Source organism: Roseomonas acroporae, assembly GCF_023223525.1.
Lineage (GTDB): Bacteria > Pseudomonadota > Alphaproteobacteria > Acetobacterales > Acetobacteraceae > Roseomonas_E > Roseomonas_E acroporae.
Genome location: NZ_JALPRX010000038.1, coordinates 1 through 55,916, shown reverse-complemented (window position 1 = coordinate 55,916; position 55,916 = coordinate 1). Strand labels below are relative to the sequence as shown.

Here is a 55,916-nt window from a genome sequence, read left to right as displayed (position 1 = left end):
CGCAGCGCCGCCAGCACGGGCTCGGGCAGACGCCGGTCGGCGCCGATCCGGTCGGGGCCGGAGACGTCGATCCGCGGATGATGCGCGGCCCGCTCGAGGTCCATGCCGAAGCCGCCGACGAAGGCGAGCATCTGGAACACCGCCGCCATGATCCGCCGCCCGCCGGAGGCGCCGCAGACGATCTCGGCCGCCGCGCCGCCTTCGCGCGAGGCGATCACGGGGCACATGTTGGTCAGTGGCCGCCGCCCCGGCGCGATCGAGTTCGGGCGGCCGGGGCGCGGGTCGAACCACATCACGCCGTTGTTCAGCAGCACGCCGGAACGCGGCAGCACCAGGCGACTGCCCATCGAGGAGAGCAGCGTGGTGGTCATCGCCACCGCCATGCCCTCCGCATCCACCACCGAGAGGTGCGTGGTGCAGCCATCGGCCGGCTCCCGCCCGTCGCCACCGGAATCGCCCGACCCGGCGTCACCCGGCCCGGCATCGCCCGGCCCGGCATCGCCGAGCCGCTCCACGTAGGCCTCGCGCAGCGCGACGGCGGCGGCGGCGTACCAGGCGGGCCCGGGCTCCTCGCCGTCGAAGGGCGCCGCCTCGGTGGCGGCGAGCACGCGGCGCAGCGTCGGCGCCGCGGTCAGGCCGTTGGCGAGATGCACCTGCCGGCCGCGCCAGTCCACGGTCAGCGCCGGCAGCACGCGGGCGCGGCAGCCGGCGAGGTCGGCCGCGCCGATCACCCCGCCCGCCTCGCGCAGGTCGGCCACCATCGCCGCCGCCACCTCGCCCTCGTAGAAGTCGCGCAGCCCGGCCTCCCGCAGCCGCTCCAGCGTATCCGGCAGGCGGCCGAGGACGAAGCAGCCGGGCGTGCCGCTGTAGGGCGCGGTCGGCGGCAGCCCGTTCGGCAGGTAGATCCGCGCGCTCTCGGGGTAGAGGCGCAGCAGCGACGCGGAGGCGGCGACCTTCAGGGTGGTGAACCAGTCCGCCGGCAGGCCGCGCCGGGCCAGCGCCACGGCGGGGGCGAGCACCTCGCGCAGCGGCAGCCGGCCGTGCCGCTCATGCAGCAGGGCATAGCCGGCGACGGCGGAGGGGATCACCGGGGAGAGCGGGCCGTGGATGTTGCGGTCGCCCTCCACCTCCGGCCAGGTGAACAGCTCCTGCCGGTCGCGCCCGGTCAGCGGGAAGGCGGCGGGGTCGAGCCCGGCGGGCGCCACCGGGCCGAAATCCAGCGTCTCGGCCGCCGCGCCCGGCGCCTGCACCTGCGCGAAGCCGATACCGCCGAGGCCGCTGTTCCACGGCTCCATCGCGGCGAGGGCGAAGGCGGCGGCCACGGCCGCGTCGGCGGCGGTGCCGCCCGCCTCCAGCATGGCGAGGCCAGCCTCGGCGGCGGGCGCCGCCTGCGTCACCACCACGCCCCGCCGGCCGCGTGCGGCGGGCTTCGCGACCCGCCAGTTCTGGGTGATCACGGGGGGCAGCGCGGCGTGCATCGTGGGTGGCTCCTCGTCAGGTCGGCGGCGCGGGCCCGCGGATCGGCCGGGGCGCCGCGGCGCCTGTCATCGCACGTCGCCGCCCGGCCCGCATCCGGGCGTCGGACGCGCGCCGATGGCGGCGCACCGCCATCCGGTCGGGACCGCGGCGCACCGGATTCCGCTGTTCCCGTGCCGCCCGCCCTCCGCCGACACGCCCCGAAGCATTCCCGGGCCGAGCGCACGCGCCCGGCGGCTCGGAAAACGCGCCGGATCAAAGGCCAGAGCATTCTCAGGCCGAGTGCGCTCACCCAGCGACCCGGAAAATGCGAGAAACCAAAGAGCTGGAGCCGTTCCGGCCCGATACGGTCAGGCCGGAACGGCTCTACAGCGAACCGCAGTCCGATTGGGACTGCGGTTCGCTGTAGCTCGTTGTTCTCGGCGCGGATTCACGCCGCCGGGCGTGTCCGCCCGACGGCGATCCGCTCTAGCGCCGTCGCTCCTGCCGGCGCCGCGCCAGCGCCGCCTCGAAATCGTGATCGATCTGCGTTTCCAGGTGCCGCACCAGCAGCCGGCTGGCCCCCGGGGCATCGCCCGCCTCCATGCGCGCCAGCACGGCGGCGGCGTTCTCCGCCAGCGTCGCGGGATCGATCTCGGCGTGGATGAGGCCCCACAGCAGCAGCATCTGGTGTCCGAGCCCCCGCCAGACCCGGAGCAGGATCGGATTGTCCGCGGCGGCGCAGAGCTGGTGGTGGAACTCCCGCTCCGCCTCGCCGAGCCGGCCCCGGTCGCCGTCCGCCACCGCCGCGCGCAGCGAGGGCAGCGAGGCACGCATCCCGTCCAGCGCCTCCTCGGCGCCGTGCGCGACGGTCTCGGCGATGGCGAGCGTCTCGATCGACTGGCGCACCCGGATCAGGTTCCGGGCGGTGCGATTCGTCACAGGCGTGAGGCGCATGCCCTTGTAGGGTGCGTTGACGAGGATGCCCTGGCTCTCCAGTTGCCGGAGCGCCTCGCGCACCGGCACGCGGCTGATGCCGAGGTCGCGGGCGATCTCGGCCTCGACCAGCCGGTCGCCCGGCAGGAAGGTGCCGCGGGCGGCGGCGGCGAGGATGGCCTGGGCCGCCTGCTCCACCATGGTGCGCGGCCGCACCGGCAGCAGGCCGAGCCCTTCCGGCAATTCCCCGTTGGCGCCGAGCGCATGGCCGACGGGGCTGCAGGCCTGGAAGGTGTCCATGTCGGGCGGTCCTGACCTGACGCGGGCATGTCTCGCGGGGTGCGCGCATCCCGACCGGCGCCTCGGGCCGGGAAACGCGCCAAGCCTCTTTGTACGATTTCGTACTTTTCACGTCACGTCACAATCGCCCCTCCTGGCGGCCCTTCCTGTCGTCCGGAGACCGGGCACGTTTTTGTGCAGTGCGGCAGAAAGCCGGCTATGCTCCCCTGCGTCCGGCAAGGGTGACGGGGGGAAGTGCTAACGCCGCACTAAATTACTTGAATACTGATGCGATAACGACGATGCTGCGGCGCAGCAGACATCGGGGAGTCCCCTGGTTGCCGCCAGGGCCGCCACGCTCACACGATGCCTCGATCATCGATCGCCCACTGAAGAGTGGATTCAATAAACCTCATGCAACTATAAAGTGCATTGCCTTGGCATCGTCCAGGAAAGCCGCTGAAAACCTTTTCACCGTACCTGTAGAGCGAGCATTCAGCATGTTCCTCCAGCCTCAACAACTTCCGGATGCGGAGAAGTCGACGCTGGTCGGACCGGGCCTCGGTCTGTCCAGGACGGGTCTGCGCCACCGGTTGCGGCCTCTCCTCAAGCGCGGCTTCGATGTCGGTTCGGCGGGCCTGCTGCTGCTGGCCGCGTCGCCGGCCTTCCTGCTGATCGCGCTGCTGATCTGGGCCGAGGATCGCGGGCCGATCTTCTTCGCCCATCGCCGCATCGGGCGCGGCGGCCGCTACTTCGGCTGCCTGAAGTTCCGCAGCATGCGCCCCGACGGGGACCGCATCCTCGCCGAGCTGCTGCGCACCGACCCCGCGGCGCGCGCCGAATGGGAAGCCACCCAGAAGCTCCGGAACGACCCGCGCGTCACCCGGATCGGCCGCATCCTGCGCGCCACCAGCCTCGACGAGCTGCCGCAGCTGATCAACGTCCTGCGCGGCGAGATGAGCCTGGTCGGGCCCCGCCCGGTCGTGCAGAAGGAGCTGGACGGCCACTACGGTCCCGCCGCCCACGCCTACAAGCAGGTCCGCCCCGGCATCACCGGGCTGTGGCAGGTGAGCGGCCGCAGCGACACCACCTACGCCACCCGCGTGGCGCTGGACGTCGCCTATGTCGACAACCCCTCGCTGCGCAAGGACCTGCACATCCTGGCCCGCACGGCGGTCGTCGTCGTGCAGCGCAAGGGCGCCGTCTGATCGGCCGCCACGCCCGCCGGCCCGCCCAGGGCCGGCGCTGCCAGGGCCGGCGCTGACCGACACGGCCGGCCGGGGCCACGTCCCCGCGCCTTACCCCCCCGTTACCCTCTCCCGGCATCGGCACCCCCGCGTCCGCTGCCCGGCACTCCGCCGCCGGATGCCCGGCCGCCGGCAGGGCCGCTCCCGGGCACTTGCGTTCGCGGCCCCGCCGCCGCCCCTTCACCGGCCATCCGATTGCACCTAAAGACGAGCCGATGCGGTCCCGGGCCCGTTGGCTCCGGGCGTGGCCTGGAGAGGGTGCTTGCCCATGGCAGACGAGAAAGGGAGCCTCGGCGTCGCGCCGGTGCTGCGGAACTTCATCGACACCGAGGCGCTGCCGGGCACCGGCGTCGAGCCGGCCCGCTTCTGGTCGGCGATGGAATCCATCCTGCGCGACCTCGCCCCCCGCAACGCCGCGCTGCTCGCCCACCGCGACGCGCTGCAGGCGAAGATCGACGACTGGCACCGTGCGAACCCGGCCCGGCCGATCGACGTCGCCGCCTACACGCGCTTCCTCGAGGAGATCGGCTACAAGCTGCCCGAGCCGCCGGAATTCGCCGCCGCCACGGCGAATGTCGATCCCGAGATCGCCCGCCAGGCCGGACCGCAGCTCGTGGTGCCGATCACCAACGCGCGCTACGCGCTGAACGCCGCGAATGCCCGCTGGGGCAGCCTGTACGACGCGCTCTACGGCACCGACGCGATCCCCGAGGCGGACGGCGCCGAACGCGGCAAGGGCTTCAACCCGAAGCGCGGCGAGAAGGTGATCGCCTATGGCCGGGCCCTGCTCGACCGTGCCGCACCGCTGGCCGGCGGCGCCTCGCACGCCGACGCCACGGCCTACAAGGTCGCGGACGGCGCCCTCTCGGTCGCGCTGAAGGGCGGCGGCGCGGCGGGGCTGGCCGATCCGGCGCAGCTCGTCGGCTACCAGGGCGAGGCGGCCGCCCCGTCCTCGATCCTGCTCGCGCACAACGGGCTGCACCTCGACATCCGCGTCGACCACGCCCACCCGATCGGGAAGACGGACGCCGCCGGCGTCGCCGACATCGTGGTCGAGGCCGCGCTCAGCACCATCATCGACTTCGAGGATTCCATCGCCGCGGTGGATGCCGAGGACAAGGTGCTGGCCTACCGCAACTGGCTCGGCCTGATGAAGGGCGACCTCGCGGACACCTTCGAGAAGGGCGGGCGCAGCATGACCCGCCGGCTGGAGCCGGACCGCAGCTGGACGAAGCCCGCCGGCGGCGAGCTCACCCTGCCCGGCCGCGCCGTGCTGCTGGTGCGCAACGTCGGCCACCACATGATGACCGACATCGTCACGCTGGACGGCGCCGAGGTGCCGGAGACGATGATCGACGCGCTCGTCACCTCGGCGATCGCGATCCACGACCTGCGTGGCACGCGGAAGGACAGGAACAGCCGCACCGGCTCGGTCTACATCGTCAAGCCCAAGATGCACGGGCCGGACGAGGTGGCCTGGGCGAACGAGCTGTTCGGCCGCGTCGAGGAGGCCCTCGGCCTCGCGCCCAACACGCTCAAGATGGGCATCATGGACGAGGAGCGGCGGACCACCGTCAACCTCGCCGCCTGCATCCGGGCCGCGAAGGACCGCGTGGCCTTCATCAACACCGGCTTCCTCGACCGCACCGGCGACGAGATCCACACCGACATGGAAGCCGGCCCGGTGGTGCGCAAGGAGGAGATGCGCAACCAGCCCTGGATCAAGGCCTACGAGGAGAACAACGTCGATGTCGGCCTCGCCTGCGGCCTGCGTGGCCGGGCGCAGATCGGCAAGGGCATGTGGGCCGCGCCCGACGCCATGGCGGCGATGCTGCAGCAGAAGGTCGGCCACCCGAAGGCGGGCGCCAACACCGCCTGGGTCCCCTCCCCCACCGCCGCCACGCTGCACGCGCTGCACTACCACGAGGTGGACGTCGCGGCCCGGCAGGAGGAGATCGCGAAAGGCGGCAAGCGCGCGAAGCTCTCCGACATCCTGACCGTGCCGCTGGCCGCCAACACCAATTTCGCGCCGGCCGACGTGAAGGCGGAGCTGGACAACAACGCCCAGGGCATCCTCGGCTACGTGGTGCGCTGGATCGACCAGGGCGTCGGCTGCTCCAAGGTGCCCGACATCCACGATGTCGGGCTGATGGAGGACCGCGCGACGCTGCGCATCTCCTCCCAGCACATCGCCAACTGGCTGCGCCACGGCGTCTGCACCGAGGCGCAGGTGCGCGAGACGCTGGAGCGCATGGCCGCCGTGGTGGACCGCCAGAACGCGGGCGACCCGCTCTACAGGCCCATGGCGCCGGACTTCGCCGGCTCCATCGCCTTCCAGGCCGCCTGCGACCTGATCTTTCAGGGCACGAAGGAGCCGAACGGCTACACCGAGGCGATCCTCACCCGCCGCCGCCGCGAGGAGAAGGCGCGGCAGGCGAAGGGGTGAGGCCCGCCCGCGCGATGCGGCCGCCCTTCCGCCCCGCCGCGAGGCTGGCCGGCGCCCTGCTCGGCGTCCTGGCCTGGCTCGCGCCCGTGCCGTCCCACAGCCAGCAGGTGGGCAGCCAGCAGGTGGGCAGCCAGCAGGTGGGCAGCCAGCAGGTGGGCGGCGCGGCGCCGGCCGCGCCGGAAGCGGCGGCGGCCGGCATCGCGGTCGGCCGCGAAGGCGGCCCGACGCGGGTCCTGACGCCGGCGGCGCTGGCCGCGCTGCCGGCGGTGTCGGCGCCGTTGCCGGCCGGTCACGGCACCGCCTCCCGGACCGCCGAGGGGCCGCTGCTCTGGTCGGTCCTCGTCGAGGCCGGCGCGGTCGATCCGGCCGCGGTGCGCGAGCAGGTGCGCCAGATCGTGGTGCTGACGGGAAGCGACGGCTACACGGCGGTCCTGGCGCTGGGCGAGATCGCGCCGGAATTCGGCAACCAGCCGGTGCTGCTCGCGCTGCGCGTGGACGGCCGGCCGCTCGACCCGGCGCATCTGCGCCTCGCCGTGCCGGGCGAGAAGCGCGGCGGACGGGGCGTACACGACCTCGTCCGCATCACGGTCGGCACGCCGCCGGCGGCGGCCCGGTAGGGCGGCCCGCCGGCGGCCGCGTCGCCGCGTCCCGCCGGCACCGGCACGCCCCATTGGCACGGCCCGCACCGGCCGGCGTGGCGGAACCGTGCCGTGCGGCGCCTGCCGCTCAGGCGCCGGGGCCGGCCGCGCCCCGCAGCCCCGCCAGCAGCTCGTAGGAGCGCAGCCGCGCCTGCTGGTCGTGGATGGCCGAGACCACCATCAGCTCGTCCACCCCCGTCCGCGCCGTGAATTCCGCGAGCCCCGCCCGCACCGTCTCCGGCGCGCCGACGAAGGAGCAGGCGAGCATGCCGGAAGCCTGCGCCTTCTCGGCCGGCGACCAGTAGGTCTCGATGTCGTCGATCGGCGGCGGCAGCAGGCCGCGCGCGTTGCGCACCAGGTTGGTGAAGCTCTGCTGCGCCGAGGTGAAGAGGCGCCGCGCCTCGGCGTCGGTATCCGCCACCACCACGTTCACGCCGGCCATGGCGTAGGGCTTCTGCAGCTGCTTGCCGGGCTTGAAGTGGCGGCGATAGGTCTCCAGCGCCGGCTCCAGCGCGTCCGGCGCGAAGTGCGAGGCGAAGGCGTAGGGCAGCCCCAGCACCGCCGCGAGCTGCGCGCCGAACAGCGAGGAGCCGAGGATCCAGAGCGGCACCTCCAGCCCCGCCCCCGGCACGGCACGGATCGCCTGGCCCGGCTGCACCGGGCCGAACAGCGCCTGCAGCTCCAGCACGTCCTGCGGGAAGTGCTCGGCGGCGGCGGGGTCGCGGCGCAGCGCGCGCAGGGTGCGCATGTCCGTCCCCGGGGCGCGGCCGAGGCCGAGGTCGATGCGGCCCGGGTAGAGCGATTCCAGCGTGCCGAACTGCTCGGCGATCACCAGCGGCGAGTGGTTGGGCAGCATGATGCCGCCCGAGCCGACGCGGATCGTGCTGGTCCCTTCCGCCACGTAGCCGATGGCGACGGCGGTGGCGGCGCTGGCGATGCCGGTCATGTTGTGGTGCTCGGCCAGCCAGTAGCGGCGGTAGCCCAGGCGCTCGGCGTGCTGCGCCAGCGCGCGGGCGCGGCGCAGCGCGTCGCCGGGGGTCTGGCCCAGCGGCACGGGCGCGAGGTCGAGGATCGAGAAGGGGGGCATGGGAGCTTCCGGTATCGGCGCGGCCATGCCGGAAGCGGTCCCGTCGGGCCGCCGGGCCGCCATGGCCGAAGGGTTGCGGGGCGGATTCACGCCGCCGGGCCGGCGCCGCCGACGGCGTGCCGCGCCGGAAGGTTCCGGCACGACGCCCCGCCTGCGGCCGGCCCGCCTGCCGGCGATCCGCCCCGGGCGGCGGCTCGTGGCGCGCCGCCGGGTTGCCCTGAAGGTCGGCAGCCGGAGCCCCCGGCGCAAGGCCGGCCGGGCCGCCTCGTCCTGTCTTGCGCCTCGCCCCGCCTTGCCTTGCCCCGTCTTGCCCCGCCCCGTCTTGCCTATCGGGAGGTCTTGCCCTCGACTGCCGGGAAGACGGACACGACACGGGAGGACCGGCATGACCGAGGAACTGCTCTACGAGGTGCGCGACGGCATCGGCCGCGTCACGCTGAACCGGCCGCAGGCGCGCAACGCGCTGACCTTCGCCATGTACGAGCGCCTGGCCGAGATCGCGAACGGTGCCGCCGACGACCCGGCGGTGAAGGTGCTGCTGCTGACCGGCGCCGGCGAGAAGGCCTTCGCGGCGGGCACCGACATCTCGCAATTCCGCGCCTTCTCCTCGCCCGAGGACGCGCTGGCCTACGAATCGCGGATCGACCGCATCCTGGTGGCGCTGGAGAACTGCCCGAAGCCAACCATCGCCGCCATCGCCGGGGCCTGCACCGGCGGCGGGGCGGCCATCGCCGCGGTGTGCGACCTGCGCATCGGCGCGGCCAATGCGCGCTTCGGCTTCCCCATCGCCAAGACGCTGGGGAATTGCCTGTCGATGGCGAATTACGGGCGGCTGGCGGCGCTGATCGGCCCGGCGCGGGTGCTCGACCTCGTCTTCACGGCGCGGCTGGTGGAGGCGGAGGAGGCGAAGGCGATCGGCCTGCTCTCCGCCGTGGTGCCGCTGGAGGAGCTGATGCCGCGGGCCGAGGAGCTGGCGCGGACGGTGGCGGGGCACGCGCCGCTGACGCTGCGCGCGACCAAGGAGGCGATGCGCCGGCTGCGGGCGGCGATGCGCAACGTGAAGGGCGACGACCTGGTGACGATGTGCTTCACCAGCGACGACTTCCGCGAGGGGGTCGACGCCTTCCTGGCGAAGCGGCCGGCGCGCTGGACGGGGCGCTGAGCGGGGCTCCGCCCCGGACCCCGGCAGGGAGGGCGTTGCCCTCCCCTGCACCCCTCCCACCAAGGGGCGAAACCCCCTTGGAACCCCCATTCGAAAAGGGCACCCGGGCAGTTCGACACCCGGGCCTGAAAACGAACAGAGGTGCAGGAGGGCCTCGCCCTCCTGCCGGATGGGGTCCGGGGAAGGCAGAGCCTTCCCCGGGGAACGGACGGGGTCCGGGCGAGGCGGCGCGCCCCCCCGGGTTCAGTCCTCCGTCCGCCGTGCCAGCACCTCGCGCTTGCCGACATGGTTGGAGGGGCCGACGATGCCCTCCTTCTCCATCTGCTCCACCAGCTTGGCCGCGCGGTTGTAGCCGATGGCGAGGTGGCGCTGGATGAAGCTGGTCGAGCACTTGCCCTCGCGGCTGACGAGGTCGACGGCGCGATCGAACAGGTTCTTCTCGCCGTCGCTCGCCCCCGCGATGCCGGCCCCGCCGCCCTCGCCGTCCAGCTCCTCCTCGGCCTCGGTGACCTCCTCGATGTAGGCGGGCTCACCCTGCTCGCGCAGGAATTCCACCACGCGCTCCACCTCGTCGTCCGAGACGTAGGGGCCGTGCACGCGGCTGACGCGGCCGCCGCCGGCCATGTGCAGCATGTCGCCCTGGCCCAGGAGCTGCTCGGCGCCCATCTCGCCCAGGATGGTGCGGCTGTCGATCTTGCTCGTCACCTGGAAGGAGATGCGGGTCGGGAAGTTCGCCTTGATGGTGCCGGTGATGACGTCCACCGAGGGGCGCTGCGTCGCCATGATGACGTGGATGCCGGCGGCGCGGGCCATCTGCGCGAGGCGCTGCACGGCGGCCTCGATCTCCTTGCCGGCGACGATCATCAGGTCCGCCATCTCGTCGATGACGACGACGATCATCGGCAGCGGCTCCAGCGCCAGGCTCTGCTCCTCGAAGACCGGCTTGCCGGTGTCGGGGTCGAAGCCGGTCTGCACGCGGCGGGTCAGCATCTCGCCGCGGCTCCGCGCGGCCTGCACCTTCTCGTTGTAGCCGGCGATGTTGCGGACGGAGAGCTGGCTCATCGCGCGGTAGCGCTTCTCCATCTCGCGCACCGTCCACTTCAGCGCGCCGATCGCCTTGGCGGGCTCGGTCACGACCGGCGCCAGCAGGTGCGGGATGCGGTCGTAGACCGACAGCTCCAGCATCTTCGGGTCGATCATGATGAAGCGGCACTCGTCGGGGCTGAGCCGGTAGAGCAGACTCAGGATCATGGTGTTGATCGCGACCGACTTGCCCGAGCCGGTGGTGCCGGCGATCAGCAGGTGCGGCATGCGCGCGAGGTCGGCGATCACCGGCCCGCCGCCGATGTCCTTGCCGAGGGCGAGGTTGAGCCGGCCCGGATGCTGGCGCCAGTCCGGGCCGTCCAGCAGCTCGGTGAGATACACCGTCTCGCGCTTGTTGTTCGGCATCTCGACGCCGATCACGTTGCGGCCGGGGACGGTCGCGATGCGCACGGCGGTGACGCACATGGAGCGCGCGATGTCGTCGGCGAGGCCGATCACGCGCGCCGACTTGGTGCCGGGCGCGGGCTCCAGCTCGTAGAGGGTGACGACGGGGCCGGGGCGGATCTCGCCGATGCGGCCGCGCACGCCGTAATCCTCCAGCACGCTCTCCAGCAGGCGCGCGGTCTGCTGCAGCGCCTCGTCGCTCGGGCGGCCGACGCGCTTGGCGGGCGGGGCGACCAGCAGCTCCAGCGGCGGCAGGGTCCAGCGGTTCTCGGCGGCGGGGGCGGCGCCCCGGGGCGGCGCGGGCCGCGCCGGCGCCGGCCTGCGGTCGTCCTTCGCGGGCACGACGGGCGGCGGCGGCGGCCGCAGCTCGTCCTCGTCGTGCATCGCGCGCGCGGCCGGGGGGGAGCCGACGGCGGCCCCGGTGGCCGGTCGGGCGGCCGGCCGGGACGCGGCGGGGCCGCCGGGCGCCGCCGCGGCGGCGGGCGGCTCGAAGGCGGGCGCGGCGCGGTCGTCGATGGCCAGCTCGGCGCCACGCAGGATCTCGGCCAGCGGCGCCGCCGGCTCGCCGCGCAGGGGCCGGCGGGCGCGCGGCGCGAACAGGTCGCCCAACGGGTTGCGGAACCAGCCGAGCAGCGCCGGGCGGCGCGGCGCCGCCTCCGGCACCATGGCGGGCGCCGCCGCGCGCCGCACCCTGGCGCGGCGCTCCTCCCCGGGGTCGGACGGCGCCATGGGCACCGGCCCGCGGCCACGCCGCGCGGCCCGGCCGAGGAAGCGGCCCAGGAACCGCCCGCCGCCGATCGTGGCGCGGCCGGCGCGCCCCCACTCGCCGGCGGAAAGGCCGCTCGCGACGAAGACGGCCAGCAGCGCGCCGAGCACCAGGGTCACCTCGGCGACGAGCTGGCCGAGCGGCCCGAACCAGCCGCCGAACAGATCGCGCATCGCCCGCACCACGATGGGCCCGGCGGCGCCCCCCGGCCCCACCTCGGTCGGCGCCGCGGCGGGCAGCGGCGCCAGCGCGAGAGTCGCGGCGGCGAGCGGCAGCGAGGCGAGCAGCCCGGCGATCCGCGCCGGCACGACGCCGAGGCCGCGATGCATGGCGAGCCGCGAGGCCCAGACCAGCAGGCAGAAGGCCGGGAGCGCGCCGGCGAAGCCGAAGCCCTGCAGCAGCAGGTCCGAGGCGACGGCGCCGATCGGCCCGGCGAGGTTGGTGGGCTGCCGCGCCGTGGCGGTGGAGAGCGACGGGTCCGCCGGGTCGTGGCTGGCCAGCGCCACCAGCAGCACCAGCCCGGCGAGGCCGAGCAGCAGCCCCATCACCTCCCAGGCCCTGCGGCGGAGGATGGCGCGCACCGCCGGCGAGGCGAAGGCGCGGGCGCCGGGAAGGCGGCTGGCGAGCGGGCGTCCGGGCGCGGAGCGGCCGAGGGCGGTGCGGGACATGGGCGCGACGATAACGGCGGGAGGCCGGGCGATGCCAGCCGCGAATCGGCCGCCGACAGGGCTTTGCGCGACGTTCCTCACGCCGCGACTCGCCCCGTGGCGACGATCCGGAGGCCGGGCGGCATGCGCCCGGGGCGGGCGGCCCCCGGCAGGCGGGCGCCGCGGCTCCGTCCCGGCGGCGGCGCCGCCATGGCGGCGCCCATGGCGGCAATGGGGGAGCGGCGACGGCGGGGCGGCGATGGGCCCGGAACACGGAAGGGCGGGAAGGGCCCGCCCTTCCCGCCCTCCGATATGCCAGGGCCGAGCGGGTGGCGGGGCCCCGCCACCCGTCCGGGTCTCAGGCGATGCGCTCGCCGTGCAGCGAGACGTCGAGGCCCTCGCGCTCCTCGTCCTCGGCCACCCGCAGGCCCACGATCACGTCGACGATCTTGAGCAGGATGAAGGAGCCGATGCCGCTGTAGACCAGGGTCGCCGCCACGGCGTAGGCCTGGATCAGGAGCTGCGCGGTGGAGCCGCTGACCCCCTCCGGCGCCGCCGTGGTGGCCGAGAGCGGGCCGTAGGCGAAGATGCCGGTCAGCAGCGCGCCGACGATGCCGCCCACGCCGTGCACGCCGAAGGCGTCCAGGCTGTCGTCGTAGCCCAGCGCGTGCTTGAGGCCGGTGGCGCCCCAGAAGCAGACGATGCCCGCGACGATGCCGAGGATCAGCGCCGAGCCGGGCAGCACGAAGCCGGCCGCCGGGGTGATGGCGACGAGGCCGGCGACGGCGCCCGAGATCGCGCCGAGCACCGAGGGCTTGCCCTTGGTCATCCACTCGGCGAACAGCCAGGACAGGGTGGCGGCGGCGGCGGCGAGCTGGGTGACCAGCATGGCCATGCCCGCGCGGCCGCCGGCGGCGGCGGCGGAGCCGGCGTTGAAGCCGAACCAGCCCACCCAGAGCAGCGAGGCGCCGATCACGGCGAGGCCCAGGTTGTAGGGCGCCATGTTGTCGTGGCCGTAGCCGACGCGCTTGCCGAGCACGAGGGCGCAGACGAGGCCCGCGATGCCGGCGTTGATGTGCACCACCGTGCCGCCCGCGAAGTCGAGCGCGCCGAGGGCGAAGATCCAGCCGTTCGGGTGCCACACCCAGTGGCAGACCGGCGCGTAGATCAGGATCGACCACAGCGTCATGAACACCAGCATCGCCGAGAACTTCATGCGGTCGGCGAAGGCGCCGGTGATCAGCGCCGGGGTGATGATCGCGAAGGTCATCTGGAACATGATGAACACGGTCTCGGGGATCGTGTTCGCGATGGCGCCGTCGCCGGTGCCCAGGGTGAAGGGCTCGGCCCAGTGCTCGGCGATGCCGGCCAGCATGAAGCGCGACAGGTCGCCGACATAGGGGGCGGTGGCGCCGCTGCCGTTGCCGAAGGCCAGGCTGTAGCCGACCACGCACCAGATCACCGACATCAGCGCCGCGAGGACGAAGCTCTGCATCATGGTGGCAAGCACGTTCTTCTTGCGCACCATGCCGGCGTAGAACAGCGCCAGGCCGGGGATGGTCATCATCAGCACCAGCGCGGTGCTGGTCAGCATCCAGGCGGTGTCGCCGGCATCGGGCTTGGCGGGCTCCGCGGCGGGCGGCGTGGCGGGCGCGCCCTCCGCGGTCTGCGCCAGCGCCGGATCGATCCAGGCGAGCACGAGCAACAGCAACGGCAGCAAGGCGAGCGCCGTCGCGACCGGCCGCGCCGACAGGGCGCGCGCAAGCTTCCTCATCTCAACAATCCCCTTATTCACCGACCAATCGTTCGGCTCTTTGATCCCGGTGCGCCGGCGCGCCGCTCAGAGAGCGGCGTCGTCCGTCTCGCCGGTGCGGATACGCATGGCTCGCTCGACGTCCAGCACGAAGATCTTGCCATCGCCGATCTTGTCGGTGCGGGCGGCACCGGCGATCGCGTCCACCACGGCGTCCACCTGGTCGTCCGCCACGGCGATCTCGATCTTGAGCTTCGGCAGGAAGTTCACCTGGTACTCGGCCCCGCGGTAGATCTCGGTCTGGCCCTTCTGGCGGCCGAAACCCTTCACTTCGGTCACCGTGAGGCCCTGCACGCCGAGCGGGGTGAGCGCGTCGCGCACCTCGTCCAGCTTGAAGGGCTTGATGATGGCCATCACGAGCTTCATAGGAATCCGCTCCCTATCCCGGCGCCCGACCAATCCAAATTTCGTGCCACTTCAGCAGCGAAGCCGAGCGTCGCGCGACCGCGGCGCGGACCGCCCTTCTGCCCAATTCCTGGGCATCCAACCGTGGCGCGACAGCGGTGAGCGGGCGCGGCATGATGGCCCCATGCAAGCGATTCCAGCCAGCGCCGATTGCGTCGGCACCGCCCTTCCCGACCGCGCCGCCGCCCGCCCGGGGGGCGGCGCGGCGGCGATCGAGGTGGCGGTGTGCGTGGTGGGCGCCGGGCCGGTGGGGGCGAGCCTCGCCGCCACCCTCGCCGCCGCCGGCGTGCCGACGGCGGTGGTGGACAGCCAGCCCCTGCCGCCGATGGAGCTGCCGGCCTTCGACGGCCGCGCCTACGCCATCGCGCTCGCCTCGAAGCGGCTGCTGGAGGCGGCCGGCATCTGGGCCTGCCTGCCGAACACGCCCTGCCCGATCCTCGGCATCCACGTCGCCGATGGCCGCCCCGGCGAGGCGCCCTCGCCGCTGGCGCTGACCTTCGCGCACGAGGAGCTGGGCGAGGAGCCGTTCGGCTGGATGGTGGAGGCGCGGGCGCTGCGCGTGGCCCTCAACGCGCGGCTGGCGGCGCTGCCGGCGCTGCGCGTCCTCGCCCCGGCCGAGGCGCGGGCGGAGCGGCGGCCGGAGGGCGCCACGCTGCGCCTCGCGGACGGGACCGTGATCCATGCCCGGCTGGTGGTCGCGGCCGAGGGACGGCAGAGCCCGCTGCGGCGGCAGGCCGGCATCCCGGCGGCGCGGCTCGACTACCACCGCATCGCGCTGGTCGGCGCCTTCGCGCATGAGCGGCCGCACGGCAACGTGGCGCTGGAGCAGTTCCTGCCGAACGGCCCCTTCGCGCAGTTGCCGCTCGCCGACCCGCCGGCCGAGGTGGTGCGGGCGCAAGGGGGGGTGCCAGGGGGAATGCCGGAGGGCCTCGTCCATGCCAGCGCGCTGGTCTGGAGCGAGCCGCGCGCCCTGGCCGAGCGCTTCCTGCGCCTGCCCGACGCCGAGTACGCGCGCGAGCTGGACCGGCGCGTCGGCGGCCGGCTCGGCCGGGTCTGGCCGATCGGGCGGCGCTGGTCCTACCCGCTCGCGGCGCTGCACGCCGCGCGCTACACGGCGACGCGGCTGGCGCTGGTGGGCGACGCGGCGCACGGCATCCACCCGATCGCCGGCCAGGGCCTCAACCTCGGCTTCCGCGACGTGGCGGTGCTGGCCGAGCTGGTGATCGAGGCGCACAACGCGGGGGCCGACGTGGGCGAGGCGGCGCTGCTCGCGCGCTACCAGGCGCGGCGGCGGCCGGACTCGCTGGTCATGCTGGGCGCGACGCACGCGCTGGAGCGGCTGTTCGGCAACGATCTCGGCCCGGTGCGGCTGGCGCGCGACCTCGGCATCGCCGCGGTGAACCGCATCCCGCCGCTGAAGCGCTTCTTCGCGCGGCAGGCGATGGGGCTCGGGCCGAACCCGCCGGGACTGCTCGCCGGGCGCGGGCTGCTGCCCGGCTGAGCGGCAGGTGCGGGCTGCCCGGGGCGAGGCGGACAGGCGGACAGGTCTTTTCGCGACGGGGATTCCAAGAGGGCTTCCCCCCTTGGTGGGGTCCAAGGGGCAACGCCCCCTGGCCGGGGTGGGGGGGGCGGGGCTCGGGACGGGGCCCCGGCCGTGCCGGCACCGGGATGCGGTCCGCATGGCGGGAAGACCGCCGGACGACAGGGAGAGACGCCATGAGTGGTACGACGACATCCGACGACAGGACGACGCGGCGCATCGTCCTCGCCGCCCGCCCGCAGGGAAAGCCGAAGGCGAGCGACTTCCGCCTGGAGACGGCGCCGCTGCCGCCGCCCGGCCCCGGGCAGGTGGTGCTGCGCGCCCTCTACCTCTCGCTCGACCCCTACATGCGCGGGCGGATGGACGACCGGAAGTCCTACGCCCCGCCGGTGCCGCTGGACGGCGTGATGGAGGGCGAGTGCGTCGCCGAGGTGGTGGAGTCGAACGACCCGTCGCGCCCCGTCGGCACCATCGTGCTGGCGCGCATGGGCTGGCAGACCCACGCGGTGATGGACGGCAAGGGCCTGCGCCGCATCGATCCCGCCGAGGCGCCGGTGAGCACGGCGCTCGGCGTGCTCGGCATGCCGGGCTTCACCGCCTATTCCGGCATGCGCGTGATCGGCCAGCCGAAGCCGGGCGAGACGGTGGTGGTGGCGGCGGCGAGCGGGCCGGTCGGCTCGCTGGTCGGGCAGCTCGCGCGCCTGGCCGGGGCGCGGGCGGTCGGCATCGCGGGCGGGCCGGAGAAGTGCGCGCATGTGCGCGGCGAGCTGGGCTTCGACGCCGCCATCGACCACCGCGCGGCGGACTTCCCGGCGCAGCTCGCCGCCGCCTGCCCCAAGGGCATCGACGTGTACTTCGAGAACGTGGCGGGGCCGGTGCTGGAGGCGGTGATCCCGCTGCTGAACCGCTACGCGCGCATCCCGGTCTGCGGGCTGATCGCGCAGTACAGCGGCGGCGGCACGCCGCCCGCCGGCCCCGACCGGCTGCCCGGGCTGATGCGCGACGTGCTGACCAAGAGCCTGACCATCCGTGGCTTCATCAACTACGACTTCTTCGGCATCCCCGGCATCCAGGAGGATTTCCGGCGCGAGGTCGGCGGCGGGGTGCGCAGCGGCGCGATCCGCTACCGCGAGGACATCGTGGACGGGCTGGAGAACGCGCCCGCCGCCTTCATGGGCATGCTGGAGGGCCGCAACTTCGGCAAGATGCTGGTGCGCATCGGCACCTGACGCGGGCGGCGGGACCGGCCCCCGTCCCGGACGGCCACGATCCCGAAGGGAGCCCGCCCCTTTGCGGGACCCTGTGCGGGCCCCTGTGCGGGACCGGGGCGGCGCCCCGACCGGTCGGCGGTCGTGGCGGCCCGGATCAGCCGCGCGAGCGGCGGCCGGGCCAGCCCGGGGACGGCGCGGGGGCGCGTGCCGACACGGCGGCGCGCGCCGGGCGGGGCGGGGCGGCCGCCGCCTTGCCCTCCGGGCAGGGCCTGGCGGCGCCGCGTCGCTCGGCGAGCAGGACGAGCGCCCAGGCGGCGGCCGGAACGGCGATCGGCAGCAGGACGAAGGCGAAGAGCTGGTGGTCGGTCACGGCTTGAGCCATCCGAGAACCCTGCGTGCGGCCAGATGTAGCATGACCGCGGCGCCGATCCACAGGATCGCGCCGAGCACCACCACCCACAGTTCGCGCCCCGCCGTTCCCACCTGATAGAAGGTCGCCGCCACCGGCGCCAGAACGCCCACGGTGAAGGCGCTCGTCGCCGCGGTGTTGAGCGCCAGGGCGAGCAGCTTCGTCCGCTCGTTGTGAACCAGGCTCACCGACCAGTCTCCCCGCGCGCCTTCGAGTCCGACAAGAACAAATATGGAACAAGGCGGCGCGGGAGGCAAAGCGACACTGCGCGACGAGGCCGCGCGGGGCCTGCCGCCTCGTCGGCGGGCGGGGTGGGGCTCCGGTCGGGGCGCGGGACGCGCCGGCGCGGCGGCACCCGGGCCGGGCGGCATGCCGCGGCAGGCGATGCGGCCGCGCGGACCCGGAACCGTCCGGAAGGCCGGCGGAAGGTCCGGCGAGGGGTTTCCCGCGCCGGCCCGCCGCGGGCCAGTCGTGCAGGATCCCGACAAGGATCCGCACAGGCGCGGGCCCGATAGGCGCGGGCCCGCGTGGTTCGCCGGTCCGGCACGCGGCCGCCCCAACAACCGCGCGCCGATACCGGCCGGCACGGGTCAGGACCGGTACGGGCCGGCAAACCCTTCTGCCGCAGGGATCCGTGCCTCGGCGGCAGCCGGACGCCCGCTTCCGGCCGCTGAAGGGCAACGGGCGGCGCCGATCTCCGGGACGCGCGGGCCCATCAGTTCAGGCGGTTGCGCAGCTCGTCCATCAGCAGCCGCACGCGGTCGGCGGAGTCGCCTCCCGGCACCAGCGTGAGGTAGCGGTCGAGGCAGGACAGCGCGGCCCCGATCCGCTCCAGGCGGTGGTTCATCATGCCCGCCTCGCGCCACAGCGGCGCCGCCTCGGGGGCGAGGCGCAGCATGTCCTCGGTGCAGTCGAGCGCCGCCGCGAGGTCCCCGGCCCGCAGCCGGCGCAGCTTGATGTTGTTCTGCAGGCGCAGCAGCACGGCGCGTCGCTCCATCGGCGCGAGCAGGGCGGGCTGCAGCTCCGCCTTCTCGCCCTCGATGCGCTTGAGCAGCGCCCGCAGCGCCGGCGCTTCCAGCGCCGTGCCGCCGTCGAACACGTCCACCACGAGCTGGCCGCGCTCGCCCTGCAGCGCCACCAGGAAGTGGCCGGGGAAGTCGATGCCGTGGGCCGGCCAGCCCGCCGCCTCCGCCATGTGCAGCCAGAGGATGCCGAGCGCCACGGGCAGGCCGCGGCGCCGTTCCACCACGCCGATCAGGTTGGCGTTGGCGGGGTCGTCGTAGCTCTCGGAATCGCCGCGGTAGCCGAACTGGTCGTGCAGGATCCCGGCCAGCGCCGCCCGCCGGCGTTCCAGCTCGCCGGCATCGGCCGCGCGGTCGGCGATGGCGGCGGCCACGGCGGCGCGCGCCAGGGTCGAGAGATGCGCCGCCACCGCGCCCCAGTCCGCGTCCGGGCGGTCGATGCGGGCGAATTGCAGCGCCACGGCGGCGAGATCCAGCTCCGTCTCCGGCAAGGTGCCGGCGGCGTCCAGCGCGGCACGCGCGTCGTCCTGGGGGGAAGTGGCCATGCCGGCACTGTCGCGATCCGGACGGAACCGTGCAAGGCCGCGTCATGCGCTTCGCGACCCGGAGCGGATTCCCGGCGGTCCGCGCACGGCCGGATGGCGCGGCGGCCCCCCGTGGCCTGCCTGGAGCGGAACGCCGTCCGGTTGGAATCGCGTTTTCCGAGCGGATTCATGCCTCCGGGCGTAGTAGCCCTCCGGCGATCCGCTCTAGAGCCGATCCAGCCTGACCGTATCAGGCCGGAACGGCTCCAGCCTTTTGATTTTTCGCATTTTCCGAGCCGCTGAGCGAGGACGCTCAGCTTGAAAATGCTCTAGCGGGGTCGCGGCCGGCCGTAGATGCCGCGCAGCGCCGTGCCGTCGGCGCCGCAGCCATCGGCGGCCAGCACGAGGAACTGCCCGACCAGCGCCAGCTCCAGCCGGCATGCCTCGCCCGCCGCACCGGGCGGGCCGGAGAGCGACAGGCGGTTGCCCGCCGGCCTTGCCGCGCCGGGCTCCCGGCCGGGCATCCGGCCCGCCGGCACGACGAGGCCGAGCCGGTCGCCTTCGGCGCGCAGGGTCAGCGCCTCCCCCGTCGGGCCGCGCCAGTCGCCGGCCCAGGCGGACAGCGGCGGATCGCGGCTGAAGGGGGCCGCCTGCGGGGCCAGCTCGGCGCTGCGCATCCAGCCCGCGGTGCCGGTCCGCCCGTCGTGGAACCAGACGCAGGTGAAGCGGTCGTGGCGCCGGCCGGTCAGCACCGTGCCGCCGGTGCCGACATAGGCGTGCATCCGGCAGGACTCGCCGGCCTCGGGGCAGCCCTGCATGTCGTCGTCGGACAGGAAGCTGCCGCGCGGAATGCCGACGACGCGCGCCTGGCCGAGCTGCGCGAGATCGGCCGGAAAGCTGCCCGCGCGGCACGGGGTCCCGGACGTCTCGGGCCCGGGGCCGGCCGCGGCGAGCAGCAGGGCAAGACCGGACAGCAAGGCGAGACCCGGCAGCGGGCGGGACGACGGGCGGCGCGGCCGCCGGATCGCGTCGCCGTCATCGGCGCGGGGGATCGGGGCGTGCCGCCGGCAGGCCGGCGCGCGTCCCGGCGCCGCCGTGCGCCGGGCGGCACGCGGGGTGGACGGCGCGTCGCGGCGCGGCGCCGCGCCGCTGCCGCCGATCGAGGTCATATGTACAAAAATATAAACATCTTCATGATTACTCTTTATTTTTATTCGTTTCTCCTGTTTTTCCGCATTCGCGCGATACGACAGTGCATCGGTCATGTATCATCGGCAGGCCAGTCCGTTCCTGAAACAATACAACAAGAGTGTTCCATGGGCCGCATACCGCGCATCGTCCACTTCGTGTTCGGCATGGCTCCGGATTTCGGCGGCAAGCCGTGGAGCCTCGTGCACCACGCCTGCCTGATGAGCGCGATCCGCCATCTCCGTCCCCGGCAGGTCCTGTTCCACCATGCCCACGAGCCCACGGGACCGTGGTGGGAGCTCAGCCGGCCGCACCTCACCCTGGTCCGGCGTCAGGCGCCCGAGGAGATCTTCGGCCGGCCGCTGCGCCACGTCGCCCACCGCGCCGACGTGGTGCGCCTGCAGGCCCTGATCGAGCATGGCGGCATCTACCTCGATGCCGACGTTCTCGTGCAGCGCGACTTCGACGACCTGCTCGGGCACGCCGCGGTGATGGGGCGCGAGGGCCGGAACGGCGAGTTCGGCGCCGCCAACGCCGTGATCCTCGCCGAGCCCAACTCGGCCTTCCTGTGCCGCTGGCTGGAGGAATTCCGCTGGTTCCGCAGCCAGGGGCGCGACCAGTACTGGGCCGAGCATGCCGTCAAGGTGCCGTCGGAACTGGCGCTCCGCCATCCCGACGAGGTGACGATGCTGCCCTACACGGCCTTCTTCTGGCCGCTCTGGACGCCCGACCACATCGAGTGGATCTTCAACTCGGACCGGCCGATCGCCCCGGGCGCCTACGCGAACCATCTGTGGGAGGCGCTCGCCTGGGATCACCTGGAGCAGCTCACTCCCGGCAGGGTGCGGCGGACCGACACCAACTTCCATCGCTGGGTCGCGCCGTACGTCGCCGACCTGCCCGACAATTTCGGCCAGCCCGCCATCGCCAGCCGCGCTGGCCGGCTGTACCGGCTGACACGCCGCAGCGTCGGGGCGAAGCTGCGCAGCCAGGGCTTCTTCGGGATGCGGTTCCGCACCAGTTGAGCGGCGCCCTGCCGGCCGGCGACGGAGAAGCCGGCGCGGCGGAAGGCCGCGATGCGCCGGCCCCGCGAACGCGCGGCGCGGAGGCCCGACCGCACCGCCGGCCACGCGGCCGCTGCCTCGTCCCGAGGCAGTTGCCGCCCTGCCGGGAGCATGCGGCGCGCCGTCATGCCGCCCCGGGCACGGGGGCTTCCGGCGGGGCCGCCTTGTCCGCAACGGAATGCCCCCGCAGGACCGTCGGCGCGTTCTCGAGCCGGGCGTACCCGTTCGCCGGCTCGGAAAATGCGCCGGAGCAGAGGCTGGAGTTGTCGGCCCGATACGGTCGGGCCGGAACGGCTCGGGGTCCGCCCGACGGCCTCCGGGCCGCCGCCCCCGGCCGTCCGCGCGGGATCGCCTCAGCCCGTCCGGGACCTGTCCTGCTCGTCCCGGGGCTGGTCCTGCTCGGCCATGTTCTTGTTGGCGGTGCGCGCCATCTCGTGCCGGTCGTCCTTGGGACCTCCCTTGGACTTCGGCTCGCCGGCGGCGCCCGCGCCCTTCCGCTGCGCCTGCTCGATCCGCTGCGCCCCTTCGACCTGATGCTCCATCGCCTCGGGATGATCCGGCTTTCCGCTCATGACCTCGCTCCTCTCCTTTACCCGGCGTGCCGGTCCCTGGCAGGGGGGAGACGGCATGGGCCCGCCATTCCAGCGCATGCGGCAGGCCGTGGTTCCGGCGCCGGCCCCCCGCCGCCGAGGCGGCCGCTACATCGGCCCGTCCGGCACGGCGCTGGCCGCCAGCGGCGGAAAGCGGCGCGGCTCGAAGAGCTGGTAGTGCCACCATTCCAGCCCGTAATGGTCCCAGCCCGCCGCCGTCATCAGGCCGAGCAGGATGGCGCGGTTGCGCTGCGCCTCGACGGGGATCGACGTGCAGCCATGCGCCGAGAGCGACGTCACCGCGTCGAAGCCCGTGCCCATGGGCAGGGGGGCGCCGGCGGGATCGGCCAGGGTCAGGTCCACCGCCACGCCGCGCGGGTGGACGCCGCCCTTGCGGGGATCCGACACGAAACGCTTGTCGGTGACGGCGTGCCAGAGCGCCCACTGCGCCTCGACCGGCCGGTAGGCGTCGAACACCAGCAGCCGCAGGCCGAGCGCGGCCGCCATGTCCCGCGCCGCCAGCAGCCTGCGGCGCGCCTCGGGCACCAGCAGGGCGACGGGTCGCCGGTAGATGGCACGGCCCGCCAGGTTGTCGGGCGTGGCGTAGCGGATGTCGAACAGCAGCCCGTCCGACTCGGTAAGGATCTGCAAGGTCTCGTGTTGCATCATCGCGGCGCACCCTGTCATCACGCCGGGGAGAGAACCAGGGCGGCGGCAGCGGGCGCGACGCCCTCGCCGGCGCCCCCGGCCCCTGCTACCTCCCCGGCACCCTCCCCGGAACCCGTCTCCCGGCGCCCCGGGTGGCGTCCGGGTGCGGCATCCGGGGCGGCGCCACGAGGCGGCGGCGGGGCACGGCCGTGACGAAGAAGGCGGAAGACCGAGATGTGGATCCTGGCGCTCGACGCCGCGCTGGCACGCAGTTCCGCCGCCATCCTCGCCGACGGGGCGGTGATGGCGCAGGCGGCGGCCGATGGCCCGCGCGGCCATGCCGCCATCCTTCCCCCGCTGGTCCGGCGCGTGCTGGCCGAGGCCGGGGTGCGGGCCGACGCGCTCGACGCGGTGGCCGCCGTGGTCGGCCCGGGCGGCTTCACCGGGCTGCGCGCGGCGCTGGCGCTGGCGCAGGGCATCGCCCTCTCGGCCGGGCTGCCGTCCCTCGGCGTGACCACGGGCGAGGCGCTGGCGGCGGCGCTGCCCCCGGCGCTGCGGCGGGCGCGCATGGTGTGGTCCGTGGTGGACAACCGGCGCGGCCGGGTGATCCTGGAACGCTTCCCCCCCGGCGCCGACAGCCCGGACGGCCCGCCCGAGGCCCACGCGCTGGACGCGCTGCCCGAGGCGGGCTGGCCGCCGGCGCTGGTCGGCGACGCCGCGCCGGCGGTGGCGGAGCGGCTGCGCGCGCGCGGCATCGCGGCGACGGAAACCGGCGTGCTGCTGCCGGACGCGGCGGACGCGGCGCGGGTGGCGGCGCGGCGCCTCGCGGGCGACATCCCGCCGCTGGCGGCGCTGCCGCTCTACGTCGAGCCGCCGGCGGTCCGGCTGCCGGCCTGACCACCCGCCGGCGCTGCCGGCCGCCCGGAGAGCCGGCGCGCCGGCCGTCAGGGCCGGCCCGGCTCCCGTGCCATGTCCGCGCCGGCCTCCCCGTCCGGGAGTTCCAGGGCGGCTTCCGGCTCCTCCACCGCCAGACGGCTCGGGCGCAGCTCGCCCAGGCGCTCCAGCAGCGGGTAGGCGGTGGCGGCGAGATGGGCGCCGATGCGCTTGAGGTCGCGCGCGATGTCGAGCAGCAGCACCCGCGCATCGCCGTCCACGCGCCCCTCCCCCGCCTCCGCCAGCCGGCGCGCCGCCTCGGTCTCGACGTCGCGCAGCCGCTCCTTCTCGGCGACGAGGCGGCGCGCCGCGGCCGCGTCCTCCAGCATGAACACGGCGACGGCGAGGCGGAGCTGCTCCAGCACGCGGTCGTACAGCGCGGCGATCTCGGCCAGGGCGGCGGGCGGCAGCGCGGTGCCGCGCTTGATCCGGCGCGCGGCGTTGCGCAGCAGGTTCTGCTCCACGATGTCGCCGGCATGCTCCAGGTTGATGGCGAAGCCCTGGATCTCGGTCAGCCGCCGGGTCTCGTCGTCGCCGAGGGAATCGCGGCGGATGCGGGCGAGGTAGTCGTGGATGGCGCGGTGCAGCCCGTCCACCACGTCGTCCTGGCGGGCGACGCGCTTGGGCGTCTCGCGGTCCTGCGCGCCGAAGGCGTCGCGCGAGCCGCGCAGCATGGCCTCCACCACGTCCGCCATGCGCAGCGCCTCGCGCGCCGCGCCGGCCAGCGCCACGGGCGGCGTCGCCAGCGCCGCCTCGTCGAGGTAGCGCGGCGCGGCCGGGTCGGTGCCGGCCGCGCGCTCCGGCAGGAAGCGTTCCAGCAGCCGCGCGAAGGCGGGCAGCGGCAGGATGAAGAGCAGCGCGAGCGCCAGGTTGAAGCCGAGATGCAGCGGCGCCACCAGCAGGGCGGGCGAGGCGAGGTCGTCCGACAGCGCGGCGATCGGCCCGAGCAGCGGGATGATCAGCAGGCAGCCGGCCAGGCGGTTCAGCAGGTTGCCGACCGGCACGCGCAGCGCGGCGAGGTCGCCTTCCCGGCCGTCCTTCTGGCTCCCTCCCTGGCTCCGCCCCTCCAGCAGCGGGTTGAAGGCGCTGCCGAGGTTGGCGCCGGCCACCATGGCGACCGTCGCCTCGGGCGAGATGGCGCCGGCGCCGGCCAGGGTCGCCACGAACAGCACGGCGGCGACGGAGGAATGCACCGCCCAGGCCAGCACCGCCGCGATGACGAGGTTGGGCAGCGGGTCCTGCGCCACGACGCGCAAAATGCCGCGCAGCTCGGGCGACTGGCTGATCGGCGCCATCGTCTCCACCATCAGGTGCAGCGAGAGCAGCATCAGCCCGAGCCCGATGGCGGCGCGCCCGAGATCGCGCGTGCGCGCCATGCGGCCGCGGCGGAAGGCGACGACGCCGGCCAGGATCATGCCCGGATAGACGGCCGAGACGTCGAAGGCGAGCACCTGCACGATCAGCGCCGTGCCCACGTTGGCGCCGAGCATCGCCGCCAGCGCCGGCACCAGCGCCACCGTGCCCCCGGCGGAGAAGGAGCCGACCATCAGCGCGGTGGCGGTGCTGCTCTGCAACGCGGCGGTGACGCCGAGCCCGGCCAGGAAGGCGCGCCAGCGGTCGCCGAGCGCCACGCCCAGCACGGCGCGCAGGCGCGAGCCGAAGGCGCGCAGGATGCCGCTCTGGACCATGTGCAGGCCCCAGAGCAGCAGCGCCGCCTCGCCGGCCAGCTCGATCAGGAAGCGTAGCTGCGTCATCGGGGGCCCTCTGCTGCCGGCTCGGCGGTCCGGGGCGCCGCCTCAGGCACCCGGGATGACGGCGCCGCCGAAGCTGGAATTCACGAACGCCTTCACCTCCGCGTTCGCGTAGCCCTCGGCCAGCCGCTTCGCCCAGGGCTTCTCCGCGTCGGCGCGCCGCACCACGACGAGGCAGGTATAGACGCTCTCCGGCCCTTCCTTGGCCAGCGCGCCGTTCACCGGGTCGAGCCCCGCCGGCACCGCGTAGTTGCCGGTGATCGCCGCCGCGTCCACGTCGGCGAGGCCGCGGGCGATCTGCGCCGCCTCCAGCTCCACGATGCGGATGCGCCTCGGGTTCTCGGTGATGTCGGCCACCGTCGCGCGGTAGTCGGCGCCGTCGCGCAGCCGGAACACGCCGTTCTGCGCCAGCAGCAGCAGGGCGCGGCCGCCATTGGTCGGGTCGTTCGGGATGGCGATGCGGGCGCCGCTCGGCAGGTCGGCGAGCGTCCGGTGCTTCTTCGAGAACACCGCCATCAGCGTCAGTACGGTCTTCCCCACAGGCACGAAGTCGTAGCCGCGCTGCTGCCGCTGCGCCTCCAGGAAGGGCAGGTGCTGGTAGGTGTTGGCGTCGATGTCGCCGCTGGCCAGCGCGGCGTTGGGCTGGATGAAGTCGCTGAACTCGGTGATGCGGATGTGGAAGCCGTCGCGGCCCAGCACGTCGCGCACCTTCTCCAGCACCTGGGCGTGGACGCCGGCGGTGACGCCGACGCGCAGCGGCCGGGCGGCGGTGCCGATCTCGGGGGACTGGGCGAGGGCCGGGCGCAGCGCGGCGGCGGCCGGCAGGGCGGCGAGCAGGAGGCGGCGGGAGAGCATGTCAGCGTGTTCCTCGTGTGCTGGGCAGGGATGGGCGGGCAGGCGTGCCGGCGGCCCTTGCGCGGGCGATTGCGTGGCGGGCACAGTCCGTTGCGGCGACGGCAGCCGCCGTGACCCTCGGACAGCGGGAGAAGACGGGATGGCCACCACGCGGGGCGGCGTAACCGGCAGGCGCGGGTTGCTGGCGTCCGGGCTCGGCGGACTCGCCGCCGCGGCGCTGCCGGGGCACGCGGCGCGGGCCCGCGCGCCGTTGCAGCCCGACACGGTGGCGCAGGCGGTCGCCGCCGCGCACCGGCACTTCGCTGGGCTGCGCGAGGGGAAGAACGCCGACTACATCCCCTATCTCGCCTCGGTGCCCTCCGACCTCTACGGCGTCGTCGCGGTGGCGCCGGACGGCGGCGTGGCGAAGGCGGGCGACGTCGGCTACGCCTTCTCGATCCAGAGCATCTGCAAGGTGTTCAACATGGCGCTGGTGCTGGAGAGCATCGGCCCCGAGGCGCTGCTGCGCCGTGTCGGCTCCGAGGCGACGGGCCTGCCCTTCAACTCCGTGATGGCGCTGGAGATGCACCGCGGCAAGCCGCAGAACCCGCTGGTCAACGCCGGCGCCATCGCGACGGTCAGCCTGGTGCCGGCGGCGAGCACGGAGGAGCGCTGGTCGAGGATCCTCGGCAACATGAGCCGCTGCGCCGGGCGGCAGCTCGACGTCAACGATCAGGTGTACCATTCGGAGATGGACACCAACCAGCGCAACCGCGGCATCGCCTGGCTGCTGCGCGCACGCGAATTCCTGGAAGGCGACCCGGACGCGACGGTCGATCTCTACACCCGCGCCTGCTCGGTCGCGGTGACGACGCAGGATCTCGGCATGATGATGGGCACGCTGGTGCGCGGCGGGGTGAACCCGGCGACCGGCGAGCGCGTGTTCAAGACGGAGAACGTGCCGCGCATCCTGTCGGTGATGGCGACGGCGGGGCTGTACGATTCCACCGGGAGCTGGATGTTCCGCGTCGGCGTGCCGGCCAAGAGCGGCGTGGGCGGCGGCATCATCGCCGGCATGCCGGGGCGTCTGGCGCTGGCCGCCTTCTCGCCGCCGCTCGACGATTTCGGCAACAGCGTGCGCGCGCAGGCCGCGATCGGCGAGATCGCGGCGGCGACGGCGCTGAACCTGTTCGAGGACTGAGAGCGTTGGCACGCGGCGTGGCCCGTTCGGTGGCATGTCGGAGGATGCCCCGTCGCCTCAGCCAGCGGCGCCGTCGGTGCCGAGGGCGGTGATGATCGCCGAATGGCCGTCCTGCGGGAAGTTGTCGTCCAGCAGTTGATTGATCGCCTCGTCGACCAGAGCGGGGCAGTGCCGCAGCAAGGCGAGGATCGGGTCACTGAACCCGGCTTGCGGGTCGAGACGGGCGAGGATGGCGGGGCGGCCGTTGCCGCCACCGTCAAGCACCTCGACACGATCGGCGAGCTCGACCTGCCAGATCCCGTCAGTTTCCAATCGCAGGAAGGGATCGGCAACGCGGGCACGCGTACCGGCCGAGGCATTTCGTGCTAGCAACGACCCGACCACGCGATCCGCGTCACGGTAGCCGATACGATGGCGTCCGTGCTGCCGCAGTTGCACCAGGGCATACAGGAGCATGAGCGGCTTGTGCGGCGCCGGCCCCGCCGGGCCGGGATGCCGGCGAAGCTTCCGCAGCACGGCGAGGAACGTTGCAGCATCCATGCTCACTGCCTGCCCTTCCTCAGAAGGCGGGCACCACCGAGCCGCCGAAGGTGTCGCGCACGAAGGCCTTCACCTCGTCGTTCTGGTAGCTCGCGACGAGGCGGGGCACCCAGGGGGCGTGCTCGTCCTGCCGGCGCACGGCGATCAGGTTGGCGTAGGGGCTGTCGGCGCTCTCGATGGCGATGGCGTCGCGCACCGGGTTGAGGCCCGCGGGCACGGCGAAATTGGTGTTGATCGCGGCCAGCTCCACCTCCTCCAGCGCGCGGGGAAGCTGCGGCGCCTCCAGCTCGACGATGCGCAGGCGCTTCGGGTTGGCGGTGATGTCGGCCACCGTCGCGCGGAAGTCGGCGCCGGGGCGCAGCGTGAAGGCGCCCTTCGAGGCGAGCAGCACCAGGGCGCGGCCGCCATTGGTCGGGTCGTTCGGGATCGCGACGCGCGCGCCGTTCGAGAGCGCGTCCACCGAGCGGATGCGCTTCGAGTAGAGGCCCATCGGGAAGACCAGCGTCTTGGCCACGGCGACGATCGGGTAGCCGCGGTCGCGCACCGCCTGCTCCAGGAAGGGCGCGTGCTGGTAGGAATTGGCGTCGAGGTCGCCGGCCGCCAGCGCCGCGTTGGGCTGGATGTAGTCGCTGAACTCGATGACGCGCAGCACGAGGCCCTGGCCGGGGCCGTCGGGGCGGGCCGCGATCTCCTTCACCTTCTCCAGCACCTGGCTGTGCGGGCCGGCGGTGCCGGCGATTCGCAAGGGGCGCGCGGCGGTGCCGATCTCCGCCCCCTGCGCACGGGCGGCGGCGGCGAGGGCGGTGAAGACGGGCGCGAGCAGCGCCGCGCGGCGGGTGATGGTCATGCCGTGTGTTCTCCCGGTCCGTTCCGGCGGTCCGTCCTCAGCGGTGCGAGAGGCGCCGCGTCAGCCAGTCGCCGAGGGATTGCAGCGCCTGCACGAACAGGATCAGCACCACCACCACGGTGGCCATCACCTCCGGCATGAAGCGCTGGTAGCCGAAGCGGATGCCGAGGTCGCCGAGCCCGCCGCCGCCCACCGCCCCCGCCATGGCGGAATAGCCGACCAGGCTGACCAGCGTGACCGTGACGGCGGCGACCAGGCCCGGCAGCGCCTCCGGCACCACCACCTTGCGCAGGATCTGCAACCGCGTGGCGCCCATGGCGCGGGCCGCCTCCACCACGCCGCGATCCACCTCGCGCAGCGCCGTCTCGAACAGCCGGGCGATGAAGGCGGTGGCGGCGATGGCGAGCGGCACCGTCGCGGCGCCGGTGCCGATCGAGGTACCGGCGACCAGGCGCGTGAAGGGCACGATCGCCACCATCAGGATGATGAAGGGCGTGGAGCGCACCGCGTTCACCACGAGGCCGAGCGGCCGGTTCACCGCGCGGTTCGGCGCCAGCCCCTCGGGCGAGGTGGCCAGCAGCAGCAGCGCCAGCGGCAGGCCGACCACGACCGCGATCAGCGCGGCGCCGCCCACCATCAGCAGCGTCTCGCCCGCCGCCTCCAGCAGCAGGTCGAGCAGGGTGGGCGAGAGGCCGATCAGGTTGGCCAGCGGCTCCAGCAGCGCGTGCAGCCAGTCGGTCAGCATGTCAGGCGGCCTCCTGCACCGTGGCCATCGCCTCGGGCGAGAGCGGCGTGACGTCGAGGCCGAGGCCGCGCATCCAGCCGGTCGCGGCCTCGATCCGCTCGGCCGGGCCGTAGGCGGCCAGCGCCATGATGCCGAAGGGCTCGCCGCCGATCTCGTCGATGCGGCCGGAGACGATGTTGAGGTCGAGGTCGAAGCGCCGGCTCGCCTCGCTGACCACGGAGCGCGTCGAGGACGGGCCGGCGAACAGCACCTGCAGCAGCCGCCGCGCCTCGCCGGGCCCGGGCTCGGGCAGGCGGGCGACGGTGCCGGGCGGCACGGCATGGCCGATCACCTCGGCGACGAAGGCGCGCGTGGTGGCGGCCTGCGGCCGGGTGAACACGTCGAAGACGCGCCCCTGCTCGATCACGCGCCCGGCCTCCATCACGGCGACGCGGTCGCAGATCGCCTTCACCACCGCCATCTCGTGGGTGATGAGCAGCACGGTGAGGTCCAGCCGGTCTCGCAGGTCGCGGATCAGGCGCAGGATGTCGGCCGTGGTCTCTGGGTCGAGCGCCGAGGTCGCCTCGTCGCAGAGCAGCACGCGCGGGCGCGAGGCGAGGGCGCGGGCGATGCCCACGCGCTGCTTCTGCCCGCCGGAAAGCTGCGCCGGGTAATTGTCCCGCTTCTCGGCCAGCCCGACCAGCGGCAGCAGCTCGGCCACGCGCCGCTCGCGCTCGGCGCGCGGCAGGCCGGCCACCTCCAGCGGGAAGGCGATGTTGGCGGCGACGGTGCGGGAGGAGAGCAGGTTGAAGTGCTGGAACACCATGCCGATGCCGCGCCGCGCCGCGCGCAGACCGGCATCGTCCAGCGCCAGCATGTCCTGGCCGAGCACCTCGACCGTGCCGGAATCGGGCCGCTCCAGCAGGTTCACGGTGCGGATCAGCGTGGACTTGCCGGCCCCGGAACGGCCGACGATGCCGAAGATCTCGCCGGGCGCCACCGCCAGCGACACGTCGTCCAGCGCCACCGTGCCGGTGGCGAAGCGCCGGCGCAGCCCGGCGAGGCGGATGGCGGCCCCGGCTTCGGCGGGGGACGAGGTCATGGCGGCACGGCTCCGGCAGCGATGGGCGGGCGCGTTCGTCCGGCCCGGGCGATCGGGGCGGCGTCCTGCCCCCCAGGGCGATCATCCCTCAAGGGCGCCCCTTCCAGGTGGCGATGTGGCGGTCCGGCAGGCTTAACGCAATCCGGCAACGGAAACCACACGGCGAAGTCGCGGAACTGATATGCGACGCGCGAGGAAATCGTGAAATTCCGCCGGCGCCGTGGACCGGCCCCGTGGCCGCGCGTGCGCCCCCTAACCTGCTCCCCTGGCCTCAGCGCGGCGCCATGCGGATGGCGCCGTCGAGACGGATGGCCTCGCCGTTCAGCATCGGGTTGGCGATGATCGCCGCGACGAGCTGGGCATACTCCTCCGGCCGGCCGAGCCGGCTCGGGAAGGGCACCTGCTTTCCCAGCGAATCCTGCGCCGGCTGCGGCAGCCCCTCCAGCATCGGCGTCAGGAAGATGCCGGGCGCCACCGTCATCACGCGGATGCCGAGGGGGGCGAGGTCGCGCGCCACCGGCAGGGTCAGCCCCACCACGCCGGCCTTGGAGGAGGCGTAGGCGGCCTGCCCGACCTGCCCGTCGGTCGCGGCGACCGAGGCGGTGTTGACGATCACGCCCCGCTCCTCGCCGACCGGGTCGGCCTTCGCCAGCCGGGCCGCGAATTGCGAGAGCACGTTGAAGGTGCCGATCAGGTTGACCTCGATCACCTTGCGGTAGAGGGCCAGCGAATGCGGCTGGCCCTCGCGCCCCACCGTCTTCTGCGGCGGCGCGATGCCGGCGCAGTTGACCAGCACGCGCGCCGTGCCGTGCGCCGACTCCGCCTCGGCCAGCGCGGCGGCGACGCTCGCCTCGTCGGTGACGTCGGTGGCGACGAAGCGGCCGCCGAGCGCCGCCGCCCGGGCCGTGCCGCGCGCCGCATCGAGGTCGAGGATCGCGACCCGCGCGCCGCCGCGCGCCAGCATCGCGGCCGCCGCGGCACCGAGCCCCGAGGCGCCGCCGGTGACGACCGCCGCGATTCCGTCGAGATGCATCCGTCACTCCCCCCTGCCGTCCCACCACGACCCGTTCCCCAGGCCGCGCGGGCCGGGCACGGCGCCTTTCCGGGGCAGGCCCAGAGCAGGATAGAGCGGATCGCCGGCCGGCGGGTATGCCGCCCCCCCGGCTGCCAGGACCCATTCCCTCCCGGCCGGGGCGGGAGGAAGGCGGCCGCCACGGGTGCGTGACGGCCCGACGGCGCGCCGCCCGGCTCAGCCGGCGAGGCCGAGCAGCCCCGGCAGCTCGCGCATGCTGCCGAACACCTCGGCGCCGGCCGCGCGCAGCGCCGCGGCCGGGGTCTCGGCGGCCAGGCCGAGCACGCGGCAGCCCGCCGCCACGCCAGCCCGCACGCCGACCACGCTGTCCTCCACCACCACGCAGCGGCCGGGCGGCGCGCCGCAGGCGGCGGCGGCGGCACGGTAGAGGTCCGGCGCCGGCTTCGGCGCGGGCACGTCCTCGAACGAGAAGACACGCGGGCCGAAGCAGGGGCCGAGGCCGAGCCGGGCCATCTTGGCCGCCAGCTCCGCCCGCGAGGAATTGGAGGCGACCGCCGCCGGCAGCCCGGCCATCACCACGGCGCGCACCGCCTCGGGGGCGCCCGGCATCGGCTCCACCCGCTCCAGCAGGGCGCGGGCGATCCGCCCGCCGAGCGCCGCGCCCCAGTCCGGCGGCAGCGCGCCGGTCCGCGCCTCGACGATCGGGATCATCTCCGGCAGGGCCAGGCCGAGGAAGAGGCGCCGCGCCTCGTTCCCGTCCATCGCCCAGCCGCGCCCGGTCAGCTCCTCGGCCACCAGCCGGTTCACCAGGCCCTCGCTGTCGGCCAGCACGCCGTCGCAGTCGAACAGCACCGCCAGCGGCCCCCTGACGTCGCCGGCCCGCGGGCGCGGCATCACGCCGCGGCCTGCTCGGGGATGCCCGCCGCCCTGCCCGCCGCGTCGCCGGCCCCGGCCCGCTCGCGCGCCGCCGCGTGCGGGCAGCCGCCGAAGCGCTTCGGGCATTGCCGCGCCCCGGCGAAGGAGCAGAGCGGCCGCCCCGAATCCAGCGCCCGCAGCGCCAGCCGCGCCAGCGCCTCGATGAAGCCGGGATCGCTGTTCTGCGCCGGGACCCGGAAGTAGCCGGGCAGGCCCAGCCGGTGCCCCAGCTCGCGGTACTCGATGTCGAGTTCCACCAGCGTCTCGGAATGCTCCGAGACGAAGGCGATGGGGCAGACCAGCACCGCCACCCCGTCCCGCGCGGCGCGCTTCACCTCAGCCTCGGTGTCGGGGCCGATCCAGCGCTGCGGCGTCACCCGCGACTGGTAGCAGACGACGTGCTCCGGCGCCGCCGTGCCGCGCCCGTCCAGGGCCCGCAGCACCGCCGCGACGCTCTGCTCCACCTGCCACTGGTAGGGATCGCCCGCCTTGACGATCGGCTCGGGCAGGCCGTGGGCGGAGAAGAGCAGCCTGAGCGCGGTGCCCGGCGGCAGCGCCGCCCGCGCCTCGGCCAGGGCGCGGTCGAGGATCGCCGCGGTGGCGTCGGCGAAGCCGGGGTCGGAGTGCCAGCAGCAGAGCTCGGTGGTGGGCAGGTCGAGCCCGGCCCGGTCCGCCGCCGCCTGCCAGTCCGTCACAGACGAGCCGGTGGTGGTCGTGGAGTACTGCGGGTAGAGGGGCAGCAGCAGCACCCGGTCGGCGCCCCATTCCCGGACCGCGCGCGCCGTCGCCGCGGCGAAGGGGTGCCAGTAGCGCATGGCGACGAAGCAGCGCGCCGTGGCGCCCTCCCGGGCCAGCGCCGCCTCCAGCGCCTCCGCCTGCGACTCGGTGAGCGGCAGCAGCGGGGAGCGGCCGCCGATCCGCGCGTACACGTCGCGCGCCGTGGGGGCGCGGCGCCAGGCGATCAGCCGCCCGAGCACGGCCCGCAGCGGCGCCGGCATGCGCAGGATGGCGGGGTCGGTGAACAGGTTGCGCAGGAAGGGCCGCACGGCCTCCGGCGAATCCGGCCCGCCCAGGTTGAACAACACCACCGCTATGCGCATCGCCCCATCCCGCATCGTGCCCGCCGTAGATGCACCGGTCCGCCGGCCCATCAAGGCATGGCATCACGCGCGCCGTCGGATGCCATACGCTTCCGTGCCGTCGCCGACGCCACGGCCGCCCCCCGGCCACGGACCGGGGCGGCCGGGTCGGCCCCGCGCCCCTTCCGGGCGGGCGCCGGCCACACCGGGCGGCATCGCGCGCCAACGTGCATGCGCGTCCGGCGCCGAAACGTGGCACTCTCCGCCGCAGCGCAGCGTAGGGGAAGCAGAACGACGATGCAGGACCTGCTCGAAGGCTATCAGGCGTTCCGCCGCACCACCTGGCCCAGCCACCGGGCGCTGTTCGAGGCGCTGGCGCAGCGGGGCCAGAAGCCGCGCGCCCTGGTGATCGCCTGCTCGGACAGCCGGGTGGACCCGACCATGATCTTCAACGCCGGGCCGGGCGAGCTGTTCGTGATCCGCAACGTCGCCAACCTCGTGCCGCCCTACGCGCCGGACCGGCCGACCCAGGGCACCAGCGCCGCGCTGGAATTCGCGGTGCGCGGGCTGGAGGTGCCGGCCATCGTGGTGCTCGGCCACGGCATGTGCGGCGGCGTGAAGGCGCTGCTGCAGGGCGCGCCCGCCGGGGTGAGCGACTTCGTGCCGGCCTGGATGCAGCTCGCGCAGGAGGCGCGGCGCCGCGCCCTGGAATGCGTGCCGGTGCCGGCGGAGGCGCAGGCGGCCTGCGAGCAGGAGGTGGTGAAGCTCTCGCTGCGCAACCTGATGACCTTCCCCTGGGTCGCCGAGCGGGTCGCCGCCCGCCGGCTGCGACTCGACGGCGCGGTGTTCGACATCCGCACCGGCCTGCTGCTGCTGCTCGGCGAGGACGGCCGCTTCCGGGGCGCCTGAGGGGGGGCACCGGAGAGAGGCAGCCGAGGGCCGGCCGCCGGGATCGGGGCGGGCGCCAGCACCCGGGGTCAGCGCGCCCCGAAGATCGCCGTTCCCACCCGGACATGGGTCGCGCCGCAGGCGATCGCGGCCTCGTAGTCGCCGCTCATGCCCATGCTGAGCGTCGCCAGGCCCTCGGCGGCGGCGAGTTCGGCCAGGAAGCGGAAATGCGGCACGGGGTCCTCGCCGGCCGGCGGGATGCACATCAGCCCTTCCGGCGAGAGGCCGTGCTCCTCGCGGCAGGCGCGCAGGAAGCCGCGCGCCGCGTCGCGGGCCACGCCCGCCTTCTGCGGCTCCTCGCCGGTGTTGACCTGCACCAGCAGCCGCGGCCGCCGTCCGCCCCCCGGGGCCTCGCGCGCGCCATCCTGCGTCATCGCCGCGGCGAGCGCGGCGGCGAGTCGCGGCCGGTCCAGGCTCTCGATCACGTCGGCCACGCGCACCGCGTCGCGCGCCTTGTTGGTCTGCAGCGCGCCGATCAGGTGCAGGCGCAGCGCCGGATGGGCCGCCCGCAGCGGCGGGAATTTGCCCGCCGCCTCCTGCACGCGGTTCTCCCCGAAATGCTCCTGGCCGGCCGCCAGCGCCGCCGCCACCGCCTCGGCGGGATGGAACTTCGAGACCGCGACCAGCGTGACCGACCCCGCCGGCCGGTTGGCGCGCGCGCAGGCCTCGGCGATCCTCTCGCGCACCAGGGCGAGGTTGCGCGCCACGTCGGGCAGGGCCGCCGGGGAAGCGAGCGACGCGTCGGTCGGGGCTGGCTCGGGAAGGGACATGGGATGCCGACGCTAGAGCATTTTCAAGCCGGGTGTCCTCACCCGGCGCCCCGGGAAATGCGAAAAACCAGAAGGCTGGCGCCATTCCGGCCCGATACGGTCAGGCCGGAATGGCTCTAGAGCGGATCGCCGGCCGGCGGAACGCCCGGCCGTCCCGGCCAGGGCCGCCGACGGGGCGCCGCCGGGGCCCGGCCGCCCCGGCCCGGCGAGGCGGGGGCGCTCCCCGGGCCCGCCGCCGGGCATGGCGGCCAGGGTGCCCCGACGCGTGAGCGGCGACGCGCTGCGCCGCGCCCTCGCCCGTCCGCGGCCGGCGCCGCCGGGACGCTGGCGGCCGCCGCGCCTCTGGCTGTTCACCGACCCGGTGCGGCTGCCGGACCCGCTGGCGGCGGCGGCGCGCCTGCCGCGCGGCGCCGGCGTGGTGGCGCGCGGCGTGCCAGTGCCGCTGCTGCGCCGGCTGGCGGCCCTGCTGCGCCGGCGCGGCGGGACGCTGCTGGTCGCCGGCGACGGGCGCCTGGCGCTGCGGCTGCGGGCCGGGCTGCACCTGCCGGAGCGCCGCCCCGCCGCGGGTCTACTGCCCTTCCTGCGCCACCGCCGCGCGGGCGTGCCCTGGGCCCGGCTCAGCCTCGCCGCCCATGGCGGTGCCGCGGCGCCGCGCCGGGGGCGGCGGCTGGCGGCGGACCTCGCCTTCCTCTCGCCGGTCTTCCCCACGGCGAGCCATCCGGGCGCGCCCGGACTCGGCCCGCTGCGCTGGGCGGCGGCGGCGCGCCGCCTGCCCTGCCCGGCCGTGGCGCTGGGCGGCATCGACGCCCGCACGGCGCGCCGCGTGCCGTCGCGCGCCGCCGGCCTGGCCGCGATCGGTGCCCTCGCCGGGGCCTGATCCGGGCGTCCGCAAGGCATGTGGCCGTGGCGACACAGTGTCTCACGGATGACGCGTTCTCGTCCGGATCGCCGTTGTGGGCTTTCGTTCCGCTGTCCCATATTGCCGCCAGCGCTCGGTCACGCCCGGTTCCGTCGGGGTGTGTCTGACCTGCCGGGGGGCAGGCGGGCTTCTAAAGGGACATCGCCGGCAGGGCCGGCGCGTAAGGAGGATTTGGGATGCGCAAGATTCTGCTGGGCACCACGGCGGTCGTCGGCGCCGCTCTGCTGGGGGCCGGCACCGCGTCCGCGCAGCAGGCCCCGACGGTTCGCATCGGCGGCTACTTCAACTTCTTCACCGGCTACACGCAGCAGACCAGCGCGAACGCCAACAACGTCCCGATGGTGACCAGCCCCGGCGACAACGGCACGGGCTCGAACGGCACGTCGACGGTCCAGAACGGCTCCGTCCGCACCAACAAGTGGGACATGCGCTCGGACGCCGAGGTCCACGTCTTCGTGGACGGCAAGACCGCCAACGGCATCTCCTACGGCGCGGTGATCGAGCTCGAGGTGGACGCCAGCGAAGGCCAGCTCCTCAACTCCCGTCGTAACACCTCGGCCAAGACCGGCGTCTCGACCGACGAGATGTACGGCTTCATCGCCACCCCGCTGCTCGGCCAGATCCGCTACGGCGACGAGGACGGCGTGCTCGGCGGCCTGATGAACACCGGCGTCGTCACCAACTTCGGCACCGGCGGCGTGTACGGCGAGTGGCAGAACTTCGTCATCCGCTCCGGCCCGCGCACCACCACCTCGCCCGGCGACCTCGGCGACGCCACCAAGGTGATCTACCTGTCGCCGCAGTTCTTCGGCTTCGACTTCGGCGCGAGCTTCGCCCCGAACCAGGGCCAGGGCTCGGGCAACGGCTGCATCCAGAACATCCCGACCTACACCTGCGACCGCGCCATCACCTGGACCGGCGCCACCGCCAACGGCGTGAACCACGACAACTACACCTCGCGCCGCAACGAGTACCAGGTCGCCGGCCGCTGGCGCGGCACGCTGGGCGGCATCGGCCTCGCGGTCAGCGGCGGCTACATCGGCTCGGGCGCCCCGCAGGACATCAACACCACCGGCACCGTCATCACCCGCGGCCTGAACGGCCTCGGCGTCGCCTATGGCGGCATCCAGGCCACCGCCTACGGCTTCACGCTCGGCGCCAACTACCAGCACGGTGACGGCAACTTCTTCTGGCAGCCGACCGTCCGCGGCAGCCGCGCCATGGACCAGTGGATGATCGGCGCCAGCTACACGATCGGCCCGGTCACCTTCGGCGGCAACTTCGTGACCGGCACCTACGCCGGCAACCAGGGCAACACCGTCAACACCACCACCGGCGCCTTCGTCACCAACAACAACACCGCCCAGGCCCGCCAGCAACGCCGCTACGGCATGAGCTTCGGCGGCAACTACCGCCTGGCCCCGGGCCTCGACATCGTCGCCGAGTACACGAACTACCGCATCCGCGAGCGCGGCGTGGACCTCGACGGCATCGCCAACAACGGCGTGCAGGACCGCCTCCGCGCCGACGTGTTCATCCTCGGCACCCGCCTGGCCTTCTGATCCCGGGCCAGCCGGCAACACCAGGGGGGGCGGCGGGGAGACCCGCCGCCCCTTCCTCGTTTTGCCCCTTGATCCGCCGGAGGGGACGCCTATAGAGGCGCGGCCATGGCCCGCCCCTTCCCCCTGCTCGCGCTCGCAATCGCCCTGCCCGCCCTCGCGGCCTGCGGGAGCAGCGAGAACACCCGCGCCAACAACATGAGCGACTACGGCGACGACAGCCGTCGTGCCCGTGCCCAGCAGATCGGCAACCAGCTCCAGAGCAGCGGCATCGTGCTGTTCGGCACCGACCGCTCCCGGCAGGCGCAGGACGCGGCCGCCGGCCCCGGCCTCGCGGTGAACGCCTATCTCTGGCGCGCCACGCTCGACACGCTCTCCTTCATGCCGCTCGCCTCGGCCGATCCCTTCGGCGGCGTCATCATCACCGACTGGTACTCGCCGGCCAGCACGCCCGACGAGCGCTTCAAGGCCACCGCCTACGTGCTGGGGCGCCAGCTGCGCTCCGACGGGATCCGGATCACCGTGTTCCGGCAGGTTCGCCGGGGCGGGCAGTGGCTGGATGCCGCCGTCTCCAACGCCACGGGGTCGGAACTCGAGGACAAGGTGCTGGCCCGGGCCCGCGAGCTGCGCAGCCAGTCGGCGGCGCGCTAGAGCATTTTCAAGCTGAGCGTCCTCGCTCAGCGGCTCGGAAAATGCGAAAAATCAAAGGCTAGAGCCGTTCCGGCCTGATACAGTCAGGCTGGATCGGCTCTAGGCGACCCGCCAGGAAGCACGGGGGCGCGGCGACGCGCCTGCCCGGGGCGCGATGCCAAGCCGGGTGTCCCCGGCCGGCGACTCGGAGAATGCGCCGGATCGGGGACCGGAACGGTTCCAGGGCGGGTCCCGATCGGTGGAACCGGCCGATCAGGTGAGGCTGCCCGGAAGAACGATGGAACGGAGCAGAGCGCAACCCGGTTGGGATCGCGTTCCGCCCCGGAGCATTTTCAAGCCGGGTGTCCTCACCCGGCGACTCGGAAAATGCGAAAGACCAAAAGGCTGGGACCGCGCCGGCCTGATGCGGTCAGGCCGGAACGGCTCTAGCCTTTGATCCGGCGCATTTTCCGAGCCGCTGAGCGAGGACGCTCAGCTTGAAAATGCTCTAGCGGGCCGAGGGGTCGATCCAGCCGACATGCCCGTCCGGCCGACGGTACACCACGTTGAACACGCCGCTCAGCCGGTTGCGGAACATCAGCACCGGCATGTCGGCGAGGTCCATGTGCATCACCGCCTCGCCCACGCTGAGGACGGCGATCTCGGTGGGCGTCTCGGCGATGATCGCGCCATGGTCCGCCCCGTGATCCGGCGCGGCATGGCCGTTGGCGCCGCCATCCGCCGCCGCCGGCGCCTCCGCGCCGTCCAGCGCCACCTCGGGGGGCAGCTCGGCCGCCTCCTGCTCCTGCTGCAGCACGTACTGGATGCCGACCTCGGGGCGCTCGCGCTCGGCGGTGCTGCGGGCGTGCTCGTTCACCCGGCGCCGGTAGCGGCGCAGGCGCTTGCCGAGGTGCTCGGCCGCGACCTCGAAGGCACGGTGGGCGTCGGCCGCCTCGCCCTCGGCGCGCATGAACAGGCCGCGGCCGGCCTGCATGTTGATGTCGCAGGCAAAGAAGGACTTGTTGCGGCGGAAGGTGACGTGGGCTTCCAGCGCGTGGTCGAAATACTTGCGGGCCACGTTCTCCAGCCCGTCATACACATGCGCCTTGAGGGCGTCCCCGGTCTCGACCTGCTTACCGGACACCGTGATCTGCATAGACGCGGACCTCCTTGCCTTGTCCCGACGGCCAGTCGGCCGTCCGGTGCCTTTTCCGACGGCCTGCCGGCCGCGCGGCGCGCCTCTCGCGGGCGCTTCCGTGGTCGCCGGCCGCCGCCGCGGCCCTGACCGGCCTGCTGGCGGCCGGCGGGCCGTTCCGTCACCCGGCTCAGGCCCCCGGGCCCATGCCCGGGAGTGCCGGATGCTTCGCGGAAGGCTGCCCCGGCCGCCGCGGCGGCCGCCACGGAGGGCCGGCGTCGCGGATCAGGCCGGGACGGCCTTCTCCCGCTTGCGCTGCACCGAACTCGGGATGCGCAGCGCCTCGCGGTATTTGGCCACCGTCCGGCGGGCGATGTCCACGCCCTCCTGACGCAACCGCTCCACGATCGCGTCGTCGGAGAGGATGTCGGCCGGCGCCTCGGCGTCGATCATCGCCCTGATGCGATGCCGCACCGCCTCGGCGCTGTGCGTCTCCCCGCCCGTGCCGGCGATCGCGGTTGTAAAGAAGTACTTGAGCTCGAAGGTTCCCCGCGGCGTCGCGATGTACTTGTGGGAGGTGACGCGGCTGACGGTGCTCTCGTGCATCGCCACGGTCTCGGCGACGTCGCGCAGGATCAGCGGCCGCAGGTGGCCGATGCCGTGGCGGAAGAAGGCGTCCTGCCGGCGCACGATCTCGGCCGCCACCTTCAGGATGGTGTTGGCGCGCTGCTCCAGGCTCTTGACCAGCCAGTTGGCGCTCTGGAGCTGCTCGGCCAGGAAGGCCTTGTCCTCGCGGGTGCGGGCGCCGACCTGGGCGCGGGCGAAGAAGCCGCGGTTGACCAGCACGCGCGGCAGGGTCTCCGGGTTCAGCTCCAGCAGCCAGGGGTCGCCTTCCTCGGGCGTGCGGCCGGTCTCGCGGCCGGGCGCCCGGCGCATCAGCACGTCGGGCACCACGGCCGGGGTGGGCGCCTGGTCGTAGCGGGCGCCCGGCTTGGGATCGAGCCGGCGCAGCTCGGCCACCATGTCGGCGAGGTCCTCGGCATCGACGCCGCAGAGCCGCATCAGGGTGCGGTGCTCGCGCCGGGCGAGCAGCTCCAGGTTGTCGAGCAGCGTCGCCATGGCGGGGTCGAGCCGGTTCAGCTCGGCGAGCTGCACGGCGAGGCATTCGCGCAGGGAGCGGCAGAACAGCCCGACCGGCTCGAAGCGCTGCATGCGCAGCCGGATCATCTCGACCCGCGCCGGGTCGCAGCCCAGCGCCTCGGCGATGGCGGCGGTCTCGGCGGACAGGCGGCCGGCGGCGTCGAGCAGCGCCACGAGGTGGGCGGCGATCAGCCGGTCCCGCTGGTCCTCGAAGGAGAGGCGTATCTGCTCGCCGAGCAGCTCGGCCAGGGTGCGGCCGGCGGCGGCGAGGTCCTCGACGCCGGAGAGGTCGTCGGCGAAGTCGGCGCGGCCGCCGCGGCCGTACTCGCCGCCGGCCTGCCCGGATTCGCTCTCGTAGACGTTGCTCCAGTCGGCGACGTCGAGCGGCTCCGCCGCCTCGGGCGGGAGTTCGCCGGAGGTGGCGATGGCGAGGCAGTCGGCGGGCTCGGGCGCATCGCCGGTCTGCGGCGGCGGCTCGAACACCGAGCTGCCCGGAAGGGCGCCGCCGGCCTCGGGCGGCCCCAGGTCACCCGACAGCGGCTCCCGCTCGTCGCGCTCCAGCAGCGGGTTGCGTTCCAACTCCTCCTCGACGAAGGCGGTGACTTCGAGGTTGGAGCTTTGCAGCAGCTTGATCGCCTGCCTGAGCTGCGGCGTCATCACCAGGGACTGGGAGTGACGCAGGTCCAGGCGTGGGGCGAGCACCACCATGCCGATCTTTCCTAAAGGCTGAATCGTTCCCCGAGGTAGACCCGCCGCACGCCCTCATGCGCGACGATGTCGTGCGGCAGGCCCTCCATCAGCACCTGTCCGTCGTGCAGGATATAGGCCCGGTCGATGATTTCCAGGGTCTCGCGCACGTTGTGGTCGGTGATGAGAACGCCGATGCCGCGGTCCTTCAGGTGCTTGACGAGGTCGCGTATCTCGCCGACCGCGATCGGGTCGATGCCGGCCAGCGGCTCGTCGAGCAGGATGTAGGAGGGCTGCGTCGCCAGGGCGCGCGCGATCTCGCAGCGCCGCCGCTCGCCGCCCGAGAGGGCGAGCGCCGGGGCGCGGCGCAGATGCGCGATGCCGAACTCGGTCAGCAGCGCGTCCAGCATCTCCTCGCGCCGGCCGCGGTCGGGCTCGACCACCTCCAGCGTCGCGCGGATGTTGTTCTCGACCGAGAGGCCGCGGAAGATCGAGGCCTCCTGCGGCAGGTAGCCGAGGCCGAGCCGCGCGCGGCGGTACATGGGCAGCATGGTCACGTCGTGGCCGTCCATCACCACCTGCCCCTCGTCGGGCTGCACGAGGCCGGTGATCATGTAGAAGGTCGTGGTCTTGCCGGCGCCGTTCGGGCCGAGCAGCCCGACCGCCTCGCCGCGCCTGAGGTTGACCGAGACGTTGCGCACCACGGGGCGCTTCTTGTAGCGCTTGCCGAGCCCGGTCGCGACCAGCCCGCCGGTCGCCGCCCCGGGCGCCGCTCCGGGCGATACGCCCGGCGATACCCCGGACGCCGCCTCCGGGCCGGGCCGGGTCCCGGCGGCCATGCCGGCCGGGGCCGGGCCGTCCGGGCGCCCTTCCATGCGCCCGTTCGGCGCGGCGGCGCCGAAGGCCCGCAGCACGGTCATCGCGGCGCCCCGGACGTACCCGTGGCGCCCGCCCCGGCCCGGCCGCCGCCCGGGCGCGGCTGGCTGCCGCCACGGGCCAGCGGGTCCTCGCCCGCGCCCTGCTGCGGCACCACGAGCCCCTGCACGCGCTGGCCGGGGGTGGAGACCAGCCGGGCGACGCCGGTGCGCAGGTTCACGATGGCCTCCGTGCCGTTGAGCTGGTTGTCGCCGCGGGTGATCCGGACATTGCCGAGCAGCCGCGCCATGCCGGTGACCGGGCTGTACACGCCCCGGTCGCCGCGCACCACGTCGGTCTCGGTGCGGATCTCGACATTGCCGAACGCCTCGACCTTCTCGATCCGCCCGCCGCCCTCGCCGCCTTCGAGGCCGGGGATCGGCGAGGCGGCGGGGCGGGCGGGCGGCGTCACCGGGCCGCCCGCCGCCAGGGTGGCGCGCGCCTCCTGGGCCGGCTGCGCCCCCGCGGGCTGCTGCGCGCCGGCGGCCGGCTGGCCCGGCGCCGGACGCGCGCCCGGCGCGGCGGGCGCCGACTGGTCGAGGAAGTAGCCGACCAGCGTGTCGGCGGCGATGCGGCGGTTGTCGCTGGTGACCACCACGGCCTTGCCGCGCGCCACCGCGATGCGCCGCTGCGGCCAGTACTCCAGCGAATCGCGCGCGGTGAGGTGCTGCTGCGGCGTGGTGAGCGAGAGGTCGCGGCCGGTGAGCACCATCACCGCCTGGTCGAGGTCGTACACGGCGCGGTCGCCGCGCGCCGTGTCGGTGGCCGAGGCGATACGGACATTGCCTTCCGCCTCCAGCCGCCAGATCTCGGCATTGCCGGAGAGCGGCGTCTCGCCCGGGGTCCCCTGCGCGGCGCCCTGGGCCGCGCCGGCGGGCTGCGCCGGCTGGCCGCCCGCCTGCCCCGCGGGCTGGCTCCCGGCAGCCTGGCCCCCGGCGGCCTGACCACGGTTGCGGTAGCGCGCCAGCAGCCGGTCGGCGTTCAGCGTGACGCCCTGGCGGATCGCCCGGGCGTTGCCGCGCGCGATCACCACCTGGTCGGCCTGCCGCCACTCGATGCCGTCGGTGGAGGTGATGTCCACCGGGCCGCCCTGGTTCATGTCGAGGCCCTGCGCGGCGGCCGGCATGGCGCCGGCGAGCGGCAGGCCGGCGAGCAGCAGCGCGAGGGCGAGGGCGGCCGGACGCGGCCGCGCCGGATCGGAACGGCTCAAGATCCGCCCTCCAGGACGGCATGGGCGCGGCCGGTGAAGACCACCTTGGCGCCGCGGTCGGTGAGGACGAAGCCCTCCGCGGTGAGGGTGCCGAACGGTCCCTGCGCCGCCACCGGCGCGTCGCCGCGCGCCGAGCCCTCGGCCAGTTCGGCCTCGGCGCGCTCGGTCACCATTTGGGTGCCGTCGTCCTGGAAGATCGTCACCTCGCCCCAGAGGTCGAGATGCTGGCGCGCCTTGTCGTAGCGGCCGTGCCGCGCCTCGATCAGCACCCAGGCGCCGCTGCCCATCAGGATGTCGGCGCGCGGGCGCTCGAGGTCCATGATGTTGTCGTCGCCGGGCGGCTGCACCGCCACGGCGGCGGTGACGGTGAAGGGACGGTTCTGCTCGTCGATGCCCTGGTAGCGCGGGCTGACCACGCGCATGCCGTCGGGGCGCACCTGCAGCACGCGGCGGAAGGCGACGCGGCCGCGGTCCTCGGCGCTGTCGATCTCGGGCCACAGCGCCACGGCGGCGAGCAGCAGCACGGCGAAGACCGGCAGCAGCCACTTGAAGCCGCGCACCAGCACGCGCCGGCGCAGCATCTGCCGCCGGGTCGGCACCACGCGCTGGCGCGCGGGGCCGAGCACGTCGCGGGCGCGGCCGCCGGCCGCCGCCGGGGTCACGAAGGCATCGGCCATGCGGGACGCGTCGGGCATCCGCTCGGGCAGGGGCAGCGTCGGGTCGTCGTCCGCGTGCCGGGCGGCCGGAACGGCGCCCCGTCGGACCGGCACCTCGCGGGTCAGGTCGGCCTGGGTCATGCGACACCCGTCCGCAGCAGGTCGTGGACGTGCAGGATGCCCACCGGCCGCTGCGCCGCGTCCACCACGAACAGCGCGGTGATGCTGCGCGCGTTCATCAGGTGCAGCGCCTCCGCCGCGAGCTGGTCGGGGCCGATGGTGCGCGGCGCGCGGGTCATCACCTCGGCGGCGGTGCGGCCGAGCAGGTCGCCGGGCCCGCCCGCCGCCGCGCCGGCATCCAGGGCGCGGCGCAGGTCGCCGTCGGTGATGACGCCCACCAGCCGCCCGTCCTCGACGATGCCGAGGCAGCCGAAATGCTTGGCCGTCATCGCGACGATGGCGGCGTCCATGCGCGTCTCCGGCCCGGCGAGCGGCAGGGCCTCGCCCGTGTGCATCAGGGCGCGCACGCGCGAGAGCTTGGCGCCGAGCTTGCCGCCCGGGTGGAACACCCGGAAGTCGGCGGCGGTGAAGCCGCGCCGGGTCAGCAGCGCCACGGCCAGCGCGTCGCCCAGCGCCATCTGCAGCGTGGTGGAGGTGGTGGGGGCGAGGCCCATCGGGCAGGCCTCCGGCGCCGCCGGCAGCACCAGCGCCACGTCGGCGGCACGGGCTAGGGTGCTGTCGGCGCGGCCGGTGATCGCCACCAGCGGGATGGCGAAGCGGCGGCTGTGCGCGACGAGGTCGGCCAGCTCCGAGGTCTCGCCGGAATTGGAGAGCGCCAGCAGCACGTCGCCGGGCAGCACCATGCCGAGATCGCCGTGGCTCGCCTCGCCCGGGTGGACGAACAGCGCCGGCGTGCCGGTGGAGGCGAAGGTGGCGGCGATCTTGCGGCCGACATGGCCGGACTTGCCCATGCCGGAGACCACCACGCGGCCGCCCGGCTCTCCGAGAGGCTCCCCGAGGAGTTCCCCGCGGGCGCCGCCCCGGCCGTCCCGGGTCCGGTCGCGGGCGCCGGCCAGCAGCGACACGGCACGGCCGAAGGCGCCGTCGAGCGATTCCGCCAGGGCGCCGAGCGCCGCCGCCTCCGTGGCCAGCACGCGACGCGCCGCCGCCAGGTCGGCATCCGGCGCGCCTTCCGGCGGGACGGCCGGCATGACGGGCCAGTCGGCCGGCGGGGCCGAGGTCGGGAGCGGGGCGTCGCGGAGCAGGGAACGGGTCACCAGCCCTGTATGGGGCCGGGCCGCAGGAGGGTCAACGCGACAATGCGGTGCGACAAGAATCATGCCACTCCGCAACGCTTTGTTTCACCGGAACGGTTCCGCGCATGCCGACCCTTGCGAGGCGTCCGGGCCCGGGAAAACCCGCCGCCCGTCGCGGAAAGTCAGCCGGGCCAATGGGTTGACAATGGGCAGACGATGGCCGGCAGCGGGACGGGCGGCAGGGCGCGCGGCGCGGCCGGTCGGCGCGGGGCGGGCGAGGCCGGCGGGGCCTGCCGCGCGACCCGGCGCGATGTCCGGGCGGACAGGCGGCGCATGGCCGTGGCCGGCGACTCGGAAACCGCCGTGAAACAGGGCGTTGCGGCCGGCTCTGAAAACCCCGCGTGAAGCCGGACGGCGGCCCGTCGACACGCGCCATGGCCGGAAAGGCTCAGTGCGCGGAAATAACTCAGTGAGCGAAGATGTCCGGCGTCTCGTAGCCCAGCAGGTCGAGCTGGCCGCGCGCCGGCAGGAAGCGGAAGCAGGCCTCGGCCAGTTCCAGCCGTCCCTCGCGCTCCAGCAGCCGCTCCAGCCGGGCCCAGAGCGCGTGCAGGTGCAGCACGTCGGAGGCGGCGTACTGGAGCTGCTCGCCGGTCAGTTCGGCGGCGCCCCAGTCCGAGGTCTGCTGCTGCTTCGAGATCTCCACCCCGAGCAGCTCGCGGCAGAGATCCTTGAGCCCGTGCCGGTCGGTGAAGGTGCGCACCAGCTTGGCCGCGATCTTGGTGCAGCGCACCGGCGCCACCTCGACGCCGAGCGCGTGCCGCAGCACGGCGACGTCGAAGCGGGCGAAGTGGAACAGCTTGACGCGGGCCGGGTCGGCGAGCAGCGCCTTCAGGTTCGGGCAGTCGGCGCCGTGGCCGCCGAGCGATTCCGGCAGGATCTGCACGAGGTGCGCCGTGCCGTCGCCGGCCGAGAGCTGCACCAGGCAGAGCCGGTCGCGATGCGGGTTGAGCCCCATCGTCTCGGTGTCCACGGCCACCACCGGGCCGAGGTCGAGGCCGTCCGGCAGGTCGTGCCGGTGCAGTCGGACGGTGGCGTTGGCCATGAACAGGATCTGCCCCAACGGAGGAACTCGGGAGGCCGGCGACCGGGGAGACAGGACGCCGTCGCGGCGCCGCGGGCCCATGGCGCCGTACCGCGCCGGGAGGGAGGCCTCGGGAGGAGGTCTAGAGGACCCGGAGGGAATGCCCAGGAAAGGACTCGAACCTTCACGACCTTGCGGTCACTGGCACCTGAAGCCAGCGCGTCTACCAATTCCGCCACCTGGGCTCGGTGCGGCGTGGGGCGGGGGAATACAAGCGGCCCCGAAGGCGGTCAACCCCCACCCGCACGCTTTTTTGCACCCGCCGGCCGGGTCGGCCCCCGCGGCCCGACGCCGGAAGGGGAGTGCCGGGAGGGGAGTGAATAGGGAGCGGCCGGGGCGGGCTGCCCCCCGGCGCGCGCGCGCCGATCCGCAGTTCGGCATGAAGCTGGCTGTGGTGCCGGCCGGCAACTGCCCCCCGGCGCGCGCGCCGATCCGCAGGGCCGCTCCGCGCGACGCGTGGTTGACGCCGGTCCTGCCCCCTCCCTATAGGTGCGCGCCCGCGCCGGGGCGTCCCGCCGATCCTCGTGGATCACGGACGTCGCCGGCCTTCGGTGCTCGCCGCATCCCTGAGATCAGGCCCCCTGAGATCAGGTCTCCCAAGATTCAGACCCGGGGGGAAGGGCGCGCGCCGGACCCGGATTTCAGGAGATCGCCGTCGTGAAGCGTACCTATCAGCCCTCGAAGCTCGTCCGGAAGCGCCGCCACGGCTTCCGCAGCCGCATGTCCACCGTGGGCGGCCGCAAGGTGCTGACCAACCGTCGCGCCAAGGGCCGCGCGCGCCTTTCCGCCTGAACCAGACGGCGCGCCGGGGGACAGACCGATGACGGTGCCGGCCGGACGGCCGACGGGCCCGGCATCCGACCCGTCCCCGGCGCCGTCGGCGGCCCCGGCCGCCGTCGCCTCCCCGGAGATGCCTCTGGCCGCCCCCTCGGCGGCAGCGCCGGGCGCGCCTGGCGACGGGCCGGGCCGGCTGCGCCGGCGTCGGGAGTTCCTGCGCGTGGCAGGCAAGGGGCGGCGTGCCGCCCGGCCCGGCCTCGTGCTGCAGGCGCTGGCCCAGACGGAGGCCCAGGCGCAGGCCGCCCCGGAAGCCCGGCCGGAAGCGCTGCGCCTCGGCTTCACCGTCACCAAGAAGGTCGGCAACGCCGTGGTGCGCAACCGCGCGCGGCGCCGGCTGCGCGAGGCCGCGCGCCGGCTGCTGGACCCGCGTGCCGGCGGCGAGGTCGCGGCGCAGGCCACGCTCGCCTCCTGGGACCTCGTCCTGATCGGCCGCGACGCCACGCCGACGCGGCGCTTCGACCTGCTGGTCGAGGACCTGCGCGGGGCCCTGCGCCAGACCGGCGTCCTGCCGGGCGGCAGGACCCAGGGGGAGAGCGGCCAAGGCGAAAGGAGCCGGGGGGCAAGGCCGAGGGGCGACGGGCCGGATGACGGCGGCCACGCGGCCGGCCATCGCGACGTCGCCGCCCGGAAGGGCGCCGCGGGCCGCGGCCAGGGCTCGTCCCGGCCGGAGCGCGGCCCGGATGCGACGCGGCGGCACGGCGCGGAACGGTCTCCGCCCGGACCGGCCTCGCGGCCGCCCGCGCCGGCATCCCCTCTGGACTCCGGCCTGGAGGACAAGGCATGAGCCGAGCCACGGAGTTGCCCGCCATGCTGCTGCGCGGCGCGGTACGCACCTACCAATGGACGCTGCGCCCGGTGATCGGCTGCAATTGCCGCTTCGAGCCGAGCTGCAGCCACTACGCGATCGAGGCGCTCTCCACCCATGGCGCCTGGCGCGGCGCCCTCCTCGCGGGGGGGCGTATCCTGCGCTGCAATCCCTGGCACCCGGGCGGCTACGACCCGGTGCCGCAAGCACGGCCCCGGCCCGCCGCCGGCCAGCCGGTGCCGAAAGGCTGACGAACCAAGACCATGGATCAGAAGCGCCTCTTCGCGGCGATCGCGATCTCGATCGGCATCCTGCTGGTCTTCAACTACCTGAGCCCGCCGACGCAGCAGGCGCGGCAGCGGCAGGAGCAGACGCAGCAGCAGGCCGCCGCCACCGGGCAGCCGGCGCCGACGCCGGGCCCGACCGGCCCGCTCGGCGCGCCCACCGACGCCTCGCCGGCCGCCGGGGCGCCGACCTCCGAGGCGCAGCGCCTGCCGATCGAGGGGCCGCGCGTGCGCGGCACCCTGTCGCTGCGCGGCGCCCGCCTCGACGACCTCGTGCTGCTCGACTACCGCGAGACGGTGGCCCCCGATTCGCCGCTGGTGCGGCTGCTCGCCCCGCGCAGCGGCGGCGCGCCCTACTACGCGCAATGGGGCTGGACGGCGGCCGACGGCCGCACCCGCGTGCCCGGCAACGACACGGACTGGCAGGCCGAGGGCGGCCCGCTCTCGCCCGACCACCCGGTGACGCTGCGCTGGGACAACGGCCAGGGCCAGGTGTTCGAGATCGAGGTGAAGCTCGACGCCAACTTCATGTTCACGGCCGAGCAGCGCGTGCGCAACAACGGCGCCGAGCCGGTCAAGGTGCTGCCCTGGACGCGCGTGCGGCGGGACCGCACGCCGCCGGTGCAGGGCTACTACCTGCTGCACGAGGGCTTCGTCGGCGTGCTCGGCGGGCGGCTGACCGAGCACACCTTCAGCAACGTCCGCGACGAGGCCAACAAGCGCGGCGGCCCGGCGCTCGACCAGGAATCGGCCGGCGGCTGGGCGGGCTTCACCGACAAGTACTGGCTGACCGCGCTGATGCCGACGGACCAGGCGCAGACGCTGCGCGCCGCCTTCCGCTTCATCCAGGAGGGCCAGGGCCCGACCGGCGAGCGCTGGCAGGTCGACTTCGCGACGCCGCAGCCGCAGGAGGTCGCGGCCGGCGGCAGCGCCGTGCTCGGCACGCGCCTCTTCGCCGGCGCCAAGGAGGTGCGGCTGCTGACGCACTACCGCGACACGCTCGGCATCCCGGACTTCGACAAGGCGGTGGACTTCGGCTGGTTCTACTTCCTGACCAAGCCGTTCTTCTACGCGCTGGACTGGCTCTACCACCTGTTCGGCAACTTCGGCATCGCCATCCTGGTGTTCACGCTGCTGGTCAAGCTCGCCTTCTTCCCGCTGGCGAACAAGGCCTACAAGTCGATGAGCCGGATGAAGCTGCTCGCGCCGAAGATGCAGGAGGTGCGGGAGCGCTACAAGGACGACCCGGCCAAGATGCAGGCCGAGATGATGGCGCTCTACAAGACGGAGAAGATCAACCCGGCTTCCGGCTGCCTGCCGATCCTGATCCAGATGCCGGTGTTCTTCGCCCTCTACAAGGTGCTGTTCGTCACCATCGAGATGCGGCACGCGCCCTTCTTCGGCTGGATCCACGACCTCTCGGCGCCCGACCCCACCAACCTGTTCACCCTGTTCGGCCTGATCCCGTGGGACCCGCCGCACATGCTGCACATGCCGCTGTGGGCCATCATCATGGGCTGCACCATGTGGCTGCAGCAGAAGCTGAACCCGCAGCCGCCGGACCCGGTGCAGGCGCGCATCTTCCAGTTCATGCCGATCATCTTCACCTTCATGCTCGCCTCCTTCCCGGCGGGGCTGGTGATCTACTGGAGCTGGAACAACCTGCTCTCGATCGGGCAGCAATGGCTGATCATGCGGCGCGACCGGCTGGCCCAGAAGGCCAGGACCGGTGGCCAGACGCCCAAGGCGATCGCCGCCACGCCGAAGCCGAACCGGGGGTGAGCGCCCCCGCCGACAAGGGCGGCCAGGCCCCGGCCGGGCCGCCCGCGAGCCCTCCCGAGGGCGGACCCCCTCCTGGTGGCCTTCCCCCGGGCAGCCTCCCCCCGGGCGGTCTCCCCCCGGGCGGTCTCATGGAGGCCCGGGACGAGGCGACGCGCGCGGCGCTGCTCGAGGCGGGGCGGCTGCTCTTCGCCCGGCCCTGCCGCTTCGTGCACGCGGCGCAGCAGGTGGAGGGCCTGCCGCCGACGCGCTGGCCCGAGATCGCCTTCGCCGGCCGCTCCAATGTCGGCAAGTCGAGCCTCGTCAACGCGCTGACCGGCACCAAGGCGCTGGCGCGCGTCTCCAACACGCCCGGCCGCACGCGCCAGCTCAACTTCTTCGAGCTGGAGGTGCCCTGGGGCGGGCAGCTCACCCTGGTGGACATGCCGGGCTACGGCTACGCCCAGGCGCCCAAGAGCGTGAAGGCGGACTGGCAGGGGCTGATGTTCGACTTCCTGCGCGGCCGCCCGACGCTGCGCCGGGTGATCCTGCTGCTGGATGCCCGCATCGAGACCAAGCCCGCCGACCGCATGGCGATGAAGCTGTTCGACGAGGCCGCCGTGCCCTTCCAGATCGTGCTGACCAAGGCCGACGACGCCAAGCCCTACTGGCTGGGCAAGCGGCGCGAGGAGGCGGAGAAGCTCGCGCGCTCGCACACCGCCGGCCATCCGCTGGTGCTGGTGACGAGCAGCGAGACCGGCGAGGGCATCCCGGAGGTGCGCGCCGAGATCGCGGCGCTGGCCTCGACCTGATGCCGGGGCGCCGGGGCGACGGCGCCGGGGCAGGCGGTTCCGGGGGCGACGGCTCCCGGGCCGGGGCCCCGCCGCCGCCCCGGACCCTGCCGCCCGGAGCCTTGCCTCCTCGCATCCTGGCCCTCGGGCGGCGCTTCTGGCCGCTGGCCCTGCTGCTTGCCGCGCTGGCGCTGGCCGTCGCGCTCGGCGCGAACCGCTGGCTGGCACCCGGCACGCTGTCGTCACGGGGCGCGGAGCTGCTGGCCGCGGCCGCGGCGGAGCCGATGCGGGCGGCGCTGCTGTACGTGGCGGCCTATATCGGCGTGGTCTCGCTCTCCCTGCCGGCGCCGCTGGTGATGCCGCTGACCGGCGGGCTGCTGTTCGGTCCCTGGCTCGGCACCGCGCTCGCCGTGCCGGCGGCCACGGCCGGCGCCTGCCTCGTGTTCCTGGCCGTGCGGCACGGCTTCGGCGACCTGCTGGAGCGCCATGGCGGGGCGCGGCTGCGGCAGGTGGACGCGATGCTGCGGCGCGAGGGGGGCTGGTACCTGCTGGTGCTGCGCCTGCTGCCGCTGGTGCCCTTCTGGGTGATCAACCTGGCGGCCCCGCTCTCGGGCCTGCGGCTCGGCGCCTTCGCGCTGGCGACGCTGGTGGGCATCGTGCCGGGGACGCTGGTCTATGCCAGCCTCGGCGCCGGGCTGGCGCCGGTGCTGATGGCGGGCGGGCGAGTGGAGATCGGCGCGCTGCTGACGGTGCGCACGCTGCTGCCGCTGTTCGGGCTGGCGGTGCTGGCGGGTCTCGGGGCGTGGTGGCGGAGCCGCCGGGGGGCGACGGAGGACTTCGCTCCCCACGGTCCCGGCCAGGGGGGCTCTGCCGACCCGATGGCCGCCGGAGACCTTCCGCCAGGGGGCGAATCCTCCCTGGATCCCCCCTTGCGGAATTGAGACCCGACGCCTGGGCCAGCGGGACCGGGAAACGTCGGCGGCGGTCCAGGAACCCGCGGATGGATTGCAGGGAAGGCAGGGGCTTCCCTGGCGGATGGGTTGCAGGGAGGGCCATGCCTTCCCTGGTGGATGGAGTCCGGGGAAGGCCATGCCTTCCCCGCCGGCCCGGGCGGCAGTCGCCGGGATCCGGGATGGGCGGGGGCATCGGGCGATGGCCGACTACGACGTGGTGATCCTCGGCGCCGGCACCGCCGGCCATTCGGTCGCGGCGCTGGCCGCCGCGCTCGGCCTGCGCGTGGCGCTGGTGGCGGACGGCGCGGCGCCGGAGTCGCGCATCGCCCTGCCCGCCCTCGCCGCTGCCGCCCGTCGCGCGGCCCTGCTGCGCGACGCACGCCGCTTCGGCCTCGGCGCGCCGGCGCCCACGGTCGAATGGGACGGGGTGCGCGCGCATGTCCGGGGCGCCGTCGCCGCGCTGGCGCCCGACCATGCGCCGGCCCGCTTCCGCGCCATGGGCATCGAGGTGATCGAGGGGCGTGGCTACTTCGCCGCGCCGGATGCGGTCGAGGCGGGTGGCCGGCGGCTGCGCTTCCGGCGCTGCCTGCTCGCCGGCGGCGGCGTGCCGGCGCTGCCGCACCTGCCGGGCCTCGACTCGGTTCCCTGCCTGACCGAGGCCACCATCCACGACCTCGCGGTGCCGCCGGCGCACCTGCTGGTGCTGGGCGGCGGCGAGGCGGCGCCGGGGCTGGCCCAGGCGCATGCGCGGCTCGGCTGCCGCGTCACCCTGGTCGAGCCGGACGGGCTCGCCGCCGGCCACGAGCCGGAGCTGGCCGACGGGCTGCGACGGGCCCTGCGGCGGGACGGCGTGTCGCTGCGCGAGGGCGTCGCGCCGGCCTGGGCGCGCGCCACGGGGACGGGCGTCATGCTCGGGCTGGAGGGCGGCGAGGCGCTGGAGGGCTCGCACCTGCTGGCCGCCGGCGCCCGGGCGCCGGCCCTGGCCGGGCTCGACCTCGCCGCCGCCGGGATCGAGGCGACGCCGCGCGGCATCGCCACGGACAGGGGATTGCGCGCCCTGGGCAACCGCCGCGTCTGGGCGGCCGGGCCGCTCGCCGATGCCGGTGACGGCCAGGGCGGCGAGGCGGCGGAGGCGGCGCAGGTGATGACCCTCGCGCGCGGGATGCTGTTCCACCTGCCCGCGCGCTTCGATCCCGCCACGGTGCCGCGCCTGCTCGGCACCGATCCGATGCTGGCGCAGGTCGGGCTGACCGAGGCCGCGGCGCGTGCCGCCGGGCATGACGGGCTGCGCCTGCTGCGCTGGCCGCTGGCCGAGACCGACCGCGCCGTGGCTGAAAACGGGGGGGCTGAAAACGGGGGGGCCGAAAGCGGAGGTGCGGGAGGCGGCGCTGCCGGCGGGCTGGTGAAGCTGGTGGCGACCCCGAAGGGCCGGCTGCTCGGCGCCGGGCTGCTGGCGCCGGAGGCGGGCGAGATGGCCGGGCTGTTCGCCGCGCTGCTCGGCCGCCGCCTGCCGCTCGGGGCCCTGGCCGGGCTGGCGCTGCCCTGGCCGGTCTTCACCGAGGCGGCACGGCGGGCGGCCGGGGAGTTCTACGCGCCGCGCCTGCTCTCGCCGCTGAGCAGGCGGCTGGTCGGGTTGCTCCGGTACCTGCCCTGACGGGACCCGGCCGTGGCGCCGATCCGCCTTCCCTCGCCGGACGGCCGAGAGGCGCCGAGGGGGAGGCATGGATGCGGGGCCGACGGCCACGGCCGGGCAGGCCGATCGCCGCCGCGGCCGGGCCCGGGCACGGCCGGCCCGGCGCCGCCCTGCGGCGATGCAGCGAACCCGAAAGCGCGTCGCCGCGTTCCTCCGCTGCGGCAACGTCAACTTTTCGATCGGACACTCGGGCCGCGATCATGGGATGGTGATAGCGCATGACACGAGACTCCCGCCCGGCCTGCCGCACGTGCCGTCGGGACGCCGCCTGATGGACGGCAGCATGGGCGTGCCGCTGCCGGCGGCCGCGATCGCGTCGGACAGCACCGCGACGGTGAGCATGGCGCTGCAGGGCGGCGGCACGCACGGGGCCTTCACCTGGGGCGTGCTGGAGCGGCTGCTGGAGGACGAGCGGGTCGAGTTCGACGCCGTCTCCGGCACCTCGGCGGGCGGCATCAACGCGGCGATGCTGGCGCAGGGGCTGGCGGAAGGCGGCCGCGCCGGCGCCATCGCCGCGCTGGAGCGGTTCTGGAGCGGCTTCGGCGCCGTGCTGGCCTTCAGCCCGCTGCGCAACACGCCCTGGGAGAAGGCGCTCTGGGGCTTCGACCTCGGCCCCTCGCTCGCCTGGCAGGGCTTCGACGCGCTGACCCGGATGTTCTCGCCCTACCAGCTCAACCCGACGCCCTTCGACCTCAATCCGCTGCGCTGGGTGCTGGAGAAGGTGGTGGACGCGGACCGGCTCCGCCGCGATCCGAGCGTCATCCGCACCTTCGTCTCCGCCACCAACGTCCGCACCGGCAAGCCGCGCGTCTTCCGGCGGGAGGAGATGAGCGTCGAGGTGCTGCTCGCCTCGGCCTGCCTGCCGCAGATCTTCCAGGCGGTGGCCATCGAGGGCGAGCACTACTGGGATGGCGGCTATGTCGGCAACCCGGCGCTCTGGCCGCTCTACGACAAGGCGCACAGCGGCAGCACGCCCAGCACCGACATCGTGATCGTGCAGCTCAACCCCGGTGTGCGCGAGGAACTGCCGATCACCGTCTCCGACATCACCAACCGGCTGAACGAGATCACCTTCAACGCCTCGCTGATGGCGGAATTCCGCGCCATCGACTTCGTGCAGCGCCTGCTCGACGAGGGCCGCCTGCAGGAGCCCAACTACCGCCGCCTGCATCTGCACATGATCGAGGACGAGGCGACGATGCGGCGCTTCAACCTCTCCACCAAGCTCAACGGCGACTGGGAATTCCTCACCGCGCTGCGCCGCCACGGCCGCGGGGCCGCCGAGCGCTGGCTGGACGGGAATTTCGCCTCCATCGGCCGGGAAAGCAGCCTGGACATCCGCACCCGCTATCTCTGAACCTGCCCGCGGCCCGCGGCGGACCGGGAGTCGCCGCCGGGCCTCATCCCCGGCACGGCCTCGCCGCCTTTCGTTCGGCCGGCGGCCCGCGCCGGGCGGACGGGAGGCGGCGAGGCGACATGAGCACGGCGGATCGGGCCACGACGAACTGGGACCCGGCACAGTATCTCCGCTTCGAGGGCGAGCGGCTGCGCCCGGCGGTGGACCTGATGCAGCGCATCGACCATCCGGCGGCACGCCGCGTCGTCGACCTCGGCTGCGGCGCCGGCAACGCGCTGCCGCTCCTGGCGGCACGCTTCCCGGGCGCCACGATCCTCGGCGTGGACGGCGCGCCCGCCATGCTGGAGAAGGCGCGCGCCACGGGCTTCGCCGTCCAGCGCGCCGACATCGCCGAATGGACGCCGGACGCGCCGCCGGACGTGATCTTCTCCAACGCCGCGCTGCACTGGCTGCCCGACCACGCGGCCGGCCTGCCACGCCTGCTCGGCCTGCTCGCGCCGGGCGGCGTGCTGGCCGTGCAGGTGCCGGACATGGAGCGCGCGCCCTTCCGCGCCCTGCAGGCGCAGGTCGCCGCGCACGGGCCCTGGGCGGCGGCGCTCGCCGGGATCGACGGCGCGCGCGGGGCCGCGCCGCCCGAGCGCTACTACGACCTGCTCGCCCCCGTCGCGGACCGTCCCGACCTGTGGGTGACGGAATACCTGCACGTGCTGCGCGGCCCCGATCCCGTGGTGCAGTGGGCGATGGGCACCAGCTTGCGCCCCTATCTCGACCGGCTGGACGACACGCTGCGTGCCGGCTTCCTCGCCGCCTACGCCGAAGCGGTCCGGCCGCACTACCGGCCACGCGCCGACGGGGCGGTGCTGCTGCCCTTCCGGCGGCAATTCCTGGTGGCGCGCCGGCGCTAGAGCATTTTCAAGCTGAGCGTACTCGCTCAGCGGCCCGGAAAAT

General features: G+C 74.4%; 50 protein-coding genes, 1 tRNA gene and 1 pseudogene (1 of these 52 running past the window's edge). 22 read left to right on the top strand and 30 right to left on the bottom strand.

The genetic code is table 11. The annotated features are described in order from the left end of the window. Positions 1-1,478, bottom strand: partial view of a gamma-glutamyltransferase gene (locus tag M0638_RS10080; protein ID WP_248666852.1) — the 5' portion only. It extends 148 nt beyond the left edge of the window; 1,478 of the gene's 1,626 nt are visible here — the first part of the coding sequence; it begins with the start codon at positions 1,476-1,478; its stop codon lies off the left edge, out of view. 466 nt (positions 1,479-1,944) lie between these two features. After that, positions 1,945-2,691 (bottom strand): GntR family transcriptional regulator, encoded by a 747-nt coding sequence (locus M0638_RS10075; protein WP_248666851.1) that lies wholly within the window; start codon positions 2,689-2,691, stop codon positions 1,945-1,947. Between the two features lie 572 nt (positions 2,692-3,263). On the opposite strand from M0638_RS10075, the gene M0638_RS10070 reads away from it, so the two are divergent. The 3 genes from M0638_RS10070 (at position 3,264) to M0638_RS10060 (ending at position 6,980) form a co-directional block, all read left to right on the top strand. Beyond that, positions 3,264-3,878, top strand: a complete 615-nt coding sequence (locus tag M0638_RS10070; protein WP_248666850.1) for a sugar transferase — start codon at positions 3,264-3,266, stop codon at positions 3,876-3,878. A 307-nt stretch (positions 3,879-4,185) separates the two neighbouring features. Further along, on the top strand, positions 4,186-6,363 hold the full coding sequence (locus tag M0638_RS10065; RefSeq protein ID WP_248666849.1) for a malate synthase G: 2,178 nt from the start codon (positions 4,186-4,188) through the stop codon (positions 6,361-6,363). Then, positions 6,360-6,980, top strand: coding sequence for a molybdopterin-binding protein (locus M0638_RS10060; protein WP_248666848.1), 621 nt, complete (start codon positions 6,360-6,362; stop codon positions 6,978-6,980). The genes M0638_RS10065 and M0638_RS10060 overlap by 4 nt, the downstream gene beginning before the upstream one ends. A 109-nt stretch (positions 6,981-7,089) precedes the next feature. On the opposite strand, the gene M0638_RS10055 is transcribed toward M0638_RS10060, so the two are convergent. After that, positions 7,090-8,088 carry an LLM class flavin-dependent oxidoreductase gene (locus tag M0638_RS10055; protein ID WP_248666847.1) on the bottom strand — a complete coding sequence of 333 codons (999 nt, stop codon included), beginning with the start codon at positions 8,086-8,088 and terminating at the stop codon, positions 7,090-7,092. A gap of 385 nt (positions 8,089-8,473) precedes the next feature. On the opposite strand from M0638_RS10055, the gene M0638_RS10050 reads away from it, so the two are divergent. Continuing rightward, entirely contained in the window at positions 8,474-9,250 is a 777-nt protein-coding gene (locus tag M0638_RS10050; RefSeq protein ID WP_248666846.1) for an enoyl-CoA hydratase/isomerase family protein, read from the top strand. A gap of 243 nt (positions 9,251-9,493) precedes the next feature. Here M0638_RS10050 and M0638_RS10045 read toward each other — a convergent pair whose 3' ends face one another. The 3 genes from M0638_RS10045 to glnK all read right to left on the bottom strand — a co-directional run bounded on the left by M0638_RS10045 (position 9,494) and on the right by glnK (position 14,330). Continuing rightward, a complete protein-coding gene (locus tag M0638_RS10045) occupies positions 9,494-12,172 on the bottom strand; it encodes an FtsK/SpoIIIE family DNA translocase (protein WP_248666845.1) in 2,679 nt (892 codons plus the stop codon). 337 nt (positions 12,173-12,509) lie between these two features. Next, positions 12,510-13,925: an ammonium transporter gene (locus M0638_RS10040; RefSeq protein ID WP_282571937.1), complete on the bottom strand. Its 1,416-nt coding sequence runs from the start codon at positions 13,923-13,925 to the stop codon at positions 12,510-12,512. Positions 13,926-13,991: 66 nt separating this feature from the next. Continuing rightward, entirely contained in the window at positions 13,992-14,330 is a 339-nt protein-coding gene (gene glnK, locus M0638_RS10035) for a P-II family nitrogen regulator (RefSeq protein WP_248666844.1), read from the bottom strand. 163 nt (positions 14,331-14,493) lie between these two features. On the opposite strand from glnK, the gene M0638_RS10030 reads away from it, so the two are divergent. Both M0638_RS10030 and M0638_RS10025 read left to right on the top strand, forming a co-directional pair. Then, complete coding sequence (locus M0638_RS10030; RefSeq protein ID WP_248666843.1) at positions 14,494-15,870, top strand: UbiH/UbiF/VisC/COQ6 family ubiquinone biosynthesis hydroxylase; 1,377 nt, start codon at positions 14,494-14,496, stop codon at positions 15,868-15,870. A gap of 215 nt (positions 15,871-16,085) precedes the next feature. Continuing rightward, positions 16,086-17,138: an NADP-dependent oxidoreductase gene (locus M0638_RS10025; RefSeq protein ID WP_248666842.1), complete on the top strand. Its 1,053-nt coding sequence runs from the start codon at positions 16,086-16,088 to the stop codon at positions 17,136-17,138. A 136-nt stretch (positions 17,139-17,274) separates the two neighbouring features. Here M0638_RS10025 and M0638_RS10020 read toward each other — a convergent pair whose 3' ends face one another. The 4 genes from M0638_RS10020 to M0638_RS10005 all read right to left on the bottom strand — a co-directional run bounded on the left by M0638_RS10020 (position 17,275) and on the right by M0638_RS10005 (position 20,052). Next, positions 17,275-17,490 carry a hypothetical protein gene (locus M0638_RS10020; protein WP_248666841.1) on the bottom strand — a complete coding sequence of 72 codons (216 nt, stop codon included), beginning with the start codon at positions 17,488-17,490 and terminating at the stop codon, positions 17,275-17,277. Continuing rightward, positions 17,487-17,717 carry a hypothetical protein gene (locus tag M0638_RS10015; RefSeq protein ID WP_248666840.1) on the bottom strand — a complete coding sequence of 77 codons (231 nt, stop codon included), beginning with the start codon at positions 17,715-17,717 and terminating at the stop codon, positions 17,487-17,489. The genes M0638_RS10020 and M0638_RS10015 overlap by 4 nt, the downstream gene beginning before the upstream one ends. A 527-nt stretch (positions 17,718-18,244) precedes the next feature. Further along, the gene (locus M0638_RS10010) at positions 18,245-19,096 is read right to left on the bottom strand and encodes a SirB1 family protein (protein ID WP_248666839.1); all 852 of its coding nucleotides are present in this window, start codon (positions 19,094-19,096) and stop codon (positions 18,245-18,247) included. A gap of 308 nt (positions 19,097-19,404) precedes the next feature. Then, positions 19,405-20,052, bottom strand: a complete 648-nt coding sequence (locus tag M0638_RS10005) for a hypothetical protein (RefSeq protein WP_248666838.1) — start codon at positions 20,050-20,052, stop codon at positions 19,405-19,407. Between the two features lie 339 nt (positions 20,053-20,391). Between M0638_RS10005 and M0638_RS10000 the strand changes: the two genes are divergently transcribed. After that, entirely contained in the window at positions 20,392-21,288 is an 897-nt protein-coding gene (locus M0638_RS10000; RefSeq protein ID WP_248666837.1) for a glycosyltransferase family 32 protein, read from the top strand. 392 nt (positions 21,289-21,680) lie between these two features. Here M0638_RS10000 and M0638_RS09995 read toward each other — a convergent pair whose 3' ends face one another. Then, on the bottom strand, positions 21,681-21,899 hold the full coding sequence (locus M0638_RS09995) for a hypothetical protein (RefSeq protein ID WP_248666836.1): 219 nt from the start codon (positions 21,897-21,899) through the stop codon (positions 21,681-21,683). Positions 21,900-22,025: 126 nt separating this feature from the next. Beyond that, positions 22,026-22,583, bottom strand: coding sequence for a D-alanyl-D-alanine dipeptidase (gene ddpX, locus M0638_RS09990; RefSeq protein ID WP_248666835.1), 558 nt, complete (start codon positions 22,581-22,583; stop codon positions 22,026-22,028). A gap of 216 nt (positions 22,584-22,799) precedes the next feature. On the opposite strand from ddpX, the gene tsaB reads away from it, so the two are divergent. Further along, complete coding sequence (tsaB, locus tag M0638_RS09985) at positions 22,800-23,462, top strand: tRNA (adenosine(37)-N6)-threonylcarbamoyltransferase complex dimerization subunit type 1 TsaB (RefSeq protein ID WP_248666834.1); 663 nt, start codon at positions 22,800-22,802, stop codon at positions 23,460-23,462. Between the two features lie 47 nt (positions 23,463-23,509). On the opposite strand, the gene M0638_RS09980 is transcribed toward tsaB, so the two are convergent. Together M0638_RS09980 and M0638_RS09975 are read right to left on the bottom strand one after the other, a co-directional pair. After that, a complete protein-coding gene (locus M0638_RS09980; protein ID WP_248666833.1) occupies positions 23,510-25,252 on the bottom strand; it encodes a Na/Pi cotransporter family protein in 1,743 nt (580 codons plus the stop codon). A 42-nt stretch (positions 25,253-25,294) separates the two neighbouring features. Beyond that, positions 25,295-26,104, bottom strand: a complete 810-nt coding sequence (locus tag M0638_RS09975; protein WP_248666832.1) for a MetQ/NlpA family ABC transporter substrate-binding protein — start codon at positions 26,102-26,104, stop codon at positions 25,295-25,297. 139 nt (positions 26,105-26,243) lie between these two features. Between M0638_RS09975 and glsA the strand changes: the two genes are divergently transcribed. Continuing rightward, positions 26,244-27,284, top strand: a complete 1,041-nt coding sequence (gene glsA / locus M0638_RS09970) for a glutaminase A (RefSeq protein WP_248666831.1) — start codon at positions 26,244-26,246, stop codon at positions 27,282-27,284. A gap of 57 nt (positions 27,285-27,341) precedes the next feature. On the opposite strand, the gene M0638_RS09965 is transcribed toward glsA, so the two are convergent. The 7 genes from M0638_RS09965 to hemH all read right to left on the bottom strand — a co-directional run bounded on the left by M0638_RS09965 (position 27,342) and on the right by hemH (position 33,545). Next, positions 27,342-27,830 carry a hypothetical protein gene (locus tag M0638_RS09965; RefSeq protein WP_248666830.1) on the bottom strand — a complete coding sequence of 163 codons (489 nt, stop codon included), beginning with the start codon at positions 27,828-27,830 and terminating at the stop codon, positions 27,342-27,344. Between the two features lie 13 nt (positions 27,831-27,843). Next, positions 27,844-28,671: a MetQ/NlpA family ABC transporter substrate-binding protein gene (locus tag M0638_RS09960; protein ID WP_248666829.1), complete on the bottom strand. Its 828-nt coding sequence runs from the start codon at positions 28,669-28,671 to the stop codon at positions 27,844-27,846. 37 nt (positions 28,672-28,708) lie between these two features. Beyond that, a complete protein-coding gene (locus M0638_RS09955; RefSeq protein WP_248666828.1) occupies positions 28,709-29,416 on the bottom strand; it encodes a methionine ABC transporter permease in 708 nt (235 codons plus the stop codon). Between the two features lies 1 nt (position 29,417). After that, on the bottom strand, positions 29,418-30,497 hold the full coding sequence (locus tag M0638_RS09950) for a methionine ABC transporter ATP-binding protein (RefSeq protein WP_248666827.1): 1,080 nt from the start codon (positions 30,495-30,497) through the stop codon (positions 29,418-29,420). A 271-nt stretch (positions 30,498-30,768) separates the two neighbouring features. After that, positions 30,769-31,530: an SDR family NAD(P)-dependent oxidoreductase gene (locus M0638_RS09945; RefSeq protein ID WP_248666826.1), complete on the bottom strand. Its 762-nt coding sequence runs from the start codon at positions 31,528-31,530 to the stop codon at positions 30,769-30,771. A 216-nt stretch (positions 31,531-31,746) separates the two neighbouring features. Further along, positions 31,747-32,424 (bottom strand): HAD family hydrolase, encoded by a 678-nt coding sequence (locus M0638_RS09940; protein ID WP_248666825.1) that lies wholly within the window; start codon positions 32,422-32,424, stop codon positions 31,747-31,749. Continuing rightward, a complete protein-coding gene (gene hemH, locus M0638_RS09935) occupies positions 32,424-33,545 on the bottom strand; it encodes a ferrochelatase (RefSeq protein WP_248666824.1) in 1,122 nt (373 codons plus the stop codon). The genes M0638_RS09940 and hemH overlap by 1 nt, the downstream gene beginning before the upstream one ends. Positions 33,546-33,821: 276 nt before the next feature. Between hemH and M0638_RS09930 the strand changes: the two genes are divergently transcribed. Beyond that, positions 33,822-34,433 (top strand): carbonic anhydrase, encoded by a 612-nt coding sequence (locus tag M0638_RS09930; RefSeq protein WP_248666823.1) that lies wholly within the window; start codon positions 33,822-33,824, stop codon positions 34,431-34,433. 68 nt (positions 34,434-34,501) lie between these two features. Here M0638_RS09930 and M0638_RS09925 read toward each other — a convergent pair whose 3' ends face one another. After that, entirely contained in the window at positions 34,502-35,242 is a 741-nt protein-coding gene (locus M0638_RS09925; protein ID WP_248666822.1) for a YggS family pyridoxal phosphate-dependent enzyme, read from the bottom strand. A 265-nt stretch (positions 35,243-35,507) separates the two neighbouring features. Here M0638_RS09925 and M0638_RS09920 point away from each other — a divergent pair, with 265 nt between their 5' ends. The 3 genes from M0638_RS09920 (at position 35,508) to M0638_RS09910 (ending at position 38,371) form a co-directional block, all read left to right on the top strand. Further along, positions 35,508-36,119 (top strand): thiamine phosphate synthase, encoded by a 612-nt coding sequence (locus M0638_RS09920; RefSeq protein ID WP_248666821.1) that lies wholly within the window; start codon positions 35,508-35,510, stop codon positions 36,117-36,119. Between the two features lie 218 nt (positions 36,120-36,337). Further along, complete coding sequence (locus M0638_RS09915; protein WP_248666820.1) at positions 36,338-37,723, top strand: porin; 1,386 nt, start codon at positions 36,338-36,340, stop codon at positions 37,721-37,723. Between the two features lie 105 nt (positions 37,724-37,828). Continuing rightward, positions 37,829-38,371: a DUF3576 domain-containing protein gene (locus M0638_RS09910; protein ID WP_248666819.1), complete on the top strand. Its 543-nt coding sequence runs from the start codon at positions 37,829-37,831 to the stop codon at positions 38,369-38,371. 487 nt (positions 38,372-38,858) lie between these two features. On the opposite strand, the gene hpf is transcribed toward M0638_RS09910, so the two are convergent. The 8 genes from hpf to M0638_RS09870 all read right to left on the bottom strand — a co-directional run bounded on the left by hpf (position 38,859) and on the right by M0638_RS09870 (position 46,675). Continuing rightward, on the bottom strand, positions 38,859-39,506 hold the full coding sequence (gene hpf, locus M0638_RS09905; protein WP_248666818.1) for a ribosome hibernation-promoting factor, HPF/YfiA family: 648 nt from the start codon (positions 39,504-39,506) through the stop codon (positions 38,859-38,861). A 264-nt stretch (positions 39,507-39,770) separates the two neighbouring features. After that, the gene (gene rpoN / locus M0638_RS09900) at positions 39,771-41,333 is read right to left on the bottom strand and encodes an RNA polymerase factor sigma-54 (protein WP_248666817.1); all 1,563 of its coding nucleotides are present in this window, start codon (positions 41,331-41,333) and stop codon (positions 39,771-39,773) included. An 11-nt stretch (positions 41,334-41,344) separates the two neighbouring features. Continuing rightward, a complete protein-coding gene (lptB, locus tag M0638_RS09895) occupies positions 41,345-42,151 on the bottom strand; it encodes an LPS export ABC transporter ATP-binding protein (RefSeq protein ID WP_408903338.1) in 807 nt (268 codons plus the stop codon). Positions 42,152-42,228: 77 nt separating this feature from the next. Next, complete coding sequence (locus M0638_RS09890) at positions 42,229-43,437, bottom strand: LptA/OstA family protein (protein WP_248666815.1); 1,209 nt, start codon at positions 43,435-43,437, stop codon at positions 42,229-42,231. Then, on the bottom strand, positions 43,434-44,234 hold the full coding sequence (gene lptC / locus M0638_RS09885; RefSeq protein WP_248666814.1) for an LPS export ABC transporter periplasmic protein LptC: 801 nt from the start codon (positions 44,232-44,234) through the stop codon (positions 43,434-43,436). The genes M0638_RS09890 and lptC overlap by 4 nt, the downstream gene beginning before the upstream one ends. Then, entirely contained in the window at positions 44,231-45,304 is a 1,074-nt protein-coding gene (locus M0638_RS09880; RefSeq protein ID WP_248666959.1) for a KpsF/GutQ family sugar-phosphate isomerase, read from the bottom strand. The genes lptC and M0638_RS09880 overlap by 4 nt, the downstream gene beginning before the upstream one ends. 511 nt (positions 45,305-45,815) lie before the next feature. Further along, a complete protein-coding gene (locus tag M0638_RS09875; RefSeq protein WP_248666958.1) occupies positions 45,816-46,451 on the bottom strand; it encodes a ribonuclease D in 636 nt (211 codons plus the stop codon). Between the two features lie 140 nt (positions 46,452-46,591). Further along, positions 46,592-46,675: transfer RNA gene (locus M0638_RS09870), tRNA-Leu, on the bottom strand. Positions 46,676-47,147: 472 nt separating this feature from the next. Between M0638_RS09870 and rpmH the strand changes: the two genes are divergently transcribed. The 9 genes and pseudogenes from rpmH (at position 47,148) to M0638_RS09825 (ending at position 55,873) form a co-directional block, all read left to right on the top strand. Beyond that, positions 47,148-47,282: a 50S ribosomal protein L34 gene (rpmH, locus tag M0638_RS09865; RefSeq protein WP_248666813.1), complete on the top strand. Its 135-nt coding sequence runs from the start codon at positions 47,148-47,150 to the stop codon at positions 47,280-47,282. Positions 47,283-47,400: 118 nt separating this feature from the next. Continuing rightward, a pseudogene (gene rnpA, locus M0638_RS09860) lies at positions 47,401-47,832 on the top strand (ribonuclease P protein component); the annotation flags it as partial. Positions 47,833-48,107: 275 nt separating this feature from the next. Continuing rightward, entirely contained in the window at positions 48,108-48,383 is a 276-nt protein-coding gene (gene yidD, locus M0638_RS09855; protein ID WP_248666812.1) for a membrane protein insertion efficiency factor YidD, read from the top strand. Between the two features lie 12 nt (positions 48,384-48,395). Next, positions 48,396-50,198, top strand: a complete 1,803-nt coding sequence (gene yidC / locus M0638_RS09850) for a membrane protein insertase YidC (protein WP_248666811.1) — start codon at positions 48,396-48,398, stop codon at positions 50,196-50,198. A 128-nt stretch (positions 50,199-50,326) separates the two neighbouring features. Then, positions 50,327-50,986 (top strand): ribosome biogenesis GTP-binding protein YihA/YsxC, encoded by a 660-nt coding sequence (gene yihA, locus M0638_RS09845; RefSeq protein WP_248666810.1) that lies wholly within the window; start codon positions 50,327-50,329, stop codon positions 50,984-50,986. 101 nt (positions 50,987-51,087) lie between these two features. Next, positions 51,088-51,906, top strand: coding sequence for a TVP38/TMEM64 family protein (locus tag M0638_RS09840; RefSeq protein WP_248666809.1), 819 nt, complete (start codon positions 51,088-51,090; stop codon positions 51,904-51,906). A 211-nt stretch (positions 51,907-52,117) separates the two neighbouring features. Further along, a complete protein-coding gene (locus M0638_RS09835) occupies positions 52,118-53,572 on the top strand; it encodes an FAD-dependent oxidoreductase (RefSeq protein ID WP_248666808.1) in 1,455 nt (484 codons plus the stop codon). Positions 53,573-53,882: 310 nt separating this feature from the next. After that, positions 53,883-54,968 (top strand): patatin-like phospholipase family protein, encoded by a 1,086-nt coding sequence (locus M0638_RS09830; RefSeq protein ID WP_248666807.1) that lies wholly within the window; start codon positions 53,883-53,885, stop codon positions 54,966-54,968. A 119-nt stretch (positions 54,969-55,087) separates the two neighbouring features. After that, the gene (locus M0638_RS09825) at positions 55,088-55,873 is read left to right on the top strand and encodes a methyltransferase domain-containing protein (protein ID WP_248666806.1); all 786 of its coding nucleotides are present in this window, start codon (positions 55,088-55,090) and stop codon (positions 55,871-55,873) included. Positions 55,874-55,916 lie beyond the last annotated feature (43 nt).

Excerpts from the sequence above, each read along its gene's own strand:
- M0638_RS09980 (WP_248666833.1), bottom strand. The coding sequence starts at position 25,252 with ATGACGCAGCTACGCTTCCTGATCGAGCTGGCCGGCGAGGCGGCGCTG.
- M0638_RS10000 (WP_248666837.1), top strand. The coding sequence starts at position 20,392 with ATGGGCCGCATACCGCGCATCGTCCACTTCGTGTTCGGCATGGCTCCG.
- yidD (WP_248666812.1), top strand. The coding sequence starts at position 48,108 with ATGAGCCGAGCCACGGAGTTGCCCGCCATGCTGCTGCGCGGCGCGGTA.
- hemH (WP_248666824.1), bottom strand. The coding sequence starts at position 33,545 with ATGCGCATAGCGGTGGTGTTGTTCAACCTGGGCGGGCCGGATTCGCCG.
- M0638_RS09910 (WP_248666819.1), top strand. The coding sequence starts at position 37,829 with ATGGCCCGCCCCTTCCCCCTGCTCGCGCTCGCAATCGCCCTGCCCGCC.
- M0638_RS09940 (WP_248666825.1), bottom strand. The coding sequence starts at position 32,424 with ATGCCGCGCCCGCGGGCCGGCGACGTCAGGGGGCCGCTGGCGGTGCTG.
- M0638_RS09925 (WP_248666822.1), bottom strand. The coding sequence starts at position 35,242 with ATGTCCCTTCCCGAGCCAGCCCCGACCGACGCGTCGCTCGCTTCCCCG.
- M0638_RS10045 (WP_248666845.1), bottom strand. The coding sequence starts at position 12,172 with ATGTCCCGCACCGCCCTCGGCCGCTCCGCGCCCGGACGCCCGCTCGCC.
- ddpX (WP_248666835.1), bottom strand. The coding sequence starts at position 22,583 with ATGCAACACGAGACCTTGCAGATCCTTACCGAGTCGGACGGGCTGCTG.
- lptB (WP_408903338.1), bottom strand. The coding sequence starts at position 42,151 with ATGGCCGCCGGGACCCGGCCCGGCCCGGAGGCGGCGTCCGGGGTATCG.
- M0638_RS09915 (WP_248666820.1), top strand. The coding sequence starts at position 36,338 with ATGCGCAAGATTCTGCTGGGCACCACGGCGGTCGTCGGCGCCGCTCTG.
- M0638_RS10055 (WP_248666847.1), bottom strand. The coding sequence starts at position 8,088 with ATGCCCCCCTTCTCGATCCTCGACCTCGCGCCCGTGCCGCTGGGCCAG.
- glsA (WP_248666831.1), top strand. The coding sequence starts at position 26,244 with ATGGCCACCACGCGGGGCGGCGTAACCGGCAGGCGCGGGTTGCTGGCG.
- M0638_RS10010 (WP_248666839.1), bottom strand. The coding sequence starts at position 19,096 with ATGGCCACTTCCCCCCAGGACGACGCGCGTGCCGCGCTGGACGCCGCC.
- M0638_RS10050 (WP_248666846.1), top strand. The coding sequence starts at position 8,474 with ATGACCGAGGAACTGCTCTACGAGGTGCGCGACGGCATCGGCCGCGTC.
- M0638_RS10025 (WP_248666842.1), top strand. The coding sequence starts at position 16,086 with ATGAGTGGTACGACGACATCCGACGACAGGACGACGCGGCGCATCGTC.
- M0638_RS09995 (WP_248666836.1), bottom strand. The coding sequence starts at position 21,899 with ATGAGCGGAAAGCCGGATCATCCCGAGGCGATGGAGCATCAGGTCGAA.
- M0638_RS10065 (WP_248666849.1), top strand. The coding sequence starts at position 4,186 with ATGGCAGACGAGAAAGGGAGCCTCGGCGTCGCGCCGGTGCTGCGGAAC.
- M0638_RS09875 (WP_248666958.1), bottom strand. The coding sequence starts at position 46,451 with ATGGCCAACGCCACCGTCCGACTGCACCGGCACGACCTGCCGGACGGC.
- M0638_RS09945 (WP_248666826.1), bottom strand. The coding sequence starts at position 31,530 with ATGCATCTCGACGGAATCGCGGCGGTCGTCACCGGCGGCGCCTCGGGG.
- hpf (WP_248666818.1), bottom strand. The coding sequence starts at position 39,506 with ATGCAGATCACGGTGTCCGGTAAGCAGGTCGAGACCGGGGACGCCCTC.
- M0638_RS09830 (WP_248666807.1), top strand. The coding sequence starts at position 53,883 with ATGGACGGCAGCATGGGCGTGCCGCTGCCGGCGGCCGCGATCGCGTCG.
- M0638_RS09975 (WP_248666832.1), bottom strand. The coding sequence starts at position 26,104 with ATGCTCTCCCGCCGCCTCCTGCTCGCCGCCCTGCCGGCCGCCGCCGCG.
- yihA (WP_248666810.1), top strand. The coding sequence starts at position 50,327 with ATGGAGGCCCGGGACGAGGCGACGCGCGCGGCGCTGCTCGAGGCGGGG.
- tsaB (WP_248666834.1), top strand. The coding sequence starts at position 22,800 with ATGTGGATCCTGGCGCTCGACGCCGCGCTGGCACGCAGTTCCGCCGCC.
- lptC (WP_248666814.1), bottom strand. The coding sequence starts at position 44,234 with ATGACCCAGGCCGACCTGACCCGCGAGGTGCCGGTCCGACGGGGCGCC.
- M0638_RS10075 (WP_248666851.1), bottom strand. The coding sequence starts at position 2,691 with ATGGACACCTTCCAGGCCTGCAGCCCCGTCGGCCATGCGCTCGGCGCC.
- M0638_RS09930 (WP_248666823.1), top strand. The coding sequence starts at position 33,822 with ATGCAGGACCTGCTCGAAGGCTATCAGGCGTTCCGCCGCACCACCTGG.
- M0638_RS10030 (WP_248666843.1), top strand. The coding sequence starts at position 14,494 with ATGCAAGCGATTCCAGCCAGCGCCGATTGCGTCGGCACCGCCCTTCCC.
- rpoN (WP_248666817.1), bottom strand. The coding sequence starts at position 41,333 with ATGGTGGTGCTCGCCCCACGCCTGGACCTGCGTCACTCCCAGTCCCTG.
- M0638_RS09950 (WP_248666827.1), bottom strand. The coding sequence starts at position 30,497 with ATGACCTCGTCCCCCGCCGAAGCCGGGGCCGCCATCCGCCTCGCCGGG.
- M0638_RS09835 (WP_248666808.1), top strand. The coding sequence starts at position 52,118 with ATGGCCGACTACGACGTGGTGATCCTCGGCGCCGGCACCGCCGGCCAT.
- M0638_RS09825 (WP_248666806.1), top strand. The coding sequence starts at position 55,088 with ATGAGCACGGCGGATCGGGCCACGACGAACTGGGACCCGGCACAGTAT.
- glnK (WP_248666844.1), bottom strand. The coding sequence starts at position 14,330 with ATGAAGCTCGTGATGGCCATCATCAAGCCCTTCAAGCTGGACGAGGTG.
- M0638_RS10040 (WP_282571937.1), bottom strand. The coding sequence starts at position 13,925 with ATGAGGAAGCTTGCGCGCGCCCTGTCGGCGCGGCCGGTCGCGACGGCG.
- M0638_RS09960 (WP_248666829.1), bottom strand. The coding sequence starts at position 28,671 with ATGACCATCACCCGCCGCGCGGCGCTGCTCGCGCCCGTCTTCACCGCC.
- M0638_RS09955 (WP_248666828.1), bottom strand. The coding sequence starts at position 29,416 with ATGCTGACCGACTGGCTGCACGCGCTGCTGGAGCCGCTGGCCAACCTG.
- yidC (WP_248666811.1), top strand. The coding sequence starts at position 48,396 with ATGGATCAGAAGCGCCTCTTCGCGGCGATCGCGATCTCGATCGGCATC.
- M0638_RS09880 (WP_248666959.1), bottom strand. The coding sequence starts at position 45,304 with ATGCCGGCCGTCCCGCCGGAAGGCGCGCCGGATGCCGACCTGGCGGCG.